The following is a 57,671-nucleotide window of genomic DNA, read 5'->3' as shown; positions in this document are numbered from 1 at the left end:
GCATGGGGCGGCGGGGCTGTTTCATCACTATTGGATGAAGGACAACACCCTGGAACGGATGCTGATTGAACGAAATTGATGAAGGCCAGTTATTGGCCGGTTCTGTTAAAAAGTTCCGACGCGATTTTTGCCTATGCCTATGAAAGAGCGTGAGCGACGTTACCGGCTAAACTGTGTTTGTAACCGAACGATCTTGCTACGAGCTTCGTTAGCTTCGTTAGCTTCGTTAGCTTCGGTGACTTCGCGTTTGTGCTCTTTGCCGTGGGCGGCCTGCATTGCCATCGATGTTGGTGACCAGAGCGCGGCCCTGCGCAATGGCTAGGGCAGTCGCGGCATGGATAGGGGTGCCGCTGAACATTTTGCGACGTGGGGGCTGGGCAATCAGGGCATCTTGCCCGCTAGCCGCGTAAACAATCCCTCACCCTGCGTTCACCCGCACCAGTATTACGGTCACCTTAACAGCACGATCAACGCCCCGCTCGCGGCTATTGCGGGCGGGTTGCTGGTACTGCTCTCGGATCTTCCGGCCTGGTGATTGAGCAGATGAAATTGTGGGATTAGAGGATCTTGTTTGTCGTTGCTGAATCCTTAACGGTGTTAAAAGTTGGTCCTTTATACATATGTTGGCGCATGTGCCGGCTGTGTAAGCCGTAAATGTGGGAATTTGGTTGTTTGATGTTAAGTGTTTTCCATTGTTGTAGCTGTTTTTTCCGAGAGGTAGAGCGTTTCAGTGTTCGGAGTTGCACTGCTGGGACAAAAAATGCCTAATTCGTGCTGCTGTTTTCGTATTGAATTTTATATAGGGTTTTTTCCATATGAGCTTGATTTCCAAGTCACTTGAAACCATGCTGGCTGATATTTATTCAGATGAAGATGTTTCCATGTGTGAGTTCAAAAAGCTGCAGGCTGAGTCTGACCGTCGCTGGGAGGCTGTCATAGCTGAGCTTGGTCCGAATAACACCTTGCTCTCTTTCCAAAATGCCATGGACGTGGCCCTGCATCTGCTGCACTTGAGCGCCCAGCATGTAAAAAATCAGGAACTGACTGATCTGGGTGAGGCGGTCGTTAAAGATGCAGTGCTGGCTCAAGTTGAAGCTGTGCGTGCTGGAGCTTTGTTGTCGCTTAAACAGTTGAAGGTCGGCGTGAACAGTTTGTAAGTTTACGCTGAAGTCGTCACTGTCGATAAGTTGGATGAGTTCTCAATTCGTCTTCTCTCGTCAGTTAACCCTTTACTGTCATTGGTGGCGTATAAGGGGGGCGCAAAAAACAAGTGGTTTAAAACTTGCGGGTTAACGCTAAGAATTAGAGACTGCTTGAATAATTAAAGCCCTGCACTGCGGGGCTTTTTTTCGCCTGGAGAAACGCAATTGGCTTAGCCATTGCCGCTTGGCGTTGAGGCGTTGTTGTTGCCGGTGATGGCGTTGCGCTGGCTGCGGAGTTCGTAGGTGGGACCGCTGGGGGAGTTGACGATCCTTCATCTGCGGCATCAGAAACAAGAGGCACAACAACCATAGAGCCGACGGCAACTGCCCCTAACGCAGCCACCGTTCCCGAGTCCATGCCCGGAACCATCGCCCCCCTAACGCTCCTAGAGTTGCCAACTCTCCTAATCCGCCATCGTAGGTACAGCCATCTACACCTGAAAAGACCGTGACAATGGCTAGGCATCGAATTGTGCCATCTATCGCGGGGGGCGTCGAAGGTGCAGGCGATATGAGGTGATGCCGATCAATTCGCGGTCTGCTGGAGGGGGGGGGCTCAAGCAGCGCCGGTGACGGGCGTCAAGCGTTGCGGCCTCGATGAAAAGGGCTCAAAAGGGAGAGAGGGCGGCATACGGAGCGGCTCAGTCGCTGGGCCTGTAATGGGTTGTTGGTCCTTGGGGGCGGCTCCAATGTTGGAATGCTTTTTTCCTCAGTCGACAACTCTTTGATTTAAAGATCATCGCGCTGAAGGATGGGCTCTATCGCATGGCGCCACAAAAAATCCGAAGCCGCTGACGGCCTCGGATAAGTGATGCGTGCAGTGCCCGGGTCTTGGAAGCGGGCCCTTCGCGGGTCAGTCCCCGGTATAGATGCAGCCGCTGGTGCAGGTCTCATGGATCCGGATGGCGCTGAGTTCGGGCAGCAGGGGTTTGAGTTCCTGCCAGATCCACTTGGCCAGAACTTCACTCGTCGGGTTTTCCAGGCCGGGAATGTCGTTCAGATAGTTGTGATCCAGGCGCTCGTACAGCGGCTTGAAGATCGCCTTGATTTCCGAGAAGTCGCGAATCCAGCCGGTGTGCGGGTCGATATCGCCGCTCAGGTGGATGGCGACCTTGAATGAGTGGCCATGCAGACGCCCGCACTTGTGCCCTTCGGGGACGTGGGGCAGGCGATGGGCGGACTCGAAAGTGAATTCCTTGAATATTTCCACGGTGTCTTGCGCTCTAAAAATGACGGTCGCCAAGGCGAAAAATGCAGGGCCGCAGTTTATCAGTTCCTGCTTCTCGCTGCCGAAACCCCTTCGGCGTTGCACTGCAAAGGTTGTCCGGCTTGCTGGATGGCATCTGGAAAATGTAGTGATAGTGACTCGGGTTGTGGTCAATATGACCTGATTTGTCTGATGTTTAATTGACTTGTGTGTTTATAAAGTGCTGATTTTATTGATAAAAAAATCTGGCACGATTGATGATGTATTGAAAGCGAAGTGGTTAACCATCAGGAGTGCTTACCATGTTCGATTTCTTCTTTTGTGCGCAGAAGGTTCTCAATCTGTCGAGCAAGATTCTCTGGGCTGGTTTGCTGATGCTGCTGGTCGGAGTGGTCGGCGCCTATGGATTCGAATCCCAGTTGGGGCTGGTGACTCTGGTGATTCTGCATTCCATGGTTATCCTGGGCCCGACCTTGCTGAAAATAGGCTATGTAATGCGTTTACTGGCGCAATACCGTCTGAGCAAACCAGAAAAGGAGACACTGCGTGTTGCGATCTGAAGGCGCGGTAGAGGCGCCATTCTGGAGCCTGGGCTTTCGCCCGTTTTTCCTCCTCGGGGCAGCGTTCAGCTGCCTCGCCTTGTGTGGCTGGATTCTCTGGCTCGCGGGTTTGCTGACGCACTGGCAGCCCATGGGCGGGATGTTGGCCTGGCATCGGCACGAAATGCCGTTTGGCTTTGCCGTGGCAATCGTCGCCGGTTTTCTGCTGACCGCCGTGCCTAACTGGACCGGCCTGCCCGGTTTGCATGGCAAGCCTCTGATGCTCCTGGTAGCGTTGTGGCTGGTGGCGCGCCTGGCCTGGTTGTTGCCATTGCCACCACTGGCGATGCTGGTGCTGCAACTGCTGTTTTTACCTGCGTTGGCGCTGATCCTGGGGCGGCAATTGTTTCTGGCTGGCAAGCGCAACAACTATCCGATTATTGCCGTCCTGGGCTTTATGGCGATCTGCCAAGCCGTCACGCTGTCGGGCATTCTGCAGGACGATGTATTGCTGCAGCGCCGCGGCGTGCTGGCGGGGCTCTGGCTGATTGCCGCATTGATGACGGTGATTGGCGGCCGGGTCATTCCGTTTTTTATTCAGCGTGGCCTCAGCCGTACGCAGGGGTTCGCACCTTCGCCCTGGACCGACCGGGTGCTGTTACTGGGGACGGTACTGATTGCCGGGTCGATTGTGGCCGGCTTTGGCGATGCGCCGACGGTATGGCTGGCCCCGGTCTATCTGCTGGTCGCGGTATTGCACGCCGTGCGGTTGGTGCGCTGGCATGTACCGGGCCTATGGCGTGTGCCGTTGCTGTGGTCGCTGTATCTGGCCTATGCCTGGCTGTGGGTGGCGGCGCTCGGGATGGTGGCGTGGCACCTGGGCTTCCTGGCGCAGGAAAGCCTGGCTACCCATGCGTTGGCGGTGGGTGGGGTGGGCGGGATGATTCTGGCGATGATCTCGCGGGTCAGCCTCGGACACACCGGGCGGGCCCTCAAGCCGGCCTGGGCCATGAGCCTGGCGTTTGTCGCGGTGAATATCGCGGCCGTTTGCCGGATCGCCTGGGTGCCGTTCGCCACGTCGGGGTTGTGGGTATCCGGAGTGCTCTGGGCGCTAGCTTTTGCATTGTTCGTCGTGCATTACGCGGCCATCCTTCTCGGGCCGCGATTTTCGGAACCGCCGCGGCCTTAAGGCGGCCTGGCATGGTTGGGGCTGATCGAGACTGGCGAACTCATCCTGATCGACTGCCAGGCTGGACAAGCAGGGTTCTCCCTGACCTGACCCGAATGGGCGCGAGCTTTTTGCGGTGCTTATAGCGCGCCGCTTGCCACCGCGGGGGTCAGGCTTGGAAGTCACCCCAATCGGCGGCTCGCCGTGGTTCGTCGATCTGCACTGCTTTGATCGGCTTGCCCGTCGCCTGTTCGACCCGGCGGGCGACCTCCGGGTCGTCGGCGAAGGGAATCGCGCTGGCTTCGTCGTCATCGGCCTGGGTGTGGTGCTTGAGGCAGTATTCGATGGCGCAGTACAGCGCCACTATCGCCGTCAGATTCAGAGCTATTTCGAACATCGCTGCGCTCCCTTGAAGGCCCGACGAACCGTGGGGTTCGCCGGGCGGGTGATTCAGGCAATCTGCGCTTCACGCGCGGCAATCCGCGCATCGGCGACACGCACGGTGCGCCAGGTGTTGTAGGCCATCAGCAGCATGCCCGCGAGGAAGAACACACCGCCGGCAAAGCGCACCACAAACCCTGGATGACTGGCTTGCAGGGCCTCGACAAACGAGTAGGTCAGCGTGCCGTCATCGTTCACGGCGCGCCACATCAGGCCCTGGGTGATGCCGTTGACCCACATCGAAGCGATGTAGAGCACGGTGCCGATGGTCGCCAGCCAGAAGTGCAGGTTGATCAGCGGGGTGCTATACATCTGCTCGCGGCCGAAGACTTTCGGGATCATGTGGTAGAGCGAGCCGAAGGTGATCATCGCCACCCAGCCGAGGGCGCCGGCATGCACATGGCCAATGGTCCAGTCAGTGTAGTGGGAGAGGGCGTTGACGGTTTTGATCGCCATCATCGGACCTTCGAATGTCGACATCCCATAGAACGCCAGCGACAGCACCAGGAAGCGCAGGATCGGGTCGCTACGCAATTTATGCCAGGCCCCGGAAAGCGTCATCATCCCGTTGATCATGCCGCCCCAACTGGGCGCGAGCAGGATCAGCGACATTGCCATGCCCAGCGACTGGGCCCAGTCCGGCAGGGCGGTGTAGTGCAGGTGGTGCGGGCCGGCCCAGATGTACAGGGTGATCAGGGCCCAGAAATGCACGATCGACAGGCGATAGGAGTACACCGGACGCCCGACCTGCTTGGGCACGAAGTAATACATCATGCCCAGGAAACCGGTGGTCAGGAAAAAGCCCACGGCGTTGTGCCCATACCACCACTGCACCATGGCATCGGTGGCGCCGGAGTAGACCGGATAGGACTTGAACCAGCTCACCGGGATCGACAGGTGATTGACCACGTGCAGCATGGCAATCACCAGGATAAAGGCGCCGAAGAACCAGTTGCCGACGTAGATATGCGTGGTTTTGCGCTTGACCAGTGTGGTGAAGAACACGATGGCGTAGGCGACCCAGACCACGGTCATCCAGACCGCGCCACTGAATTCGATTTCCGCATATTCCTTGGTCGTGGTGTAGCCCAGCGGCAGGCTGACCAGCATGATCACGATCACTGACTGCCAGCCCCAGAAGGTAAAGGCGGCCAGGGTGTCGGAATACAGCCGGACCTGGCAGGTACGCTGCAGGGCATAGTAACTGGCGGCGAATTGCGCGCTGCCGGCGAAGCCGAAGATCACCAGGCTGGTGTGCAGTGGCCGCAAGCGGCCGAAGGTGGTCCAGGGCAGGTCGAGGTTCATGTCCGGCCAGACCAGCTGCGAGGCGATCCACACGCCCATGGCCATGCCGATCACGCCCCATACCACTGTTGCCACGACGAATTGGCGCACGACCTTGTAGTTATAGGCCTGTGCGTTTAGTGCTGTGCTCATGGTCAAGTCTTCCACGGTTGCAAAGTCGCGCCAGGCCACCCGGTCTGGCATGGGACGGACTTTAGGAATCGCAGGCAAAACAAAACAGACTCAGAAAAAAATCATTAATACGTATCAGATAAAAATCCATGGCGTAATTGCTGGATAAAGACTGATATGAGTTTATTGATCTCATCTGAATCTGTTCTGTGTTGGGCGAGCAGGCCATAGTCCCGCGTCAGGTAATGGCCCTTCGATTGGCCGCCCCATCGAGGGCGCGCACGCTGTCCAGCGCTGGTTTTAACTTGGGCGAAGGTAATGGCCTTTTGATAGAGTGCGCGCCTTGAAAAAAAGGAAGTCTGAAAATGCGCAGGATGTTGGTTGTGGGGGTCGCGGCACTGATGCTGGCCGGTTGTGGTGGCCCGAAGCTCGATGGCACCAGTGAAGCGAGCCTGAGTGAGTCGATGGGGAAAATCGGTGCTCAATTGCCCCAGGAGCAACGGGTTAAATTCGTCGAAGACCTGAAACTCATCACCCTGAGCAAGATTGGTGAAGCCTTTAGCGGTGCTATCTCTGCCGAACAAACCGCCGACAACTTGCGCGCCGAGCTCAATGGCAAGACCGTCGAGCAGGTCGCGGCCATGGCGGACGCCCTGCGCGCCGCGCGGGCCCAGCGTCAGAAGGACCAGGCACTGGCCGAGATCAAGCAACTGCTGGAGATCCAGCAGGCTGCCCAGGCCGCTGCGCAGGAAATGGCCAAATTCCAGATCCTGAAGTCGGAGTTCTATTTCACCGAAAAGAACAAGAACGTCGCGGCCCCCCATGGGCAGCCGGTGGTGGTGGCCAAGGTGCTCAATGGCACTCCGTATGCAGTGGCCCGTGTCGGCTTCAAGGGCACTGTGGCCAGCCCGGGCCGTGCCACGCCGTGGTTTGTCGGAACGGTCGAACTGCCGATTCCGGGCGGGATCGAGCCGGGCGAGTCGCCGACCTGGGAGGTCACCCCGAACATGTTCTCCGAATGGGGCAAGCTCGACGCGCCACAAGGCGCCCTGTTCACCCTGGAAGTGATCAAGCTGGCCGGTGCCGACGGCACAGTGCTGTTTGACGCCACAGGCCTGAGTGAAGCCCAGGCCCAGCGCCTGGCCAGCCTGCAGAGCCAGTATCCGGCGGCGAACTAGGCGTTAGCGCACGCCAGCGGCATGCCGCCTCTGTGGCGGCCTTGCCGACAGGTAAGAGATTCCTCTCTGTCGCTATAAAAGCGCATACGGCCCCCGACAAAGCGACCAGATGTAGCTATACCTGTAATTCCCTACGCCAGTGCCCTGGCGCCTGACAGGAGTTATGCGATGAAGCTTCCATTGATGACCGGCCTGCTTTGTGCCGCTGCACTGGGTGTGGGCGGCTGTTCGAGCAATGTCACTCAGCCGGACGAATATTCCGGATTTCTCAAGGACTACAGCCGGCTCAAGGAGAGCCGCTCGCCGTCGGGCGTCGAAGTGATGAACTGGATCGACCCCAAGCTGGAGGTCAATCAGTACAGCCGCGTCTATATCGAGCCAACCCAGTTCTATCCCAAGCCCCAGCCAACGGACAAGATCCCGCAGAAAACTCTGTCGGCGATCACTCAGTATTACGACCAGGCGCTGAAGCGCGAGTTGTCTAAGTCATTGCCATTGGCTGATGGCCCGGGCCCGGGTGTCGTTGTGGTCCGGGCGGCGATTACGGCGGTCAGTAGCAAGACCGAAGGCTTGAAGGCCTATGAAATTATCCCAGTGGCCTTGGTGGCCGCCGCCGTCAGCACCGCCAGCGGTATTCGCGACCAGGAAACCACCCTGGCGACCGAAGCGGTGTTCCTCGATGGCAGCACTAATAGGGTGGTGGCGCAGGTGGTGCGCAAAGGCACCGGTAAACCGCTGGAGAACGACAGTCAGGTGATGACGGCCAACGATGTGAAAAACGTGATCGATAGCTGGGCGTCGGACTTGCATCAGTCGTATCTTAAACTCAAGGCCAAGGGCCGCTAGCCAGCAGTTCCTTCTTTATCTTGTAGGTGCGGGCTTTTTAGCGTGTCAGATATCACTAAAAGGCCCGCGAGCAAGCTCGCGCCAGCAGGCTGGGCGGGTATCCGGGCATCTCGCCCATTGTTGGAGGGTGTCCGGTTCATGGCTGTATTGCAACGCAGCACCTTTTTCCGTGGGCGCACGCCGGCCCAGGTCCTGGAGTTCTGCCTGGAAGGGCGCAACTTCCCCAGGATCTTTCCTGAGCCGATCACGCCGCTGGGTGTGGTCGACGAGCAGGATCTGCGCATTGTCGCGGGGCGCGAATTTCGCTTTCGCCACTGGATGTTCGGCGTGGTGCCGGCGAACTGGACGGTGCGTATCCGTGAAGTGGGCGACACGCATTTTATCGACGAGATGCTCAAGGGGCCGCTGCGTGCCTTTTGTCATGAGCATCGGGTGGAAGCGGCCGTTGGCGGAACGCTATACACCGACCGGGTCACCTACGGGGCCATCGGCGGCGTACTGCTGGAGCGTCTGGTCGTGGACCGCTACATGCGGCGGATCTTCGATGGCCGCCACCGCAATATGCTGAGTCTGCTGTAACCCTTGTGCAATCGTCAGGTGGGCGGCAAAGTCCTACGCGATCGATCAACTATTTGTGCTCCTTCCCATAGGTTGCCGGGCGCTTTCGTGTTTAACTTTCGGCCTCTTCAAAACCACTGTCAGAAGGACTCCGTTCATGGCTCAAGTGACTCTTAAAGGCAACCCTGTTCAAGTCAAAGGCCAGCTGCCGCAAGTCGGCACCCAGGCTCCGGCATTTTCCCTGGTCAACACCGGCCTGGCCGATGTGACCCTGAGCAGCCTGGCGGGCAAGCGCAAGATCCTGAATATCTTCCCAAGCGTCGACACCCCGACCTGCGCGACCTCGGTCCGTACCTTCAACGCCAAGGCCAATGACATCGCCAATACCGTGGTGCTGTGCATCTCCGCCGACCTGCCGTTCGCCCAGGCCCGCTTCTGCGGCGCGGAAGGCCTGGAAAACGTGCAGAGCCTGTCGACCCTGCGCGGTCGTGAATTTATCGAGAACTACGGCGTTGCCATCGCCGACGGCCCATTGGCCGGCCTGACCGCCCGTGCGGTCGTGGTTCTCGACGAAAACGACAAAGTGCTGCACAGCGAGCTGGTTGGCGAAATTGCCGACGAGCCTAACTATGCAGCGGCCCTGGCCGTTCTCAAGTAAGGCTACCGGCAAGAAATCGACGGCCTGGCTTTGCCCAGGCCGTTTTTATTTGTGCTTCAAATGCTTAGCTGACAGTCCGGGAACGTCAGCGCTAGGTAAATTGCCGGTAAAGGCGCTTTTCATCAGGGCCGCCAGTGCTTATCTTTCAGCCTCCCGATAAAGAAGCTCTCGCGCATAATGGTTGATCACTCCATGCAATCCTCCGGTTCCCGCAATTCCCGTCGTTGGTTATTCGCCCTGTTGGTGCTGGTGGTGATCGCCATTCTCTGCTGGTGGCTCTGGCCTGCCAGCAGTGCCCACAAGGACAGCGCCGCGCTGACTTCCGCGCCTCGTACGGGCAAGAGCGGCATGATGCGCCCCGGCTTTGGTGGCTCCAGTGCCGCGGTTCCGGTGCGTGTGGCGCCCGCGACCCAGGGGGACTTCCCCCTGTATTACAAGGCGCTGGGCACGGTGACTGCCCTCAATACCATCAATGTGCGCAGTCGCGTCGGCGGCGAGTTGGTCAAGGTCTATTTCCAGGAAGGGCAGCAGGTCAAGGCCGGCGAACTGCTGGCCGAGATCGATCCACGCAGTTATCAGAATGCCTTGCTCCAGGCCGAAGGCACCCTGCTGCAGAGCCAGGCACAACTGAAGAACGCCCAGGTCGACCTGGCCCGTTATCGCGGCCTCTATGCCGAGGACAGTATTGCCAAGCAGACCCTCGACACCGCAGAAGCGTTGGTCGGTCAGTATCAGGGCACGGTCAAGACCAACCAGGCGGCGGTCAACGACGCCAAGCTCAATCTGGAATTCACCAAGATTCGTGCACCGATCGCCGGGCGTGTCGGCCTGCGTCAACTGGACGTCGGCAACCTGGTGGCGGCCAATGATGCCACCGCCCTGGTGGTTATCACCCAGACCCAGCCGATCAGCGTCAGCTTCACGCTCCCGGAAAACAACCTGCAGACGGTCCTTGAACGCTATCGCAGCGGCGCGCAGTTGCCGGTGCAGGCGTGGGACCGTGGCGACCAGAAGATGCTCGCCGTCGGCGTCCTGAAAAGCCTGGACAACCAGATCGACACCACCACCGGCACCCTGAAATTCAAGGCGCGCTATGACAACCGGGACGAAAGCCTGTTTCCCAACCAGTTCGTCAACGTCAAGTTGCTGGCCGACACCCTGAAGAATGTCGTGCTGGTACCGACGGCGGCGGTGCAGTTCGGCAACGCAGGCACCTTTGTCTATGTGCTCGACGGCGAGACGACCGTGAAAATCCGCAACCTCAAGCTGGGTGCCAGCGACGGCGAGACGACGGTGATCAAGGAAGGCCTGGCGGCCGGCGAGCGCGTGGTGCTCGAAGGGACTGACCGCCTGCGCGATGGCGGGGCGGTGGAGGTGGTCAATGATAGCCAGGCCGTGCCGAGTACGCCGGCTGAGCAATTGCAGGGGGCCTCGGCCGTGCCTGGCGAACCGGTAGCCCGTGGCAAGGCGCAAAAGGGCGGCGCATGAATCTCTCGCGGCTGTTTATTCTCCGTCCGGTCGCCACCACCCTGAGCATGCTGGCCATTGTCCTGGCCGGCCTGATCGCCTATCGCTTGCTGCCGGTCGCGGCCTTGCCCCAGGTCGACTACCCGACCATCCGCGTGATCACCCTGTATCCCGGTGCCAGTCCGGACGTGATGACCAGTGCGGTCACCGCCCCCCTGGAGCGTCAGTTCGGGCAGATGCCGGGGTTGACCCAGATGGCGTCCACCAGCTCCGGTGGCGCCTCGGTGCTGACCCTGCGTTTCAGCCTGGACATCAACATGGATGTCGCCGAGCAACAGGTACAGGCCGCGATCAACGCTGCCAGCAACCTGCTGCCCAAGGACCTGCCGGCGCCGCCGGTGTACAACAAGGTCAACCCGGCGGACACCCCGGTGCTGACCCTGGCGATCAGTTCCAAGACCATGCCGCTGCCCAAGCTCAATGACCTGGTCGATACGCGCATGGCGCAGAAAATCGCCCAGATCAGCGGCGTCGGCATGGTCAGCATTGCCGGCGGCCAGCGCCAGGCCGTGCGAATCAAGGTCAATGCCCAGGCCCTGGCGGCCAACGGCTTGAACCTGGCGGATGTGCGCAGCCTGATCGGCGCGTCCAACGTCAACCAGCCCAAGGGCAACTTCGACGGCCCGACCCGGGTTTCGATGCTCGACGCCAATGACCAACTGAAGTCGCCCGAGGAGTATGCCGAGCTGATTCTGGCCTATAACAATGGCGCCCCGTTGCGGCTCAAGGATGTCGCCGAGATCGTCGCCGGCGCCGAGAACGAACGGCTGGCCGCCTGGGCCAATGACCGTCCAGCCGTGTTGCTCAATATCCAGCGCCAACCCGGCGCCAACGTGATCGAGGTGGTGGACCGGATCAAGGCCATGCTGCCGAGCATTACCGATAACCTGCCGGCGGGTCTCGATGTCACGGTCCTGACCGACCGCACCCAGACCATTCGCGCCTCGGTCAAGGATGTCCAGCACGAGCTGTTTATCGCCATTGCCCTGGTGGTGCTGGTGACCTTCCTGTTTCTGCGTCGGGCCAGTGCCACGATCATTCCGTCGATTGCCGTGCCGCTGTCATTGATCGGCACCTTTGGCGTGATGTACCTGGCCGGGTTCTCGATCAATAACCTGACGCTGATGGCCTTGACCATCGCCACGGGCTTTGTGGTCGATGACGCCATCGTCATGCTGGAAAATATTTCCCGTTACATAGAGGAGGGCGACAGCCCGATGCAGGCTGCGCTCAAGGGCGCCAAGCAGATCGGTTTCACCTTGATCTCGTTGACCCTGTCGCTGATCGCGGTATTGATCCCGCTGCTGTTTATGGCCGACGTGGTCGGCCGGCTGTTTCGCGAGTTCGCCATTACCCTGGCGGTGGCGATCCTGATTTCCCTGGTGGTCTCCCTGACCCTGACGCCGATGATGTGCGCGCGGCTGCTCAAGCGCGAGCCCAAGGAAGAAGAGCAGGGCCGTTTCTATCGGGCCAGCGGCGCCTGCATCGACTGGATGATTGCCGCCTACGGGCGCAAATTGCAGTGGGTGCTCAAGCACCAGCCGCTGACCTTGCTGGTGGCCATCGCGACCCTGGGCCTGACCGTGCTGCTGTATATGGCCGTGCCCAAGGGCTTCTTCCCGGTGCAGGACACCGGGGTGATCCAGGGGATTTCCGAGGCGCCGCAGTCGATCTCGTTCAGTGCCATGAGCCAGCGCCAACAAGCCCTGGCCAAGATCATCCTGCAGGACCCGGCAGTGGAAAGCCTGTCGTCCTATATCGGTGTGGATGGCGATAACGCCACGCTGAACACCGGCCGTTTGCTGATCAACCTCAAGCCCCATGGCGAGCGCGACCTGAGTGCCGCGCAGATCATTGCTCGCCTGCAACCCGAGGTCGACAAGCTGTTGGGCATCCGTCTGTTTATGCAGCCGGTGCAGGACCTGACCATCGAGGATCGGGTCAGTCGCACCCAGTACCAGTTCAGTCTGTCGTCGCCCGACGACCAGTTGCTGGCGCAGTGGAGCTCCAGGCTGGTCGAAGCCCTGCAACAGCGCCCGGAATTGACCGACGTGGCCAGCGACCTGCAGGACAAGGGTCTACAGGTGTACCTAGTGATTGACCGCGATGCGGCGTCGCGCCTTGGCGTTTCGGTGGCCAATATCACCGACGCGCTGTATGACGCCTTTGGCCAGCGGCAGATTTCCACTATCTATACCCAGGCCAGCCAGTACCGGGTAGTGCTGCAGGCCGAATCCGGCGAGAGCATCGGGCCCCAGGCGCTGGAAGATATTCACGTCAAGACCACCGACGGCGGCCAGGTTCGCCTGAGCAGCCTGGCGCGGATCGAAGAGCGTCAGGCGCAACTGGCCATCGCCCATATCGGCCAGTTCCCGGCGGTCATGATGTCCTTCAATCTGGCGCCCGGCGTGGCGCTGGGCCAGGCGGTGGAGATCATCGAGCAGGTGCAGAAGGACATCGGCATGCCGGTGGGTGTGCAGACCCAGTTCCAGGGCGCGGCCGAGGCTTTCCAGGCGTCGTTGTCGAGCACCTTGTTGCTGATCCTGGCAGCGGTGGTGACCATGTATATCGTGCTCGGGGTGCTGTACGAGAGCTATATCCACCCGATCACCATTCTCTCGACCCTGCCATCGGCCGCCGTGGGCGCCTTGCTGGCGTTGATGCTCAGTGGCAATGACCTGGGCATGATCGCGATTATCGGGATCATCCTGTTGATTGGCATCGTCAAGAAGAACGCGATCATGATGATCGACTTCGCCCTCGACGCCGAGCGCAATCAGGGCATGGCCCCGGAGCAGGCGATCTACCAGGCGGCGCTACTGCGTTTCCGGCCGATCCTGATGACCACCCTGGCCGCGCTATTCGGCGCTATCCCGCTGATGCTCGCCACCGGCTCGGGCGCCGAGCTGCGTCAGCCCCTGGGCCTGGTCATGGTCGGCGGGTTGCTGGTCAGTCAGGTACTGACCCTGTTCACCACCCCGGTGATCTATCTGTACTTCGATAGATTGGGCCAACGCGCTGCCGGCGCTGGGGAGGAGAGGGCATGACCAAGGGCTGCGATCAGCGGCAAGCGGCTAGCGGCACGCTCAAACAAGAGTCGCAGCCGGGGCGCTTACGGGCGTGGCTTTTTACCGGCCGCCTGCCACTTGAAGTGCGGAGCCGCGTGCTATGAATTTGTCGGGTCCGTTTATCCGCCGTCCGGTCGCGACCATGCTGTTGAGCCTGGCGATCATGCTGTTGGGCGGGGTCAGTTTCGGTCTGCTGCCGGTGGCGCCGCTGCCGCAGATGGATTTCCCGGTGATCGTGGTCCAGGCCAGTTTGCCGGGGGCCAGCCCCGAGGTGATGGCGTCTTCCGTGGCCACGCCTCTGGAGCGCTCCCTGGGCGCCATTGCCGGGGTCAATACCATGAGCAGCGGGTCGAGCCAGGGGTCGACCCGGGTCATTCTGCAGTTTGATCAGGGCCGCGATATCAATGGTGCGGCGCGGGAAGTGCAGGCGGCGATCAATGCGTCGCGCAATCTATTGCCCAGCGGTATGCGCAGCATGCCGACCTACAAGAAGATCAACCCGTCCCAGGCACCGATCATGGTGCTGGCGCTGACCTCCAATGTCTTGCAGAAGGGCCAGCTCTATGACCTGGCCTCGACCATCCTGTCCCAGAGCCTGTCCCAGGTGCCTGGGGTCGGCGAGGTGCAGATCGGCGGCAGCTCTCTGCCGGCGGTGCGGGTCGAGCTTGAGCCGCAATTGCTCAACCAGTACGGCGTGGCGCTGGACGATGTGCGTGCGACCATCGCCAATGCCAATGTCCGCCGCCCCAAGGGTTCGGTCGAGAATGACCAGCATAACTGGCAGGTCCAGGCCAACGACCAGTTGGAGAAGGCCAAGGATTACGAGCCGCTGATTATCCGCTACCAGAATGGCACGGCCCTGCGCCTGAGCGATGTGGCCAAGGTTCGTGATGGCGTGGAGGACCGCTACAACAGTGGTTTCTTCAATGACCAGGATGCGGTGCTGCTGGTGGTCAACCGCCAGGCCGGGGCCAACATCATCGAGACGGTGGAGCAGATCAAGGCCCAGTTGCCGGCGTTGCAGGCGGTGCTGCCGGCCAGTGTCAAACTGGAGCTGGCCATGGATCGCTCGCCGGTGATCAAGGCCACGCTGCACGAAGCCGAAATGACCCTGCTGATCGCCGTGGCACTGGTGATCCTGGTGGTGTTCCTGTTTCTCGGCAATTTTCGCGCCTCGCTGATCCCCAGCCTCGCGGTGCCGGTCTCGCTGGTCGGGACCTTCGCGATCATGTACCTCTATGGTTTTTCGCTGAATAACCTGTCGCTGATGGCGCTGATCCTGGCCACCGGGCTGGTGGTCGATGATGCCATCGTGGTGTTGGAAAATATCTCCCGGCATATCGATGCCGGCATGAAGCCGATGCAGGCGGCCTACCTGGGCGCCAAGGAAGTCGGTTTTACCCTGCTGTCGATGAACGTCTCGCTGGTGGCGGTATTCCTGTCGATCCTGTTTATGGGCGGGATTATCGAGAGCCTGTTCCGCGAGTTCTCCATCACCCTGGCCGCGTCGATCGTGGTCTCGCTGCTGGTCTCGCTGACGCTGACGCCGATGCTCTGCGCCCGTTGGCTCAAGCCCCACGTGCCAGGACAGGAGAACGGCCTGCAACGCTGGAGTCAGCGGGTCAATGAACGCATGGTCAGCGGCTACGCCCGTAGCCTCGACTGGGTGCTGGCGCACAAGCGCCTGACGCTGTTCAGCCTGCTGCTGACCATTGGCGTCAACATCGCCCTGTATGTGGTGGTACCCAAGACCTTTATGCCGCAGCAGGACACCGGCCAGTTGATGGGCTTTGTGCGCGGCGACGACGGCCTGTCGTTCAGCGTGATGCAGCCCAAGATGGAGATCTTTCGACGTGCGGTGCTCGCCGATCCGGCCGTGGCCAGTGTGGCCGGTTTTATCGGCGGCAACAGTGGCACCAATAACGCGATGATGCTGGTGCGCCTCAAGCCGATTGGCGAGCGCAAGATCTCCGCGCAAAAGGTCATCGAGCGCCTGCGCAAGAACATGCCGCTGGTGCCCGGTGGACGCCTGATGCTGATGGCGGACCAGGACTTGCAGTTTGGTGGCGGGCGTGACCAGACCTCGTCGCAGTATTCCTACATCCTGCAAAGCGGTGATTTATCGGCCCTGCGCCTGTGGTATCCGAAGGTGGTGGCGGCGCTCAAGGCCCTGCCGGAACTGACCGCCATCGACGCCCGTGAAGGCCGTGGCGCGCAGCAGGTGACCCTGGTGGTCGACCGCGACACGGCCAAGCGGCTCGGGGTGGACATGGACATGGTGACCGCGGTCCTGAACAACGCCTACAGCCAGCGCCAGATCTCGACCATCTATGACAGCCTGAACCAGTACCAGGTGGTGATGGAGGTCAATCCCAAGTATGCCCAGGACCCGGAAACCCTTAACCAGGTCCAGATCATCACCGCCGATGGCCAGCGCATTCCCCTATCCGCTATTGCCCATTACGAGAACAGCCTGGCCGACGACCGCGTCAGCCATGAAGGACAGTTTGCGTCCGAGAACATCGCTTTCGACCTGGCCGAAGGAGTGTCCCTGGATACCGCGACGGCGGCCATCGAACGGGCCATCGCCCAGGTCGGCCTGCCGGAAGAAGTGATCGCGAAAATGGCCGGTACCGGTGATGCCTTCGCGGCTACGCAGAAGAGCCAGCCGTTCATGATTCTCGGTGCGCTGCTGGCGGTGTACCTGGTACTTGGCGTGCTTTATGAAAGCTATATCCACCCGCTGACCATTCTCTCCACGTTGCCATCGGCCGGGGTCGGTGCGCTGTTGAGCATCTATGCACTGGGCGGCGAGTTCAGCCTGATTTCCCTGCTTGGGCTGTTTTTGCTGATCGGCGTGGTGAAGAAAAACGCGATCCTGATGATCGACCTGGCCCTGCAACTGGAACGCCATGACGGCATGAGCCCGCTGGAGTCGATTCGCAGTGCCTGCTTGCTGCGGCTGCGACCGATCCTGATGACCACCCTGGCCGCGATCCTCGGTGCCTTGCCTCTGATGCTCAGCACTGCCGAGGGTGCCGAGATGCGCCAGCCTCTGGGCCTGACCATTATCGGCGGGCTGGTCTTCAGCCAGATCCTGACCCTTTACACCACCCCCGTGGTTTATCTCTATCTCGACCGCCTGCGTCACCGCTTCAATGCCTGGCGCGGCGTGCGTACCGATGGCGCACTGGAAACTCCGCTATGACTGATCGCCTGTCACCCCTCTTGCCTGCCCAGCGCCTGTCTAGCGCTCGCGGCTCGCGGCTCTTGAGCCTGTCGCTGGCGGCGCTGATGCTCAGTGCCTGCGCCATCGGCCCGGATTACCAACGGCCCGAGCTGGCGGCCCCCGCGCACTACAAAGAAGCCGATGGCTGGCGCCAGGCCCAGCCCAGCGACGCCCTGGCCCGTGGTGCCTGGTGGGAGCTGTATGGCGACCGCCAGCTGAACGACCTGGTGTTGCGCCTGAACAGCAATAACCAGAGTGTGGCCCAGGCCGAGGCGCAGTTCCGCCAGGCCCAGGCGCTGGTGCGCAGTTCCCGGGGGGCGTTTTTCCCCAGTGTCGACCTCAATGGCGGCAAGACGCGTTCCAGCCAGGGCACTGGCAGCAGCAGTTCGAGCTTGAGCAGCTCCAGCAGCGGGATTCGCAACACCTATAACGCCCAACTGGGCGTGAGCTGGGAGGCGGACATCTGGGGCAAGCTGCGTCGTGGCCTGGAGGCCGACCAGGCGAGTGCCGAAGCCAGCCTGGCCGATCTGGCGGCCATGCGCCTGAGCCAGCAGTCGGAACTGGTGCAGAACTACCTGCAACTGCGGGTGATCGACGAGCAAAAACGCTTGCTCGAAGCCACGGTCGAGGCCTATCAGCGTTCGTTGAAAATGACCGAAAACCAGTACCGCGCCGGGGTATCCGGCAAGGATGCGGTGGCCCAGGCCCAGACCCAACTCAAAAGTACCCAGGCCGACCTGATCGATCTGATCTGGCAGCGTGCGCAGTTTGAAAACGCGATTGCCGTGTTGATCGGCGTGCCGCCGGCGGACTTCAACCTGGCGGCCACCACAGGCATTCCGGCCTTGCCCCAGGTGCCGGCGAGCCTGCCGTCGCAACTGCTGGAACGGCGCCCGGATATCGCCTCGGCGGAACGTTCGATCATCGCCGCCAATGCCAAGATCGGCGTGGCCAAGACTGCCTATTACCCGGATTTGAGCCTGAGCCTGAGCGGTGGCTATAGCAGCAGTACCTTCAGTGATTTGATCAGCCTGCCCAACCGCTTCTGGTCGGTGGGGCCGAAGCTGGCCATGACCCTGTTCGATGGCGGCCAGCGCTCGGCCGAAGTCGATCGCACCGAGGCCGTTTACGACCAGACCGTGGCCAAGTACCGCCAGACCGTGCTCGACGGTTTCCGCGAGGTGGAGAATTACCTGGTGCAGTTGAAGGTCCTGGAAGACGAAGCGGCGGTGCGCGCCGAGGCACTGGCCTCGGCACGTGAGTCGTTGCGCCTGACCAGCAACCAGTACAAGGCCGGGCTGATCGCTTATCTGGACGTGGTCAATGTGCAGACCACGGCGCTGAGCAACGAGCGCAGCGTGCTCAATGTCCTGCAGAGCCGCTTGGTGGCCAGTGTGCAATTGATTGCGGCACTGGGTGGCGGCTGGGATGGCAACACCGACCTGAGTGTCAATGAACAGGCCGGCAACAAAGCCGTCGATTAGCCGCGGGTGGCCCCTCGCGACCAGATACGGTCGCGGGGGCGACGAATTTTACAAATCTTGTAATATTTTCTCTGTGGGAAATATTCTCATCGAATGTACGATCCGCTCCCGTATTTGAAAAACAGGTTGTCAATGAACACCGTTTTGGAGCCTCCCAGTTACACCTTTCCTCACCCAGCTCTGACTGTCGATCTTGCTACCCGGCCATGTGCCGCGCCCCCTGGCCTTACCCCACACCATGCCCCCACGGCCCCTCGGCTGCGTGTTGTCGTGTCCGCTATTCTGAAACATCACAAGATCGAGGCCTGATAATGGAATGGTTAGCTGATCCCACGGCCTGGCTAGGCCTTTTGACCCTGATCGTGCTGGAGTTGGTGCTCGGCATCGACAACCTGGTGTTTATTGCCATCCTGGCCGACAAGTTGCCGCCCGAGCAGCGTGATCGCGCGCGGGTGATTGGCCTGTCGTTGGCGCTGCTGATGCGCCTGGGCCTGCTGGCGAGTATTTCCTGGCTGGTGACCCTCACCGCGCCGCTGTTCGAGGTGTTCGACAAGAGCTTCTCCGGCCGAGACCTGATTATGCTGTTCGGTGGTGTGTTCCTGCTGTTCAAGGCGACCATGGAGCTGCATGAGCGCCTTGAAGGGCATATCAGCCAGCGGAGCGGCAATGCCGGCTATGCCATGTTCTGGCCCATCGTGGCGCAGATCGTGGTGCTCGATGCGGTGTTCTCGCTGGATGCGGTCATCACTGCCGTGGGGATGGTCGAGGAACTGGCGGTGATGATGATCGCGGTGATCGTTTCCATCGGCCTGATGATGGTAGCCAGCAAGCCGCTGACCCGCTTCGTCAATGAACACCCGACGGTGATCATGCTCTGCCTGGGCTTTTTGATGATGATCGGCTTCAGCCTGACCGCTGAAGGCCTGGGCTTCCATATCCCCAAGGGATACCTCTATGCGGCCATTGGCTTCTCGATCCTGATCGAGGTGTTCAACCAGATCGCCCGGGCCCGACGCAAGCGCTCCCTGCAGGGCCTGCGGCCACTGCGCGAGCGCACGGCCCATGCGGTGATGCGCCTGCTGGGTGGGCGGCAACTGGCCAGTGAGGAAGTGGGCGAGGAGATCGCCGACCTGTTGGCCGGTGACGAAACGCCCACTCAGGAACTGTTCGACCGCCGTGAGCGGGTGATGATCAGCGGCGTACTGCAACTGGCCGAGCGACCGATTCGCAGCGTGATGACGGTGCGCGCCGAAGTTGACCATATCGACCTGAGCGACAGCCCTCAGGCGATCCGTACCCAGTTGCTGCATTCGGCGTACTCGCGCCTGCCGCTGATCCGCGACGGCGCCATCGACGAACCGCTGGGCTATGTGCACAAGAAGGAGTTGCTCAAGCAGTACCTGGCCGGGGATGAGCCGGATCTTCAGGTGCTGGTCCGTCCGGCGGTCAATCTGCTGGACAGCTACTCGGTGCTCAATGCCCTCGAGCAGATGCGCCAGTCGTCCACCCATATCGCCTTTGTGGTCAATGAGTTCGGCGATTTCGTCGGCCTGCTGACCCTGACCGATATTCTCGAGTCGATTGCCGGCCAGTTGCCGGATGCCAGTGAAATCACCGGCCCGGACATTGTCGAAGAGGCGGGCGGTTACCGGGTCAATGGCGCGCTGAACTTGAGCCAGTTGCGCCAGCGTATCGGCTTTGCCGCCCAGGCCACCGAGGACTACCAGACCGTGGCGGGGCTGGCGATGAGTCTGCTGGACCGCCTGCCTCGGGTCGGTGATGAGCTGACTTGGGATGGCTGGCGCATCAGCGTGCTGACGGTGGAGGAGCGGCGGATCAAAAGCCTGCGCCTGAGTCCCATCGCGGAGTAACGCGGTAGGCCCTGTGGCAGCGAATTTGCTGGCTGCCACAGGTTTTGTTGTCCTTGAAATAACCGTTCGTCGGTACTGGCGTATTGATAACTTTTCTCGGTGCGTTTCTTGACGCAATGGGTACAATCGCTGCTTTTTTCAGCGAGCCTGGAATGCATTCCACTCGCCGGCCAAGAGACTCGACAATGCTTGCGGGCAGCTATTCTTCCACTCTGGTTATTATCTCGCTGTGCGTGGCGATTCTCGCGTCCTATACCGCCCTGGACCTGGCCGGGCGCATTGCCACCGCCACGGGGCGGGCCGTCTATCTATGGATGGGCGGCGGCGCGCTGGCGATGGGGGTGGGGATCTGGTCGATGCACTTTATCGGCATGCTCGCCTTCAAACTGCCCATCGACCTGGGCTATGACCTCTGGATCACCCTGCTGTCGCTGCTGATTGCCATGCTGTCCAGCGGCTTCGCCCTGTGGCTGGTCAGCCAGCCCCGCCTGCCGGGCTGGCAATTGGTCTTTGGGGCCCTGGTCATGGGGGCCGGGATCAGTTCCATGCATTACCTGGGCATGGCGGCGCTGCGCATGCAGCCAGGCATCGACTATGACCCGACGTTGTTTGCCAGCTCGCTGCTGATCGCCGTGGCCGCCTCGGCGGCGGCGTTGTGGATCGCCTTCCGGCTGCGGCGCAATACCCCCTATGTGCGCCTGGCGCGTGGTGGGGCGGCGATTGTCATGGGGGTGGCGATTGTCGGCATGCATTACACCGGTATGGCCGCCGCAGGCTTTCCCGAGGGCAGTTTCTGTGGTGCCGCCGCCAACGGGCTGAGGGGCAAGGGCCTGGATAACCTGGTCTTGGTCACCACCCTGGCCGTGCTGGGCATCGCCTTGCTGACGTCGGTCCTCGATGCCCGTCTCGAAGCGCGTACCGCCAGCCTGGCGGCGTCACTGACCCAGGCCAATCAGGAGTTGATGCAACTGGCCCTGCACGACACTCTGACCGGTTTGCCCAATCGCGTCCTGCTCGCCGACCGTATCGATCAGGCGATGAAAAAGGTCGAATCCCAGGGCGGCTGCTTTGCCCTGATGTTTATCGACCTGGACGGTTTCAAGCCGGTCAATGATGCCTATGGCCATCATCTGGGCGATCTGTTGCTACGCGAAGTGGCCCAGCGCCTGCGCCAGGATCTGCGTGGCATGGACACCCTGGCGCGGATCGGTGGCGATGAATTCGTCCTGCTGGTGCGCCTCAGTGAACCGGACGATGCGATGCAGGTCGCGTCTCGCCAGGTCGGCTTGATGGCACGTTCGTTCCGCGTGGCCGAACACGATCTGCAACTGTCCGCGAGCCTGGGCATTGTCCTGTATCCGGGCAATGGTGAGAGCCAGCAGGAATTGCTGCGCAATGCCGATGCGGCGATGTATCACGCCAAGGGCCTGGGCAAGAATGGCTACAGCTTTTTCGATGCCTCCATGAACAGCAACGCCCTCAAGCAACTGCAACTGCTGCAGGACCTGCGTTGCGCCCTGGAGCAACAGCAGTTCCAACTGCATTACCAACCCAAGTTCGATGCCAGCAATGGCCTGCCGATTGGTGCCGAGGCGCTGTTGCGCTGGCAGCATCCGCAGGAAGGGTTGCTGATGCCGGATCGCTTTATCGAGCTGGCGGAAAAGAGTGGATTGATCATCCCCATCGGCGACTGGGTGCTCGACGAAGCGTGCCGACAGATGAGCCTGTGGTTCGCCCAGGGCTACCAGCATTGGCGCATTGCAGTCAATCTGTCGGCCCTGCAGTTCTGCAATGCCGGGCTGGTGGCCAGTGTTGCCAGTGCGTTGGCGCGCCATGGCCTGCCGGCCAACAGCCTGACCCTGGAAATCACCGAGACGACGGCCATGAGCGATGCCGACGCGAGCATGACGGTGCTTCAGCAGCTGTCGGACATGGGGGTGGACCTGTCCATCGATGATTTCGGGACCGGCTACTCCAGCCTGATGTACCTCAAGCGCCTGCCTGCCAACGAATTGAAGATCGACCGCGGCTTTGTCCGTGATCTGGAGCAGGACAGTGACGATGCGGCCATTGTCTCGGCCATCGTCGCGCTGGGCCAGGCCCTGGGCTTGCGTATCGTCGCCGAGGGTGTCGAGACTGATATGCAGCAGAATTTCCTGACCCGCCTGGGTTGTGATTCGCTGCAGGGTTACCTGCTCGGGCAGCCGCAACCGGCACAGGCTTTTATGGCGACGATTCGCCAAGGGGAATGCGCGGTCCCAAGCTGACTAAAGTGCCATTGACCGATTCGTCGGCAGACGGTATCAACGGCGCTTCAACGGGGGAGAGACCTATGGATAAAGTTGTCCTCATTACGGGCGGCAGCCGCGGCATTGGCGCCGCGACGGCTGTGCTGTTGGCCCGCGCGGGTTACCGAATTGCCATCAATTATCTGTGCGACGAGCAGGCCGCCCATCGGGTGCTGGCCGAGGTGCGTGCCTTGGGTGCCCAGGCCATCGCCATTCGTGCCGATGTCAGCAACGAAGACGAGGTGATCGGCCTGTTCCATCGGGTCGATGCCGAGCTGGGGCCGATCACCGCGCTGGTCAACAATGCCGGTACGGTCGGGCAGCAGTCCCGACTCGATGAAATGTCCGAATTCCGCCTGCTCAAGACCTTCAGGACCAACCTGCTCGGGCCGCTGCTCTGCGCCAAGCAGGCGGTGCTGCGCATGTCCATGCGTCATGCCGGCCAGGGCGGCAGTATCGTCAATGTGTCTTCGGTGGCCGCGCGGCTGGGCTCGCCGGGCGAGTACATTGACTACGCCGCGTCCAAGGGCGCGCTGGATACCTTTACCGTCGGGCTGGCCAAGGAAGTGGCGGGCGAGGGCATCCGCGTCAATGCGGTGCGCCCGGGCTATATCTTCACCGAATTCCATGCCTTGAGTGGCGACGCCGAGCGCGTTGGCAAGCTGGAGTCGGGCCTGCCCATGGGCCGCGGTGGCCAACCCGAGGAGGTGGCCGAGGCGATTGTCTGGTTGCTCTCGGACAAGGCTTCCTATGCCACCGGCACCTTTATCGATCTGGGCGGTGGTCGTTGAACCGCTCCACGCCAGTGGACTGCATCGAGGTGAGCTAACGCCCGGCCTGGACATGTGGTTCTTGCCTGGCCGGGGCGTCAGGGTGGCATTGGGGGTGAGCGGGTTGCCCGGGCGCCTACGCCTCATCCAGGGTTTTAATCAGCTCAGGGGCGGCTTAGCGGTCGATCTGTCAGAACGAGCGTACGATTCGCCCCAGGGTTTCCATGGCTTTCTCGCAGGTTTCGTCCCACGGGCTGCCATAGTTCAGGCGAATGCAGTGACGAAAGCGCTGGGCGGGCGAAAAGATCGGCCCTGGCGCAATGCTGATGCCTTGGGCCAGGGCCATCTGGAACAGCTTCAGCGAGTCCATCTGCTCTGGCAGTTCCAACCACAGAAAGTAGCCGCCGGCCGGTTGGCTGACGCGCGTCTGCGCCGGGAAGTAGCGGGCAATGGCCGCAAGCATGGCGCTCTGCTGTTCTTCCAGGGCGTAGCGCAGCTTGCGCAGATGGCGGTCGTAGCCACCGTGTTGCAGGTAGTCGGCAATGGCGGCCTGGGCCGGCATCGAGGCGCACAGCGAGGTCATCAGTTTCAAGCGCTCGATCTTCTGCGCATAGCGTCCGGCGGCGACCCAGCCCACCCGATAGCCCGGTGCCAGGCTCTTGGCGAACGAGCCGCAGTGCATCACCAGCCCTTCGGTGTCGAAGGCCTTGGCCGGCTTCGGGGCCTGCTGGCCGTAGTACAGCTCGGCGTAGACATCGTCTTCGATCAGTGGCACCTGATGCTTGCGCAGCAGTTCGACCAATTGTTCCTTCTTGGCCTCGGGCATGGTTGCGCCCATGGGGTTTTGGAAGCTGGTCATGCACCAGCAGGCCTTGATCGGGTGGCGTTCGAGCGTTTGCTCCAGCACGCCCAGATCGATGCCGTCGCGCGGGTGCACGGGGATTTCCACTGCCTTGAGCTTCAGGCGTTCGAGCACCTGCAGGCAGGCGTAGAAGGCCGGGGCCTCGATGGCAACCAGATCGCCCGGCTCGGTGACCGCCTGCAGGCACAGGTTGAGGGCTTCGAGGGCGCCATTGGTAATCAGCAGTTCTTCCATCGGCAGCATCAGGCCACCAACCATATAGCGCAGGGCGATCTGGCGGCGCAGTTGCGGATTGCCCGGCGACATGTCGGTGACCACCATGCGCGGGTCCATTTCGCGGCTGGCGCTGGCCAGGGAGCGGGCCAGGCGCTGCAGCGGGAACAGCGTCGGGCTGGGGAAGGCCGAGCCGAAGGGCACGGTCTGCGGGTCCTTGATCGAGTCCAGGACCGAGAACACCAGCTCGCTGACATCGACTTCGGTCGACTCGTTGACCTGGCTGCTGATCACCGGTTCGGAAAACGGGCTGGGCGCATGGGTGTTGACGAAGTAGCCCGAGCGCGGCCGGGCGCGGATCAGCCCGCGGCGCTCGAGTAGGTAATAGGCCTGGAAGACCGTGGACGGGCTGACCCCGTAGGTCTGGCTGGCATAGCGCACCGAAGGCACCCGTTGGCCGGGGCCCAGGACCCCGCTGCGGATCAGCTCTGCGATGTCGTCGGCGAATTTTTCGTAGCGTTTCATGGCCAGGGCTCGGGGTTGTGCGGTGTCTTTGGCGGTGCCTTCACAAGCCCGCCCACGCTGGCAGGACAGTCAAGCCTGCAGGCGCGAGCGGGCTCGCAACGGTCGTCAGTCTAAGGGATCAACGGTTCAACGGGGCAACAAAGCGGCTCTTGGCCACGGCGTAGATCGCTGGCTCATCGCTGTCGACCACCTTGAAGGCCAGTTCCTGGGAACTGCTCTTGGGTTGGTCGTCGAGCATCGCTACCGAGACCGGCAGGTCGACGATTTCGCCTGGGGCCAGGCTCAGTTCGGTTTTGCCTTGTAGCTGGAAGCCTTCACCGTCCACCAGTTCCAGGCGGTAATCCTGGCGCAGCTGAGTCTTGTTGATGACCTTCAGGCTATAGATGTTCTCGATCTGGCCCAGGCTGTTTTCACGAAACAGGCCACGGTCCTTGCTGACATCCAGGGACACCATCGGCCGTTCGATCAGAGCCAGCGCGAGGGCGCCGATCATCAGCAGCAGCACCAGGCTGTAGCCGATCAGGCGGGGGCGCAGCAGATGGGTCTTGCCGCCCTGTAGCTGGTGCTCGGAGGTGTAGCTGATCAGGCCGCGGGCATAGCCCATTTTGTCCATGATCGAGTCGCAGGCGTCGATACAGGCGGCGCAGCCGATGCACTCCATCTGCAGGCCGTCGCGGATATCGATGCCGGTCGGGCAGACCTGCACACACAGGTGGCAATCGATGCAGTCGCCCAGGCCGACGCTGGCCGGTGCCACGTCGCGCTTGCGTGGGCCGCGGCTTTCGCCCCGTGCCGCATCGTAGGAAATGGCCAGGGTGTCCTTGTCGAACATCACGCTCTGGAAGCGCGCATAAGGGCACATATGCATGCACACCGCTTCGCGCAGCCAGCCGGCGTTGATATAGGTGGCACCGGTAAAGAACAACACCCAGAACAGGCTGACGCCGGCCATTTGCAGGGTGAACAGTTCCTCGGCCAGCGGGCGGATCGGCGTGAAGTAGCCGACAAAGGTCAGCCCGGTCAGCAGGCTGATCGCCAGCCACAGGGTGTGCTTGGCCGAGCGACGTAGGAGCTTGTTGAGGCTCCAGGGCGCGGCCTGCAGCTTGATCCGCTGGTTACGTTCGCCCTCGGTGACCTTTTCGCACCACATAAACAGCCAGGTCCAGGAGCTTTGTGGGCAGGTGTACCCGCACCAGACCCGGCCCGCGAACACGGTGATCGCGAACAGGCCGAAGGCGCAGATAATCAGCAACGCCGAGAGCAGGATGAAATCCTGCGGCCAGAACGTGGCACCGAAGATATGGAACTTGCTCTCGGCCAGGTCCCAGAGCACGGCCTGGCGGCCGCCCCAGTTCAACCAGACGGTGCCGAAAAACAGCAGGAATAGAAAACCGGCCCCACCGATGCGCAAGGTGCGGAAGAAGCCGGTGAAGCTGCGGGTGTGAATCTGGTTGTCGCTGGATTTGGCCTTAGTTCTTGGGCGCGAAGGCTCAAAGTTTTCAACTATCTGGACGGGGATTCTATCGCTCATGGTCTGTCGCTCATCAGCCTCCATCAGGCCGATGCACTATGCCCAGCGATCTGTTTGCATAACAGGCTCAGGTAAATTATTAAAAAGCGGATCAGATGGCTTGGATCAGTGACCTGCGACAACTTGCCATACCTGCCCGGGGGCTTGTCAGGCGTGCTTGTAGCCGCATAAACGCAAGCGTCGGGCAGGGACCTTGATCAGGGTCAATCAAATCACCGAATCACCATCAGTGGCCCGCAGATGGTGTCGAGCGTCCTCGGCACCTGCTACGGTCAATGCGTCGGCTTCTGCTTCGGTAATGGGCACGCGACGGCCGTTGAGCTCGGCCATGGACATGCGTTTGGCCGAGTCGGTGACCACCCGCACGGCGCTGGCCGGGCCCCGCTCATGGATACCCTCGGCATCGAGGGTGCAGCTCTGGTTCGACGGATCGATATGCACGGGCATGGGGTTCTCCAGGTTGGCGGGGGTACATGCACATTAGGTAGCGCCAGGCGCCGGGGGTTCGACGCGGCCGATTAGCGGTCGGCTGCACCTCTTCGTTGCGCTGTGGTCCATGCTCTATGGCGTCCCTGGCAGGAGTTGAACATGAGCAGTGGGTGGCAGACCGTCTGGACAACGCTTCAAAGTGAATTCGCCGATATCGACGACGTGGCGCAACTGACCCGTATTACCGTGCGTTTGCTGATCGCTGCGCTGCTGGGTGCGGTGCTGGGCTTTGAGCGCGAGCATAAGGGCAAGGCGGCCGGGGTGCGGACCCATATGTTGGTGGCCATGGGCGCCGCGCTGTTTGTGATGGTCCCCCAGTTGTCCGGGGCCCAGGCCGACGCGATGAGCCGGGTGGTCCAGGGCGTGATTGCAGGCATCGGCTTTCTTGGTGCAGGCACCATTCTCAAGGGCCACGCCGAGGAGGCCGACCAGCACGTCAAGGGGCTGACCACGGCGGCGGGCCTGTGGATCACCGCCGCCATCGGTGTGTCGGCAGGGCTGGGGCGCGAGTCCACGGCGATCCTGAGCACCCTGTTGGCGCTGGCGGTGTTCAGCGTGATGCCGCTGATCGTCGCACGCCTGGACAAGGACTGAGGCTTAGCCGAGCACCGGTGGCGCTTCGCTTGGCGGATCGCCGACTGGCGGCTGAAGCGGTACGGGTGGTTCTTCTTCGGGAATCGGTTGCGGCTCGGTAGGGGGCAGCACGGGGTCGTCGATGTTCGGATCGGGCGTTTCTGCTGGAATCGGAATATTCATGGTGTCGTCCTCGCAACGCAGGGTCTTGGCAATCGGTATGGCGATGGACCTGCGTGACCGGTATTTGATTCCCGGCCTGAGCGTTGCCCTGATCGGTGGTACTGAGCGTGTAGTCGCATAGGCGGTTCGCCGATCTAAAGGTGGCACCGGTCGCCGGGCCGTAGGGGGCATCGAATGAGTCTGGGGTTTTCTCTGCGCAGATTGGTGGGCGACGTCTAGGCTTGGTGCGATGGCCAATCGCGTCGGTTGGTGCGTGATGTTTGGCGTTGGACCGGCCCGCTTCTACAGCGTGGCAGGGCGTCAACCTGCAATACCGAATGCGGGGGAGCGGAAAAGAGGCTGCGATTGCATGGCCTGTGGGGAATGGGGAAGCAGTAGGCCTAGCCGTTGGAGAATAGTGATGAGTGCAAGCAAGGGTTCAGGAACAATTGACGCGCTACCGGCGGGCAAGGACTGCGCGGCTCTGGTACGTGGCGAACACCGCGATCCGTTCGCGATCCTCGGCCCCCATGGCGACGGCGCCGGCGGCTGTTTTATCCGGGCCTTTGTGCCGGGAGCGCTGGGGGTTGGGGTGCTGGCGCGCGATAGCGAGCAAGTCTTGGCGACTCTGGACGACAGTACAGTCCCCGGGCTGTTTGTCGGTCACTTGGTGCAGGCTGATGCCTATCAGCTGAAGATCCAGTGGCCCGCGGGCGAGCAGGTCTGCGAAGACCCTTACAGCTTCGGGCCACTGCTGGGGGAGATGGACCTTTATCTGTTTGCCGAGGGTAATCACCGCGACCTCGGCGGCTGTTTGGGCGCGCAACTGATGACCGTCGATGGCGTCGCCGGGGTGCGCTTTGCCGTCTGGGCCCCCAATGCCCGGCGGGTGTCGGTGGTCGGTGACTTCAATGGCTGGGACGGCCGCCGTCATCCCATGCGCCTGCGCCATCCCAGTGGCGTCTGGGAGCTGTTTGTGCCGCGCCTGTGCGCTGGGGAGGCCTACAAGTACGAGATTCTTGGCGCCGAAGGCATCCTGCCGCTCAAGGCTGACCCGGTGGCGCTGGCCACCCAGTTACCGCCGGACACCGCCTCGAAAGTCGCCAGTCGGTTGCAGATAGCCTGGCAGGATCAGGACTGGATGCAGCGCCGTAGCGAACGCCAGAGCGTCACCGCGCCGTTGTCGATCTACGAGCTGCATGTCGGCTCCTGGCAGTGCGAGACGGATGAGCTGGGTGAGGTGGCCCGCCAATACCGTTGGGGCGAACTGGCCGAGCGGTTGATTCCCTATGTCCAGCAACTGGGTTTTACCCATATCGAACTGCTGCCGATCATGGAGCATCCCTTTGGCGGCTCCTGGGGCTATCAGCCCTTGTCCCTGTTTGCCCCGACGGCTCGCTACGGTTCGCCCGATGAGTTTGCCGCCTTTGTCGATGCCTGCCATCGCGGCGGGATCGGCGTGATTCTCGACTGGGTGCCGGCGCACTTTCCCAACGATGCCCATGGCCTGGCGCAGTTCGACGGCACGGCGTTGTACGAATACGCCAATCCCCTGGAAGGCTTTCACCAGGACTGGGATACGCTGATCTACAACCTGGGGCGCACCGAGGTCCACGGTTTTATGCTGGCGTCGGCCTTGCACTGGCTGCGTCATTTCCATATTGACGGGCTGCGCGTCGATGCGGTGGCCTCGATGCTCTATCGCGATTATTCGCGCAAGGCTGGTGAGTGGATACCGAACCGCCATGGCGGGCGCGAAAACCTCGAAGCCATCGACTTTATCCGCCATCTCAACGAGGTGGTGGCGCAGGAAGTGCCCGGTGTCCTGGTGATTGCCGAGGAGTCCACGGCCTGGCCGGGCGTCAGCCAGCCGACGGGTGAGGGGGGGCTGGGCTTCAGCTACAAATGGAACATGGGCTGGATGCACGACTCCCTGCACTACATGCAGCAGGATCCGGTGTACCGCGGCCATCATCACAACGAACTGAGCTTTGGCCTGGTCTATGCCTGGTCCGAGCGCTTTGTCCTGCCGATTTCCCACGATGAGGTCGTGCACGGCAAGCATTCGCTGATCGACAAGATGCCCGGTGATCGCTGGCAGAAGTTCGCCAATCTGCGGGCCTACCTGACATTTATGTGGGCGCATCCGGGCAAGAAATTACTGTTTATGGGCTGCGAGTTCGGCCAGTGGCGCGAGTGGAACCACGACCAGCAACTGGACTGGTACCTGTTGCAATACTCCGAGCACTTGGGTGTGCAGCGGCTGGTGAGCGACCTCAATCGCCTGCATCGCGAAGTGCCGGCCCTGCATGACCAGGACCATCTGCCCCAGGGCTTCCAGTGGCTGATCGGCGACGATGCGCTCCATAGCGTCTATGCCTGGCTGCGCTGGAGTCGGGCCGGTGAGCCATTGCTGGTGGTGGCTAATTTCACCCCAGTGCCGCGCGCGGGCTACCGGATCGGCGTACCGCTGGCCGGACGCTGGCAGGAGCTGATCAACAGCGATGCGGCCACCTATGCAGGGTCCAACTACGGCAATGGCGGCGGGGTTGGCAGCGAACAAACGCCGAGCCATGGGCAGGCCCAGTCGGTGGTGTTGAACCTGCCGCCCTTAGCGGTCTTGATCCTGGCGCTGACGCCCTGAGCCGCTTGCTTAGAGGTGTACCTCGACCGCCAGCGGCAAATGGTCGGACAGGTGGGTCCAGGGCTTGTGCCCCAGGATCTGCGGCGCATGGCTGCGGGCGTTGCGCAGGTAGATTCGGTCCAGGCGCAGCAACGGCCAGCGCGCCGGGTAGGTCTTGGCCAGGCGGCCATGGTGCTGCTCGAAGGCTTCATGCAGGTCGGTGGCACGGGCCAGGGTGGTATTGCCCCGCAACTGCCAGTCATTGAAGTCACCGGCAATGATCACCGGCGCGTCCGCAGGCAACGAGTGGAGAAGCTGGCAGAGCAGGGCCAGTTGCAGTTGGCGATGACTCTCCAGCAGGCTCAGGTGGACGCAGATCGCATGGACCTGGGCCTGACCCGGCACATCCAGTTCGCAATGCAGCAGCCCTCGACGCTCGGGGCCGGTGATCGAGACATCGAGGTTGCGGAATTGGCGGATCGGATACTTGGACAGCAGTGCGTTGCCATGATGGCCGTCGGGGTAGACGGCGTTGCGCCCATAGGCGAAATCGTCCCACATGCTATCGGCGAGAAATTCGTACTGGGACGTCTGCGGCCAGTTGCTGTGGCGCATGGCGTGGCGATCATGCTCGCCGAGCACTTCCTGGAGAAACACCAGGTCCGCCGACGTGCTGCGTACCGCTTCACGCAGCTCGGGCAGGATAAAGCGCCGGTTGAAGGTGGTGAAACCCTTGTGGGCATTGATCGTCAGGACTTTGAGGCGTTCGACCGCCGGTGCCTGGGCGGTGGTGGTCTGCCGGGGTGTGGCTGTGCTCACGGTCGCTCCTGTGGATTGGCCAACGGGTCCTCTATGCGACCACTGCGCTCGACGGCTAGTTCAGCCCAGGCCCCGTGCATCTAGTGCGGCTTGGCGGTGCGCAGTTCGAACAATAGTAGCGATCTGCCAGTTACGCTGAAACGGTCGCCAAAATCGAAGGAACGTTCGCCTTGGAACCCTGGCTCGCAGGTGTCGAGTTGCAGGCTCCAGCCGCTGCCTTGGGCCAGGTCGGGCAGGCAGAAGTCGATCGGGTTGGCGTGGGCATTGACCACCAGCAACAGGCTGGCATCGTTGCCGGTGTGGCGGATGCCCGAGACCCGCGCCCGCCCGTCCAGCAGCATGCCCAGGCAGCGGCCCTCGCTGTCGTGCCAATGCTCGGTGGTCATCTCGTTGCCGTCTGGGGCGAGCCATGTGACGTCCTTGAGCGCCAGTTGCTCGTTGTATTCGCCGGTGGCAAAGCGTCCGCGCCGCAGGACCGGATAACGCCTGCGCAACTGGATCAGGTAGCGCACAAAGGTTTGCAATGAGCGGGCGTCGTCGTCCAATTGCCAGTCGATCCAGCCGATCTCGCTGTCCTGGCAATAAGCATTGTTGTTGCCGTGCTGGGTGCGAGCGAACTCGTCGCCGGCCACCAGCATCGGCGTGCCTTGGGCCAGCAGCAGGGTGGCGAGGAAGTTGCGCATCTGGCGCTGGCGCAGCGCTCGGATCTGCGGGTCGTCCGTGGGGCCCTCCACGCCGTGATTCCAGGACAGATTGTGATTGCTGCCGTCGCGGTTGCCCTCGTCATTGGCTTCGTTGTGCTTGTCGTTGTAGGACACCAGATCGTGCAGCGTGAAACCGTCGTGGGCGGTGACGAAGTTGAGTGAGGTATAGGGCCGCCGCCCGCGTCGGTTGAACAGGTCGCCCGAGGCACTCAGGCGGCTGGCAAAATCGGCGAGCTGGCCTTCGTCGCCTTTCCAGAAGGCGCGGGTGGTATCGCGAAAGCGGTCGTTCCACTCGACCCAGCCAGGCGGGAAGCCGCCAACCTGATAGCCACCGGGGCCGCAGTCCCAGGGTTCGGCGATCAGCTTGACCTGGCTGAGCAAGGGGTCCTGGCGGCAGGCCACCAGGAAACTGTGGCGCTGGTCGAAGCCGTCGTGATACCGACCGAGAATGGTCGCCAGATCGAAGCGAAAACCGTCCACGTGCATGTGCGCGGCCCAGTAGCGCAGCGAGTCGGTGACCATCTGCAGGACGCAGGGGTGGCTCAGGTCCAGGGTGTTGCCGGTCCCTGAATCGTTGATATAGAAGCGCTTGTCGTCCGGCATCAGCCGGTAGTAGGAGACGTTGTCGATGCCGCGCATGGACAGGGTCGGGCCCTGTTCGTTGCCTTCGCCGGTGTGGTTGTAGACCACGTCGAGCAGCACTTCGAGGCCGCCTTCGTGCAAGTGCGCGACCATTTCCTTGAACTCGGCGATCTTGCCGCTGGCCAGGTAGCGTGGGTCGGGGGCGAAGAAGGCGATGCTGTTGTAGCCCCAGAAATTGGTCATGCCCTTGTGCAGCAGATGCTGGTCATTGACGAAGGCATGGATCGGCAGGAGCTCGACCGAGGACACGCCCAGGTCACGGATATAGGCAATCACCTCGTCGACCATCAGCCCGGCGAAGGTCCCACGCAGGTGCTCGGGAACGTCCGGGTGGCGCATGGTATAGCCGCGGGCATGGGTTTCGTAGATCACCGTGCGCTCCCAGGGCACGCTGACACGCTGGTCGCGGCCCCAGGTGTGGGCCGGGTCGATCACCTTGCACTTGGGCACGAAGGGCGCGCTGTCGCGCTCATCGAAACTCAGATCGGCGTCCGGATGGCCGATGGTGTAGCCGAACAGGGCTTCGGACCACTTCAGTTCGCCCACCAGTTGTTTGGCGTATGGGTCGATCAGCAGCTTGTTGGGGTTGAAGCGATGGCCGTTCGCCGGATCGTAGGGGCCGTGGACCCGGTAGCCGTAGACCAGGCCCGGATGGGCGTCGGGTAGGTAGCCATGAAAGATCTCATCGGTGTATTCGAGGAGTTCGATGCGCTCGATCTCGACTTCGCCGCTGTCATCGAACAGGCACAGCTCAACGCGGGTGGCGTTGGCAGAGAACAGCGCGAAGTTGACCCCCAGGCCATCCCAGGAGGCGCCCAGTGGAAAGGGCAGGCCCTCGCGCAGGCGCGACGCATTGTCAGGGGGGCGGGGGCTCTCGTGCATGGTTGTCTCCTCGGGCTGGGGGGGTTATTCGGCAGAAGGTTTGCGCGGTGCACGGGGCTTTTTCGGCGCCGTGGTCTTTGCTGCAGTGGTGGCCGGCCGGGTCCGTGCCTGGCGCGCAGGTGGCGGTGAGGGCGCCAGGGCCTGGGCCTCCGCCAGCTTGCAGGCCATTGCCCAGTGGCGTGCCTCCTGCCCGTCGGGACGGCCCTCGGACTCCCAGATCTGATAGGCGAATTCGCGGATGCGTTTGTCATCGGTATTCATGGCGGGCTCCTGGGTCGGGTCTGACGTTGGCTGGGTAGGTAAGTCCTTGAAAGTGGGTGTCCGGCCCGGCGCTCATGGGCCGCGGTCGCGCTCCCAGGCCTGGGCCCTGGCACAGGCCAGCAACTCCAGGCGACGGGCCGCATCCGGGTCGTCAAGCAGGTTCACGCAGTCGCCGGGCAGGCGCTGGCGCCAGTTCGGGTGGCTGGTGACGGTGCCGGGCAGGTTGGGCTGCTCGGCCAGGCCCAGGGCATCTTCAAGGGGCAAGAGCACCAGTGGCGCGCGGGTATGGCCGAGAAAGCGCACGCTGGCGTCGATCAGTTGATCGGTTTCACGGGAGGCACTGCGAAAGTTCTGCGGGTCCTGTCGCAACGCCTGGAACAGGCCGTCGCGTTCGCGCTGACGGCGTTCGCGCCAGTGCCATTCGGCCTCGGCATCGATCATCCCGAGTTGGCGGTTCCAGTCGATATCCCGGGCGTGCCACCAGCCGTTCAAAGGCGGCAGATCATGGGTGCTGGTGGTGGCCAGGGCATTGTCCGGCCAGTCAAGGATCGGCTTGAAGCAGGCGCCGTGATCCTGTTCGAACAACAGGACGCGGATCCCGAGAATCGCCCGGGCGCTGAGTTTTTCCCGCAGCCCATCGGGCACCGTGCCCAGGTCCTCACCCAGGACAATGGCCTGGTGACGATGGGATTCGAGGCACAGCAGGCGCAGCAGATCGTCCACCGGATAATACAGGTAGGCCCCCTCGCTGGGCGCGCCACCCAGGGGAATCACCCACAGGCGTTGCAGGCCCATCACGTGGTCGATGCGCAGGCCGCCGGCCTGGGCGAAGTTGGCTCGCAGCATTTCGATAAAGGCCCGGTAACCATGGCGCTTGAGGCCGTCGGGGGAAAACGCCGATATGCCCCAACCCTGGCCGATGCGGTTGAGCTGGTCCGGCGGTGCGCCGACGGTCAGGGCGGCGAGCAATTCCCCTTGGCGACTCCAGGCCTGGCTACCGCCACCGTCGGCGCCAACCGCGAGATCGGCGACCAGGCCGACGGCCATGCCGCTGGCCCGGGCGGCGCTCTGGGCTCGGGCCAGGCCGCGGGCGGTCAGCCATTGGCCAAAGGCGTAGTAACCGACCTGGGCACTGTGCTCGGTGGCGAACTGGGTCAGTTGCGGGCTGTGCGGGTCTTGCCATTCGGCGGGCCAGTAGCGCCAATCGGTGGTCTGCCCGCGAGCCAGGCAATCGGCTTGCAGCGCTTCGAAACGGCAATGGTTCTCTAGGGCTTCACCGCCGGCCTGGCGAAACAAGGCGAAGTCGTCGCACAACGGGTGCTCGCCCTGGCGGAACTGCGCATAGAGGGCCGCCAACAGCAATTGCTTGGCCCGCGCCACGCGAGGCCAGTCGATCAGGGTCAACTGGTCGAGGGCCTGTAATTCATCTTCCAGCTCGCAGGCTTCGATGGCCTGGCGCACGGCCTCCTCGCCAAGGATCGCCGCAGGAGCGGCATAGATACTGTTGAGAAACAGGCGGCTGGACGGTGAGTAGGGGCTGAAGAGCGTCGGGTCGCAACTGAACATCGCGTGCAGCGGGCTGATGGCCAGGGCATCGGCGCCGCGCTCGCCGGCGGCGCGGGCCAGGGTTTCCAGTGCCATGCAGTCGCCACAGCCGCCTGCGCCGGGGCGTTGCAGGCTGTACACCTGGACACCCAGGCCCCAGGCCCGGGCCGGGCGCTCATCAAGGGCGGCGGCGAGGGTGTAGCAATGGGGCGGAGCCACGGCGAGGGTGAAGCTCTGGCCGAGAATCCGCGCCTGGTGATAGCCGAGGGTCATGATGGCGGGCAGGATAGCCTGCTCATCCAGGTACAGCTCCAGCTCGCTGCCGTCCTCCAGGTGCAGGTGGCAATGGCTGTAGGGCGCGAAATAGCCAGCCAGGTCCAGCGGCTGGCCAAGGTCGGCGGTCAGTAGGGGTGGCAGGCGGTGTTCCTGTTGCTGCAATTGCAGGGTGAGCAGGCTGGCTTCGATCTGCTGCGCGTCTTCGGCGTTATGGCCGAGCCCGGCCAGTACCCGGCGCAAGACCTCGGGGGCGACTCGTTGTGCCCGACCCTCGGCGTCGACCCAGTCCACGGCCAGGCCGGCCCGGCTGGCGAGTATTTCCAGTTGCATGTCGCTCATCGGCACTCCCCCTTGCGTTTCTCGGCCTGGGCCCGCTCCCCATCGGCGTGCCGCTGGCATGGTCCGTTACGATCAGCGATAGGCTTCGGCCACCAGGTGTTCGTACAGTTGGGCGTAGGGTTCGACCGCCTGGCACCAGTTGAAGGGCGCCGCCATGGCCCGGCAGCGCATGGCATTGAGCAGCGACGGGTAGGCGAACACCTTGAACGCCCGTTTCAGCGCGCCCTCGTAGCTGGCCACGGTGGACTCATCGAATAGAAACCCGGTGACGCCATCGTCGATGGTGTCGGCCAGGCCGCCGGTATTGCGCGCCACCGGTAGCGAACCAAAGCGCTGCGCATACATCTGGCTCAGGCCGCACGGCTCGTAGCGCGAGGGCATCAGCAAGAAATCGCTGCCGGCAAACATCCGCCGCGCGTCGGTCTCGTTGAAGCCGATGCGCACTCCAATGCGTCCGGGGAAGCGTCGGGCCAGTTCGCGCATAGCCTGTTCTTCCTCGGGCTCGCCGCGGCCGATAATCGCGATCTGGCCGCCGCAAGCGACGATAGAGGCGGCAACGCCTTCGGTCAGGTCGAGGCCTTTCTGGTAGACCAGCCGCGACACCACGGCAAACAGCGGCCCGCTAGAGGGCTGCAGGCCGAACAGCTCACGGACATGAGCGGTATTGATGGCTCTGGCGCGCCAGTCGCCAATGGCAAAGGGGCTGACCAGATGGGGATCGGTGGTGGCGTCCCAGCTTTCATCGATCCCGTTGGGAATGCCGCTCAGCAGCCCTTGCTGGGTCTTGCTGGCGAGAAAGCCATCGAGTCCGCAGCCAAAGGCCGGGGTGGTGATTTCCCGGGCATACGTGGCGCTGACCGTGGTGATATGGCTGGCATACGCCATGCCGGCCTTGAGAAACGACAACTTGCCGTAGAACTCCATGCCTTCCTGTTGCAGGGCGTGGGGCGGGATACCGAGTTCCGGGCAGCAGGCCAGGCTGACCACGCCCTGGTAGGCCAGGTTGTGGATGGTGAACAGGGTGGGCGTGCGTTGGCCGCGCCAGTGCATATAGGCCGGGGCGAGCCCGGCGGGCCAGTCGTGGGCGTGGACCAGGTCCGGGGTCCAGTGGATCTGCGCCAGGTTAGCGGCGATATCGGCGGCAGCCAGGCCCAGGCGTGCGAAGCGGATATGGTTGTCCGGCCAGTCGCGCCCATTGTTGGCGCCGTAGGGCGTGCCTTCGCGCTCGTACAGTTCGGGGCAGATCAGCACATAGATCACCAGCCCGTCCTTGAGGTCCATGCGCCCGATCTTGCACGCCGGCAACGCGGCATGGCCGCTGAGCTCGCCGATGATGTGGATCGGGTTGTCGCTGTTGATCACCTGCCGGTAGCCGGGGATCAGCACCCGCACATCGTGCAAGTGGCGCAGGGCCCGAGGCAGGGCGGCGGACACATCGCCCAGGCCGCCGGTCTTGACCAGGTCGGCAAGTTCGGAGGTGACGAACAGCACTTTCTTCTGGTTTGGATTGTTACGCGGCGTCGCCACTGCCCGTCCACCGGGCGTGAGGGTCAGCGGCTCGCTGTTTGGCTGGGCGGAACGTTCTCCCTGGGGGTCTATCGCGGCACTGATCATCAAGCTCTCCCGTCCCGACAAAGGGACCTGGCCATTGGCCAATTTTGTGTGGGCCCCGTCCTGGGGCCGTACGCGCGAATTCCCGGCAGAGCGACCATGGTGGCGTCTGCATTGGGGGATCGACGAGGGATGGCAGCTGCTCGCGGTACACCGTGTGCAGTGGCCTTACCTTTAACCTGACCTGGCGTAACGCGACAAAGTTTCGGGCGTTTTTCAGCGACGCGACCGTCGGACACTGCCAGGCAGAAGCATCAGTGTAGGAGAGATAAAGCCAGAGCGTAGGGCCCTGCGCTGGGGTTTTTTCAGGCGACGGCGTCGGGCTGATACGCGGTCACGGGGGCCGGATTCCCGCGCCTGGAAATCACCGGCGAAAAAAAACCGAGGCCCGTTAGCCTCGGTTTCTTGTGCGGCGCTGCTTGAGCTTAAACCGGGAACAGTTCGCTCAGTTTCATCGACAGCATCATGTCGCCTTCAACGCGCAGTTTGCCGCCCATAAAGGCCTGCATGCCGTCGGTCTCGCCGGTGGTCAGGCCTTCGAGGGTTGCGCTGTCCATGATCAGGGTGACGTTGGCGTCAGGGTTGGCGCCTTCTTCCAGGGCACAGGTGCCGTCTTTGACGATCAGTGCGTAGGATTTGTCTTCATCGGTAATGTTGAAACCGAAGATCAGGTCCAGGCCGGCAGCGGCAGCCGGGTTGAACTTGGATTGCATCTTTGCAACGGCATCAGCTACAGAACTCATGGTTCGATCCTTTTATGGGTGATTCCAGTGACCTTGGGGTCACGGTTGGCCGGTACTCAACGAAACGTGATGAGTTCCGGCGCCTTCAGCAGTTGCAGGTGCGCTTGACTGTTGAAGGAAGCCAGGGCCACCTCGCGACCGCGGAATTTCAGCTGGTTGAGCGAGGTGTTGATAATTTGCCAATTAAGCTCGAACGCCTGGCGCGCCGGGATTTGCGTGACCAGGTGGAGCAGGGCGGTAATGGTGCCGCCGGAAGTAAAGATTGCGATTTTCTGGGTGTTGTCGGCGTGTTCGAGCAGGCGTTGCAGGCCGGCTTCGACACGCTCGACAAAACCACTCCAGCTTTCCAGGCCGGGGCTGTCGTAGTCGCCCTCCAGCCAGCGTTCGATGATCAGGGCGAACACCCGCTGAAACTCGGCACGATGCTGCGCGCCGTTGCGCAGCGCTTCCCGGGCCTTGGGCTCACGGTCCAGCAGGCTGGGGAGCAGGGCGCGGATAATGGCGTCGGCGTCGAATTCGTTGAAGGCCGGATCGACTTCCAGCACCGGTACCGGCAGGCCGACCTTGGCGAACTGCGCCAGGGCGCTGCTGGCCGTATGTTGCTGGCGACGCAGATCGCCGGCCAGGCACCGGTCCAGGCTCAGGCCCAGTTGCGCCAGATGCTCGCCCAAGACCTCGGATTGGCGGATGCCCAGTGGCGACAGTACGTCGTAGTCGTCTGCGCCGAAAGAGGCCTGGCCATGTCGAATCAGGTAGATGCTGCCCACGTCCGCGTCGTCCCGGTACGTTGAAAGTCAGGCGAGGTTATGGGGATGGCGCGGGCCTGTCAATCAAAAAACATACGCTTGTTTGAAAATCTTGTTGGAGGCCTGTGGCAGGCTGTTCTGCGCCGGTGCGGCGGCCTGGCTGCGGGCTTCTTCGCGATGGGTTAGGCGGCGCTGTCATGCGTTGCTGCTGGGGTCAGCGACAGCGCCCCGGCCATTGCGGCCGGGGCTGTGGCGTTCAGTCTGGCGCGTTCAACCGATCCTTGAGGCGCTGGCTACGCAAGCGGTCTGCCTCGCTGACATACGCGTCATAGCCCTGAAAGCGGATATCCAGATAGAAATGGTCTTGGCCGAGCGTCGGATCCTGGCGCTTGGTCCGCCAGTCCGGGCGGATGCTGACGATATGGTCACTGATCCGCGTCTGTGCGTAGTGCAGCAGCTGCTCGCGTGTCGGGGATCCCGTGACGTAAATCTGCCGATATTCGGCTTTGCTGATAAAACGATTGTCGAGACCGGCCGTGACGCCGTTGCCGTAGTTCTGCCTGATCTCGTCCCCAACCAACGCGACCAGCCGCCCCAGGCTGGGTGCGTCGGTACTGCTCAGGTCCTGCAAAATCCGCAGTACCCGGCCCTCGCTGTCGAGGCAGACGGCGGTATCGATTCTGACCGCGTCGATCTGGCGTGAGTGGGCATAGGGCACGGATGGGCAGTGGGCGGCCAGTCCGAGGAGCGCCGGGCGATAGCCTTGCGGATTGAAACTCGCGTAGTCGACCCCAAGCAGGCTGTGGTCATTGTGCGGGTAGCGCCCATCGCGCTCGCGGGCACTCTGCTTGATCTGCGCTACTTGCTCGCGCGTCCAGCCATCATAGCCGGGGGCGTAGTGCGAACAACCATTGAGGGCGAGGACGGGGGTGAGCAAAAGGGCGCTTAACAGTTTGACGGTCACGCAGGAAAATCCTTGTAGGTGGTTCTATTTCGAGCCTCTGGCCCATGGTGAGGGGCTCTGGCTGCGCGGATTATAGCCTTGGAGGCTGCGGCCTTTTAAGTGTGCAGCCTCGGTCTATAGGGCGACACCGAGGGCGGTGCGTAAGCGAACAACGGAGTTAGACGCGCCTCGGACAATGCTCCTACAATGGCCGTTTTAAAGCCATTGAGGTTGTCCCGTGGAGTTTCTTGCCGAGTACGCAAGTTTTCTGGCTAAAACCGTTACCTTGGTCGTCGCCATCCTGGTGGTATTGATCACCGCCGCTGCGCTGCGTAGCAAAGGCCGGCGCAAGCCTGGCCAGTTGCAGGTCAGCAAGCTCAACGATTTCTACAAAGGCCTGCGCGAGCGCCTGGAGCAGAGCCTGCTCGACAAGGATCAGCTCAAGGCGTTGCGCAAGCAACAGGGCAAGAGCGAGAAGAAACAGAAGAAACCGGTCGAGAGCAAGCCCCGGGTGTTTGTGTTGGATTTCGATGGTGATATCAAAGCCTCGGCCACCGATAGCCTGCGCCATGAGATCACCGCGCTGCTGACCCTGGCCACGCCCAAGGATGAAGTGGTCCTGCGCCTGGAAAGTGGTGGCGGCATGGTGCACAGCTATGGCCTGGCCTCTTCGCAACTGGCGCGGATCCGCCAGGCCGGCGTGCCGCTGACCGTGTGCATCGACAAGGTTGCGGCCAGCGGTGGCTACATGATGGCGTGTATCGGCGAGAAGATTATCAGCGCGCCGTTTGCCATTCTTGGCTCCATTGGCGTGGTCGCCCAGTTGCCCAACGTCAACCGCTTGCTGAAAAAACACGATATCGATTTTGAAGTGCTCACCGCCGGTGAGTACAAGCGTACCCTGACCGTGTTTGGTGAAAATACCGAGAAGGGCCGGGAGAAGTTCCAGGAAGACCTGGATGTCACCCATCAGTTGTTCAAGGACTTTGTGTCGCGCTATCGCCCGCAACTGGCCATTGATGAAGTAGCCACCGGCGAGATCTGGCTGGGTGTGGCGGCGTTGGACAAACAATTAGTGGATGAGCTCAAGACCAGCGACGAATACCTGGCGCAACGGGCCAAGGACGCGGAGCTGTTCCATCTGCACTACAGCGAGCGCAAAAGCCTGCAAGAGCGGGTGGGGTTGGCGGCCAGCGGTTCGGTTGATCGCGTGTTGCTGACGTGGTGGAGCCGGTTGACCCAGCAGCGCTACTGGTAAACACGCACCCCTGGCGTGTAAGAACGCTACGCCATGAAAAAGCCCCGCCATCCGGATGACCGGATGGCGGGGCTTTTTGGTTCCTGCAGGCTTTAGCGTCGACGGAACAGCGGCAGCGGCTCGTCAGTGGCGGCCTGGTAGGTCACCGAGAAGTCCTTGAGGCTTTCCAGCGCTTCGTAGGGGTCCTTGTCGGCCCGCAGGGCATAGGCATCGAAGCCGCAGCGGTGCAGATAGAACAACTGGTCGCGCAACACGTCGCCAATTGCCCGTAGCTCGCCCTTGTAGCCGTAGCGATCACGCAGCAGGCGCGCATTGGAGTAGTTGCGTCCGTCGGTAAAGGCCGGGAAATTCAGGGCGATGACCTGGAAATGCGCCACGTCGGCGCCGATTTCCTCGGCTTCTTCATCGGCGTCCAGCCACACACCCAAGCCGCCATCGCGGGCCTTGAGGGCGTGACCGTGGTCACGCCACAGGGCCAGCGGGACGATCAGGTCGTCGCAATTGGAGATGCCGTCGAAGCTCGCGTCCTTGGGCAGCAGGTGCCAGGTTTCGTCGATGACTTCGTTGTTCTTAATGATTCGCTGCATAGACGCGCTCCTTGAAGGGGTCGATGCCGATACGCTGGAAGGTGTCGATAAACCGCTCGTCTTCCGTACGTTTTTCCACATAGACGTCGATCAGTTTTTCGATCACATCGGGCATGGCTTCCTGCGCGAACGAGGGGCCGAGGATCTTGCCCAGGCTGGCGTCGCGGCTGGCGCTGCCACCCAGGGAGACCTGGTAGAACTCTTCGCCTTTCTTGTCCACGCCCAGGATGCCGATATGGCCGACATGGTGATGGCCGCAGGCATTCATGCAACCGGAGATATTCAGGTCCAGCTCGCCGATATCGAACAGGTAGTCCAGGTCGTCGAAACGGCGCTGGATCGACTCGGCAATCGGGATCGACTTGGCGTTGGCCAGGGAGCAGAAATCACCGCCCGGGCAGCAGATGATATCGGTCAGCAGGCCGACGTTCGGCGTGGCGAAGCCTTGCTCGCGCAGTTCGCCCCACAGGGTGAACAGCTGGCTTTGCTCGACGTCCGCCAGAATCACGTTTTGCTCGTGGGAGGTGCGCAATTGGCCGAAGCTGTAGCGATCCGCCAGGTTGGCTACGCCGTCGAGCTGTTTGTCGGTGATGTCGCCCGGTGCGACCCCGGTAGGTTTCAGTGACAAGGTCACGGCGACATAGCCAGGCTTCTTGTGGGCCAGGGTGTTGCGGCTGCGCCAGCGGGCAAAACCGGGGTGCGCCTGATCCAGGGCGGCGAGCTCGGCGCTCTGATCGGTCAGGGCCTTGTAGTCCGGATCGACGAAGTGCTTGGCGACACGATGGACTTCGGCATCGGTCAGAGTGGTCTGGCCACCGCGCAGGTGGGCCATTTCCGCCTCGACCTTCTCGGCGAAGACTTCCGGCGTCAGGGCCTTGACCAGGATCTTGATCCGGGCCTTGTATTTGTTGTCGCGACGTCCGTAGCGGTTGTACACACGCAGGATCGCATCGAGGTAGCTCAACAGGTCCTGCCACGGCAGGAACTCGTTGATAAAGGCGCCAATGACCGGGGTCCGGCCCAGGCCACCACCCACCAGTACACGGAAGCCCAGCTCGCCTGCGGCGTTGTACACCGGTTCCAGGCCGATGTCGTGGACTTCGATGGCTGCACGATCGGAGGCCGAGCCATTGATCGCGATCTTGAATTTACGTGGCAGGTAGGCGAATTCCGGGTGGAAGGTCGTCCACTGACGAACGATTTCACACCATGGGCGTGGGTCGATCATCTCGTCGGCCGCGACACCGGCAAACTGGTCGGTGGTGACGTTGCGCAGGCAGTTGCCGCTCGTCTGGATCGCGTGCATCTGCACGGTCGCCAGTTCCTCGAGGATATCGGGAACGTCTTCCAGGGCCGGCCAGTTGAACTGCACGTTCTGGCGGGTACTGATATGGGCGTAGCCCTTGTCGTAGTCGCGAGCGATCTTGGCCATCATCCGCGTCTGGCGCGAGGTCAATTGGCCATAGGGCACGGCCACGCGCAGCATCGGGGCGAAGCGCTGGACATAAAGGCCATTTTGCAAACGCAAGGGGCGGAATTCTTCTTCGCTCAGCTCGCCTGCCAAATAGCGTCGGGTCTGATCCCGGAACTGCTTGACGCGGTCCTCGATGATCCGCTGATCGTACTCGTCGTATACGTACATATAGGTCCTGTTCTCAGGCTGCTTTTACAGCATATCTGCGCGCACGGCCGCGCACTCCTTGGCGGAGCCGGCGCACGATAACAGTTTGTAGTTATGCGCAAAAGTGATGTTTGAGTATATGTAAAGAACCAAAACGACTAATGAAAATCACTCTCGCCATACCCTTACTTGTGATAAGGGCAAGGCTCGACTTTACTCTGGACGTGTCTTCGAGCAATCACCGATAAAACCGACAAGAGGCGATAGCGATGAGCAATCCTTCCAAAGCTGGGAAAAGCGATAGCAGCGTCGATGCTTGGGCCATTCTGTTTATCATCATCCTAGTGGTGGCAACCGGCGTGTTCTGGGTGAGCCACCAGTAGAAAACCGCTCTACCCCAAGCCCGGGCCGACAGACTGGTCGGTCATGCCGGTGAATTCGTCGAGTAATGCCAGTACTTTGCTAGCTATAATGCACGACGAATTTCTGCGGGCTTGGGGTCACCATGTCGAAGGTGTTGGGCACGTGGTTACTGGCCTTGAGTGTGCCGTTTTGCTCGGTTGCCCAGGCAACCTCAGTGCTGTTCCTCAATCCGGGCGAGTCCACGGAAACGTTCTGGGTCAGCTACACGCAATTTATGCAGGCGGGTGCGACCGATCTGGGGCTGGACCTGCGCGTGCAATACGCCGAGCGTCAGCCCGCCACCACGCTCCTCCAGGCCCGCGAAGCGCTCCAGGGGCCGGACAGGCCGGACTACCTAGTGGTGGTCAACGAGCAGTACGTGGCCCCCGAGATCCTGCGTCTGTCCCAGGGCAGCGGGGTCAAGCTGCTGCTGGTCAATAACACGCTGACGGCCGATCAGTTGAAGCTGCTCGGTGATCGTGGGCGTAGCCATCCCGAATTGCTCGGCAGCGTGGTCGCCAATGACGAAGAGGCCGGCTACCGGATGCTCAAGGAGCTGGTGCGTTTGCGCGAGCGCGAGGCGCCTGGCGAGCCAATCGAGCTGCTGGCGTTTTCCGGGATGAAGATCACACCGGCCGCGCAACTGCGTGAAAAAGGCCTACACCGGGCGCTGGCGGAACACCCCAATGTGCGCTTGCGCCAGCTGGTGTATGGCGAATGGAGTCGCGAGCGTGCCTATGAGCAGGCCCGGCAGTTATTTGGTCGCTATCCGCTGATCCAACTGGTCTGGTCAGCCAATGACGAAATGGCCCTGGGGGCCATGCAGGCGTTGGAAGACACCGGGCGAGTGCCGGGCAAGGATGTGTTGTTCAGTGCCGTGAACAGCTCGCCCGCGATTCTCCAGGCGCGCATTGATGGCCGCTTGAGTGTGCTGATGGCAGGGCATTTCTCTATCGGTGGCTGGGCCATGGTGTTGTTGAGCGACCATGCCCAAGGCATCGATTTCACCCGTTACGGCGGGCAGGACCAGCAATTGCCGTTGTTGCAGCTGATCGATGGGCGCCAGGCCCGGCGCTTGCTCGATCCTGGCGCTTCCCGGCACTACGACGTCGACTTCAAGGCGCTCAGCGCAAAGGGGCATGCACTGGGCTGGCGTTATCCCTTCTCGGTCCAATTGCTGTTGCGCTGATGACGCTCAGACGCCGGCCAGGTGCAGGACCAGCTTGACGATGCCCAGCAGCGTCAAGGCAAATACGGCCGTGAACAGCAGACCCAGAATGACAAAGTGGCTGGGTTTGCCGTGGGTGAAGTCCCGGGCGCGGTTCTTCGCGCTTTGGACGCCAAAGGCGGCGGCCACTACGCTGTGCAGCATCTGCCAGAAGGTTGGCGGCTTGTTGTCCAGTGGCTCGTCCATAGATCCCTCGACACTATGAGTGTCCAGAGAGCATAGCCGCTCTTTGGCGCGAGGATGAAAGGCTGCCGCTGGCTCGCCAGGCGGCGATCGAGCCGCAGGTCGCAAAGGGCCTTGCGGCCCTAGTGCGGCCTCGCGACAGCGGCTACGGGCTACACCGCTTTAGTTGTCGTAGCCCAGGTTCGGTGCCAGCCAGCGTTCGCTGACGCTCAGGTCCTGGCCCTTGCGTGCGGTGTAGCTGAGTACCTGGTCCTTGTCGATCTTGCCCACGGCAAAGTACTGCGCCTGCGGGTGGGCAAAATACCAGCCGCTGACCGCGGCGGCGGGAAACATTGCATAGTGTTCGGTCAGGAACACGCCGCTTTTCCCGGCCTTGCCTTCACTGGCTTCGGGATCGAGCAGGGCGAACAGCGTGCCTTTCTCCGTATGGTCGGGGCACGCCGGGTAGCCAGGGGCCGGGCGAATCCCGCTGTACTGCTCCTTGATCAGCGCCTCGTTGTCGAGCTGCTCGTCGGTGGCATAACCCCAGTACTCCTTGCGCACCTGCTGGTGCAGCCACTCGGCGCAGGCCTCGGCCAGACGGTCGGCCAGGGCCTTGACCATGATCGAGTTGTAGTCGTCGCCATTGTCCTGGTAAGCCTTGGCCACTTCCTCGGCACCAATCCCGGCGGTGGTGATAAAGCCGCCGATATAGTCGGTCACGCCGCTGTCCTTGGGCGCGACAAAGTCGGCCAGGGAGAAGTTCGGCTTGCCGTCCGTCTTGATGATCTGTTGGCGCAGGTGATGCAGGCGCGCCAGTGGCTGGCCCTCGGCACCGTAGACTTCCAGGTCGTCGTCCTGCACCTGGTTGGCTGGCCAGAAACCGAAGACGGCGCGCGCGCTGATCAGTTTTTCGTCGATCAGCTTGCGCAACATTTCCTGGGCATCGGCATACAGCGCGGTGGCCGCTTCACCGACCACTTCATCGCTCAGGATGCGCGGGAACTTGCCGGCCAGGTCCCAGGAGATAAAGAACGGTGTCCAGTCGATGTACTCGGCCAGGACATTCAGATCGATATTGTCCAGGACCCGGCTGCCGGTAAAGGTCGGGGTGACCGGTTGGTAGGTGCTCCAGTCGAACTGCGGCTTTTTGGCAATCGCGGCCGGGTAGCTCAGCCGCTCGGTGCGGGCGCTGCGGTTGGCGGTGCGCTCGCGCACCTCGACGTATTCGGCGCGGGTACGTTCGACGAAGCCGGCCTTGAGTTCCTTGGACAGCAACTGTGTGGCCACGCCCACGGCGCGGGAGGCGTCAGTGACATAGATCACCGCGTCATTGCTGTACTTGGGCTCGATCTTCACCGCCGTGTGGGCCTTGGAGGTGGTCGCACCACCGATCATCAGGGGCAGGTGGAAGTCCTGGCGCTGCATTTCCCGGGCAACGTGGACCATCTCGTCCAGTGACGGGGTGATCAGGCCGGACAGGCCAATGATGTCGCACTTCTGCTCGCGGGCGACCTGGAGAATTTTCTCCGCTGGCACCATGACGCCCAGGTCGACGATGTCGTAGCCGTTGCACCCCAGGACCACGCCGACGATGTTCTTGCCGATATCGTGGACATCGCCTTTGACCGTGGCCATCAGGATCTTGCCCTTGGCCTCCGGCTTGTCGCCTTTTTCCAGTTCGATAAAGGGAATCAGGTGGGCCACGGCCTGCTTCATCACCCGGGCGGACTTCACCACCTGGGGCAGGAACATTTTGCCGGCGCCAAACAGGTCACCGACGATGTTCATGCCGGACATCAGCGGCCCTTCGATCACCTCGATAGGCCGGGCGAAGGATTGCCGCGATTCCTCGGTATCTTCGACGATATGGGTGGTGATGCCCTTGACCAGGGCGTGCTCCAGGCGCTTGTTGACTTCCCAATTGCGCCACTCCTCGGTCTCGGCTTCCTTGACGCTGCCGTCACCGCGGTACTTGTCGGCAATGGCCAGCAGGGCATCGGTGCCGTTGGGCGTGCGGTTGAGTACCACGTCTTCCACGGCGTCACGCAGTTCGGCGGGGATCTGGTCGTAGATCTCCAACTGACCGGCGTTGACGATCCCCATGGTCAGGCCGTTGCGGATCGCGTGCAGCAGGAACACCGAGTGGATCGCTTCGCGCACCGGGTTGTTGCCCCGGAACGAGAACGACACGTTGGACACGCCACCGGAGGTCAGCGCATAGGGCAGCTCGTCACGGATATAGGCGCAGGCGTTGATAAAGTCGACGGCGTAGTTGTTGTGCTCCTCGATACCGGTGGCGACCGCGAAGATGTTCGGGTCGAAGATGATGTCTTCCGGCGGGAAGCCGACTTCATTGACCAAGATGTCGTAGGAGCGCTTACAGATTTCTTTTTTGCGCGCCTCGGTGTCGGCCTGGCCGGTTTCGTCGAAGGCCATCACCACCACGGCGGCGCCGTAGCGTTTGCACAGGCGGGCGTGGTGAATGAACTGCTCGACCCCTTCCTTCATGCTGATGGAGTTGACGATGCCCTTGCCCTGGATGCACTTGAGGCCGGCTTCGATCACGTCCCACTTGGAGGAGTCGATCATGATCGGTACGCGGGAGATGTCCGGCTCGCCGGCAATGAGATTGAGGAAGGTGACCATCGCCTTCTTCGAATCGAGCATGCCCTCGTCCATGTTGATGTCGATGATCTGGGCGCCGGCTTCGACCTGCTGCAGGGCCACTTCCAGGGCTTCGGTGTAGTTGTCTTCACGGATCAGGCGGGCAAACCGGGCCGAGCCGGTAATGTTCGTACGCTCGCCGACGTTGACGAACAACGACTGGCGATCGATGGTGAACGGCTCCAGGCCCGACAGGCGGCAGGCCTTGGGAATGTCCGGGATTGCCCGTGGGGCGTAGTTGGCCACCGCCTTGGCAATGGCTTCGATATGGCCTGGGGTCGTCCCGCAGCAGCCGCCGACGATGTTGAGGAAGCCGCTCTGGGCGAATTCTTCGATGACCTTGGCGGTTTCGGCCGGCAGCTCGTCGTACTCACCGAACTCGTTGGGTAGGCCGGCGTTGGGGTGCGCGGAAACGTGGGTGTTGGCCTTGTTCGACAGCTCTTCCAGGTAGGGGCGCAGCTCACTGGCGCCCAAGGCGCAGTTCAGGCCCACGGAGATCGGCTTGGCGTGGCTGACGGAGTTCCAGAATGCTTCGGTGGTCTGGCCGGAGAGGGTACGGCCGGACGCATCGGTGATGGTCCCGGAGATCATGATCGGCAGCTCGATGCCCAGTTCTTCGAAGACGCCCTGGACGGCGAAGATTGCCGCCTTGGCGTTGAGTGTGTCGAAGATGGTTTCGATCAGGATCAGGTCGGCGCCACCTTCGATCAGGCCTTTGGTGGCTTCGGTGTAGTTCTCCACCAGTTCGTCGAAGGTGACGTTGCGGTAGCCCGGGTTGTTGACGTCCGGCGACAGCGAGCAGGTGCGGCTGGTCGGGCCGAGTACGCCGGCGACAAAGCGCGGCTTGTCAGGCGTTTCCAGGGTTTTCGCATCGGCCACCTGGCGGGCCAGGCGGGCGCCTTCTACGTTGAGTTCATAGGCCAGCGCCTCCATGCCGTAGTCGGCCTGGGACACCTGGGTGGCGTTGAAGGTATTGGTCTCGAGAATGTCGGCACCGGCATCGAGGTAGGCTTTCTCTATGGCGCCGATGACGTCCGGGCGGCTGAGGACCAGCAGGTCATTGTTGCCCTTGACGTCGCTCGGCCAGTCGGCGAAACGCTTGCCGCGGTAGTCCTGTTCCTCGAGCTTGTAGCTCTGGATCATGGTGCCCATGCCGCCGTCGAGAATCAGGATGCGCTCCTTGAGAGCTTGCTGAAGGGCGTTGAGGCGAGCGCTGCGATCGGACATAGGACTACCTGGAAAGGCCAATACAAAAAGAGGCGAGATGATAGCAAACCTGCGGGCTATTTGATCGCGGCTGGCTTTTCATGAAGATCGCTCATGTTGAGGGCGGGCGTGTGACGGTAGAATCGCGACGTTTTTTTATTGTCAGGACAGGGATATGCCGTTTCGCGCAGTTTTACAGACAACCTTCGGTGCTTTCATGCTGTTGGTCGGTGGCACGCTCCTCGCGCAGGAAGCAGCCCCGACGATTTCCTACAGCCGGGATATCCAGCCGATCTTTACCGAGAAATGTGTCGCTTGCCATGCCTGCTACGACTCGGCCTGCCAGCTTAATCTGGGGAGTGGCGAAGGCGTGGCGCGTGGGGCCTCCAAGTTGCCTGTCTACGATGGCGAGCGCAGCAAGGCGCAAATGACCACGCGCCTGTTCTACGATGCCCTGGGCCCGTCGGCCTGGCGGCAGAAGGGGTTCTATTCGGTGCTGGATAACCAGGGCAACCAGGCCGCACTGATGGCGCGGATGCTGGAACTGGGCCATCGCACCTCGCTGGAACCCAATGCCAAACTGCCCGCGGAGATTGTGCTGGGACTGAGCCGGGACAATGCCTGCCCGTTGCCGGCTGAATTCGCGAGCTACGCCACGGATCATCCCCGCGAAGGCATGCCACTGGCCGTGACCGGCCTGACCGACCAGCAGTACCAGACACTGCAGCGCTGGCTTGCCTCCGGTGCGCCCATCGACGAACAGGCGCTGGCGCCCAGCGCCCGCGAAAGCCTGCAGATCAGCCAGTGGGAAAACCTGCTCAATGCCCCGGGCGCGCGGGAAAGCCTGGTCGGGCGCTGGTTGTTCGAACATCTGTTCCTGGCCCATATCTACTTTGAAGGGGGCGAGCCGGGGCACTATTTCCAGTGGGTCCGTTCGCGCACGCCGAGCGGCCAGCCGATCGACCTGATCGCCACGCGGCGGCCCAATGACGACCCGGGGACCCAGGTCTACTACCGCCTGTGGCCGATTCAGGGGGTGATTGTTCACAAGACTCATATCGCCTTTGCCATGAGCGCGGCGAAGCTGGCGCGGGTCAAGACCCTGTTCTTTACCGGCAACTGGCAGGTTAATGCCTTGCCAGGCTACGGGCCGCAGCGCCGCGCGAACCCGTTCGAAACCTTCGAGGCGATACCGGCCGGGGCGCGCTACCAGTTCATGCTCGATAACGCCGAATACTTTGTGCGCACCTTTATCCGGGGGCCGGTCTGTCGTGGGCAGATCGCCACGGACGTGATTCGCGATAACTTCTGGACCTTGTTCCAGGCGCCCGAGCGCGACCTCTATATCACCGATGCACGCTATCGCGCCGCGGCCACGCCGCTGCTGGCGATGCCCGGGCAGATCGATGATGTGGGCAGTATCCTCAGCCTGTGGCTGGCCTATCGGGACAAGCGCAATCAGTATGAGGCACTGCGCCTCGATGCCTATGCCGATGCGCCGCCGCCGAGCTGGTCGAGCCTGTGGGCGGGTAACGACAATGCCTTGCTGAGTATTTTCCGGCATTTCGACAGTGCTTCGGTCAGCAAGGGCTTGATTGGTGATGTGCCGCAAACGATGTGGTTGTTCGACTTCCCGTTGCTGGAACGCACTTATTATCAGTTGGCGGTGAATTTCGATGTGTTCGGCAACGTTTCCCATCAGGCCCAGACGCGGTTGTACTTCGACCTGATCCGCAATGGCGCCGAGGTCAACTTCCTGCGCCTGATGCCGGCCAATGCCCGGGACGCCCTGCTCGACGACTGGTACCAGAACAGCGGCAAGATCAAATTGTGGCTGGACTATCAGAGCATCGATAACGACACGCCGACCGCGCTGAAACTGGATAAGAAGGACCCTAAGCGTGACTTTGCCCAGCAATTGCTGGCGCGCTACGGTGATCTGAATGCCCGACCGGACCCGATCAACCGGTGCGCCGGGGCCTACTGCTCGCGGCCCGATATCGCGCCGGTGTTTCAAGATGCGGAGCAGGCGCTCAGCCGATTGACGTCGCGGCCAGCGGCGGGGCTCAAGGTGATCGAGCAGTTGCCCGAGGCAACCATGCTGCGGGTTGAAGCCGCCGATGGCCGACGTGAGGTCTACAGCCTGCTGCGCAACCGGGCCCACAGTAACGTGGCCTTTATGCTGGGCGAGGCCTACCGCTATCAGCCGGGCCTGGATACCCTGACGATCTACCCCGGGGTGCTGAGCAGCTACCCGAACTTCATGTTCAATGTGCTTGCCGCGGATGTGCCGGCCTTTGTCGCGGCCATGGAGCAAGCCCGCGATGGGGCGGCGTTCGAGCGGATTGTCCAGCGCTGGGGCATTCGGCGCAGCCACCCGCAGTTCTGGGGTTACTTCCATGATCTGAATGACTACATCAAGGAAACCGAGCCGGTGGAAGCGGGCGTTCTGGATATGAACCGCTACGAGAACCTGTAAGGCGGGCCGGGCGTTGCAGAGCGCCCGGCGCTTTTCCTGACAAAAATACTAGGGCTTTGTCCAGCGCGTGCGATTGGCGTAAACTGCGCCCAAGCCTGCGAGGAGTTTCCATGACCGCTATTACCATTACCGACGCCGCCCATGATTACCTGGCTGACCTGCTGTCCAAGCAGAACACCCCGGGCATCGGCATCCGCGTCTTTATCACCCAGCCGGGTACCCAGTACGCCGAGACCTGCATTGCCTATTGCAAGCCAGGCGAAGAGAAGCCGGAAGACACCGCGCTGGGGCTCAAGAGCTTCACCGCCTGGATCGATTCCTTCAGCGAAGCCTTTCTCGACGATGCAGTGGTCGACTACGCCACTGACCGTATGGGTGGCCAACTGACCATCAAGGCGCCGAACGCCAAAGTCCCGATGGTCAACGCTGACAGCCCGATCAATGAGCGCATCAACTACTACCTGCAAACCGAAATCAACCCGGGGCTGGCCAGCCACGGCGGCCAGGTCAGCCTGATCGACGTGGTCGACGATGGTATCGCCGTGCTGCAGTTCGGGGGCGGTTGCCAGGGTTGCGGCCAGGCGGACGTCACGCTCAAGGAAGGCATCGAGCGCACCCTGCTCGAACGCATCCCGGAGCTCAAGGGCGTGCGTGACGTGACTGACCACACGCAGAAAGAAAACGCCTACTACTAAGAGCGTTCGCTGCACCTGGAAACGGCACCCGTGAGTGCCGTTTTTTTATGCCTGGCGTTTGCCTAAGGGCGATACAGATGGGCGTGCCCGGCCCGGTACAGCGATGACTCGGCAAAGCTGTCGCTGGCCAGCACCCGGCCTACCAGAATCAGCGCGGTGCGGCGAAAGCCCTTGGCCCGGACCTTGTCCAGAATGTCGGCGAGGGTGCCGCTGACCCAATCCTGGTCCGGCCAGCTGGCGCGATGGATCACGGCAATCGGGCAGTCGGCGCCGTAGTGAGGCAGTAATTCAGCGAGGATTTTCTCCAGGTGCTGAACACCCAGGTGGATGGCCATGGTCGCCTGGTGTCGGGCCAGGTCGCCCAGGGCTTCGCCCGCGGGCATGGCGGTTTTGTCGGCGAAGCGCGTAAGAATCACGCTCTGGGAGATATCCGGCAGCGTCAATTCGGCGCCCAGCAGCGCAGCGCAGGCGGCGGTGGCGGTGACGCCGGGGATGATTTCGTAGGGAATCTGCGCTTCGCGCAAGTAACGGATCTGTTCGCCGATGGCGCCATACAGGCTGGGGTCGCCGCTGTGTACGCGGGCGACATCCTGGCCGCGGGCATGGGCGCTGCGCATCAGTGCCACGATCTGCTCCAAGTGCAGCTCGGCGCTGTTGATCACCTGTTCGGCCTGATGCCCTTCGAGAACAGCGGTGGGCACCAGGGAGCCGGCATAGATGATGACCGGGCATTGGCGGATCAGGCGCTGGCCCTTGACGGTGATGAGTTCGGGGTCGCCGGGGCCGGCGCCGATAAAGTAGACGGTCATGACAGTCTCAAGTGGATGCGGGGCGAGTCGCTGGGCAAAGATGAATGGCGCTCATCTTGGTCGCAGCTGCCGGGGGATTATCGGGGATGGGGGGCGGTGCTGGCCAATGCCAGTGTCGCCTGGCCGAATTTTTGCCGGGCAACCAGTAGCTGCGCATTATTCTGGCCCAGATGCTCGGCGAGGGCCAACGCGGCACTTTCGGCTACGCCATAGCAGCCGGTGCGTTCATAGGCAATTTGCGAACGCTGGCTAAGACGAGGTTCGTAGCCGGCCAGCTGCGTGTTGCTGAAGAAGGTCAAGGGTAACCCGAGCTGTTCGGCCAGTGCCAACAGCCCGGGCTCGTCACGTTTCTGCTCGATACTGGCCAAGGCCTTGAGCGTGCGCCGCTCGATACCATGGGCCTGGAGAACCTGGTCGAGCAGGGCATCCAGTGTGGTGAGCGGGCAACCGCGTTGGCAGCCGATGCCGATCACCACATAAGGCGTGTCACTCATGCCGAGTATTGGCCATCCGCTTTGCGGCGGAACAACCAGGCGCTGATCAGGCCAAGGGCCAGCCAGAATGCAGCGTTGGTCAGTTGGGCAGCAATGATGAACTGAGTTTCCAGTGCTTGCGGCGCAAGGCTGGAGTGAACTTCCGGTTGCGGTGCGCCGATCACGTGGGGCACCAGCACAATGGCCACGCCCAGGACTTTCAAGGCCCAGTGCTTACCAAAGACCAGCAGTGCGATACCGGCCGCCGTCGAGGCAGCGGTGCCGACCCACCAGGTCTGGCGCTGTAACAGATCTGCGGCAGCCGTGCCCGGCAGCTCGGGTGGCAGGCCCAGGGTCGGCGCCAGGCAGAACGTGGCATAACCGGCCAGCCCCCAGAGCAGTCCTTCGGCGGTGCGGCTTGGCGCACGCAGGGTATAGAGGCCCGCAAGCATCAGGGCGAAGCCGACGGCCACCACCAGGTTGCCGCCGGTGGTCGAGAGAATGCGCTGCCAGCCATCTTCCGGTGCCCAGGCTTCGGCATCGTGGCTGTGGGCGGCCATGGCGCCATCGGCGTGTTCGTGGACTTCGGTAGCCGGGGCATTTTCATAGGTTTCGGCCTGCAGGATCAGAGGCGCGACAGAAAAACTTTGCAGCAGGGTCAGCAGCAGGGCACCGAGCAGGCCGGCGAAACCTGCGGTGCGAGCAATTCGCTTGATCATCGGTGCAGGTCTCAGTGGCAGGGGAAGGCAGCGCTGTGGCGGGTGTCGTGGGCGGCGTTGTGCACGGCCTCGATATGGGAGAACCCGGCGAAATACACCAGCAGCACGCCGAGCAGGCTGGCGCCGATGGCCGCGACAACGCGCTGGCTCAGGGTGGTGGTGCTGGCCGCAGTGTGGCTGGCGGTACTGATGGACATGGCGCTTCCCTCTGGGTGTCAGCGGGGGCTCAAGCGCGAAGAAACCCTGCGAAGGGCTTCGCAGAGAATGCAACAGCGCCCGCCCACCGCGGGTTTGTTATCGTGTCGATTGGGCCGGTCTCCGGGCTTGCGAGGGGCTGGGCATGGGCCGAACCTGCCGGAATCACCTTCCCATGCCGGACTGCTGGCACAGTGGATCTGATTCCGCTCTCGCTTACCGTTGCGGGGGCAGCGCCGGACTTGCCAGGTGACTACGACCTGACGCACCGGTTTCCCGTTTCACCCCGTGAGGGGCACCCAATACAAGATGTGTAGGAAATCATGGGCGCGCCCGGCCGTCAATTGCCGGTCGTGTATTCGAGAGCGGATGGACAGCGTTTCCTGGACCTAAAGCAGGCTCTTGACCTTGTCGCGCAGTTGGTCGATGGAAAACGGCTTGCCGATCACCGCCATGCCGACCGGGACTTGCAGGTTCTCGGCGTAGCCGCTGGCAAACAGGATCGGCAATTGCGGGCGCAACGCACGCGCCGCCGCTGCCAGCTCGCGGCCATCCATGCCGGGGAGGCCGACATCGGTCATCAGCAGGTCGATGCTGATTCCCGCATCCTGGACGATATCCAGCGCTTGCTCGCTGCCGGCGGCCTCAAGCACGTTGAAAGCGAGTTCTTCGAGCACGTCGACAATCAGCATACGCACGATGGCATCGTCTTCGACGACTAGAATGGTGGAGGTGGCTGAGCACATAAGGGTCATCTCGAAAAAGGCGTGGGTTGCGCCGGCAAAAAAATCGCCGACCACTTGTCTGTGGCCCTGAGAGACTTGGACAAGTTCCCCGATTTGTATCGATAGTTGGCTGTTCGCGGGTGGCCCGCAGAATAGCCTGCTCCAGACCGTCCAGGCAGGAAAATCTGGAGTTCTGCGGTCACATTTGTGAGAAAAATAGATAGTTACTATGTTTTTGCGGCAAACTCCTTCGACTTAAAACCTTCGTCCGAGCCCAGAAATGACTTCTTCGTCTACGGTTGATGAGCAAAGTTTCCGCAAACTCCTGAGTCGCAACATCAGCTTGCCGCTGGGTGTGGGTGTACTCAGTGCCGTTTTTTTTGTGTCCCTGATCACGTATTTGTTGTCGGTCATCCAGTGGGTCGAGCACACGGATCGGGTGATCGGCAACACCACCGAGGCGATGAAGCTGTCCATCGACCTGGAAACCGGTATGCGCGGTTATTTGCTCACAGGGGAAGAGCGCTTTCTCGACCCCTATGAACTTGCCAAACCACGGATTATTGCCGAGTTGCGCAACCTGCAGGAACTGGCGAAAGATAATCCGCAGCAGGTCGACCGGCTCAAGCGCCTTGAAGCCCTGCAGGTGGAATGGAGCACCTACGCCCAGTCGATGATCGATCTGCAACGTAGCAGCGGCGATTACCGTGCGGCGGTCAAGGCCGGGCGGGGCAAGCGCCTGACCGATGAGATCCGCAAGGAATACGAAGGCATCATTAACAGCGAGCAGCAGTTGCGTGCCAGCCGTAGCGAAGATGTCAGCCGCACCACGATCTGGAGCATCACGCTCTATGTGCTGTTTATCATTGGTATCAGCGGCCTGCTTGCGTTTGTCGGCCGACGCGATCTGTTGGCCCTGTCCGCCAGCTACGGCGCAAGCCTGGCCGCCGCTCAGGAGAGCGCTGCACGCCTGGAAGAACAGGCCTGGCTGCGCAATGGCCAGACCCAGTTGGCCGAGCAAGTGTTGGGGCAACTGACGCTCAATATGCTGGGGCGCAATATCCTGCAATTCTGTGCCCAGTACCTGGGTAGCGCGGTGGCGGCGCTCTATGTGCGTGAGGAGCACGGTGGCCTCAAGCGTGTGGCGTCCTACGGTTTCTCCCGCGAACAGGAAGAGCGCGACCAACTGATTTATGCCGACGAGGGCATTATCGGCCAGGCGGTCCAGCAGGACCGGCTGATTCGCCTGGATGCCGTACCGGATGACTACTTCAAGGTCAGTTCGGGCCTCGGCGAGGGTAAGCCGCGCAGTGTGCTGGTAGTGCCGACCAGCGATGACGAGCGTATCAATGGTGTGATCGAACTGGGCTTCCTGCGTCGCCTGACTGATCGCGATGTTGAATTTCTCGAGCGCATCGCCGGCAATATCGGCACCTGCATCGAGGCCGCGCGTTATCGCCAGCGTCTGCAGGAAGTGCTGGCCCAGACCCAGCAGCTCAACGAAGAGCTGCAGGTGCAGCAGGAAGAACTCAAGACCGCCAACGAGGAGCTCGAAGAGCAGTCGCGGATTCTCAAGGAGTCCCAGGCGCATCTGGAAAGCCAGCAGGTGGAACTGGAGCAGACCAACGAGCAGTTGGCCGAACAAGCCCAGGCCCTCGCCGAACAGCGCGACGCCATGGACCAGAAAAATACCGAACTCAACCAGGCCCAAACCCAGCTCGAAGAGCGCGCCGAGGAACTCCAGCGTTCAAGCAAGTACAAGTCCGAGTTCCTCGCCAATATGTCCCACGAGCTGCGCACGCCGCTCAACAGTTCGCTGATTCTGGCCAAGTTGTTGGCCGAGAACCCCCAGGACAACTTGAGCGTGGAGCAGGTGAAGTTTGCCGAGTCGATCTATTCGGCCGGTAACGATTTGCTGAACCTGATCAACGATATTCTCGATATTTCCAAGGTCGAAGCCGGCAAGCTCGAAGTCCGTCCGCAAAACGCCAGCGTGGCGCGCCTGGTCGACGGCCTGCGCGGCATGTTCGAGCCGCTGGCGGCGGACAAACACCTGGCGTTTCAGGTCGAAGTGCACCAAGACACGCCGCAGTCGCTGTACACCGATTGCCAGCGCCTGGAGCAGATCCTCAAGAACCTGCTGTCCAACGCCCTTAAATTCACCGAAAGCGGCACGGTCACTCTGGGCGTCAATCGCCAACCCGGCGAGGGCATTGCTTTTAGCGTGCGCGATAGCGGCATCGGCATTGCCGCCGACCAGCAGGAAAGCATTTTCGAAGCCTTCCGCCAGGCCGACGGCACCACCAACCGCCGCTACGGCGGCACGGGCCTGGGGCTGTCGATCTCGCGGGACCTGGCCGCCTTGCTCGGCGGCTACATCACTGTCAGCAGCGAGCCGGGGCAGGGCAGTGTGTTTACCCTGATCGTGCCTGAGCGATATGAAGAGCAGACGCCTGATACACCGCCCCGGGCACCCAGTGTGATCGCCGCGCCGCCGCGGCCGGTC

General features: G+C 61.9%; 46 protein-coding genes and 1 riboswitch (2 of these 47 only partly in view). Of the genes, 22 read left to right on the top strand and 24 right to left on the bottom strand.

The window, feature by feature from the left end; genetic code table 11:
• Both NPS46_RS06345 and NPS46_RS06340 read left to right on the top strand, forming a co-directional pair.
• Positions 1-79, top strand: partial view of a cytochrome b gene (locus tag NPS46_RS06345; RefSeq protein WP_274105583.1) — the final stretch only. It extends 467 nt beyond the left edge of the window; only the last 79 of its 546 coding nucleotides appear in the window; its start codon lies beyond the left edge, outside the window; the stop codon is at positions 77-79.
• A gap of 736 nt (positions 80-815) precedes the next feature.
• A complete protein-coding gene (locus NPS46_RS06340; RefSeq protein WP_274105582.1) occupies positions 816-1,157 on the top strand; it encodes a hypothetical protein in 342 nt (113 codons plus the stop codon).
• Positions 1,158-2,055: 898 nt separating this feature from the next.
• On the opposite strand, the gene queD is transcribed toward NPS46_RS06340, so the two are convergent.
• Positions 2,056-2,412 carry a 6-carboxytetrahydropterin synthase QueD gene (gene queD / locus NPS46_RS06335; protein ID WP_274105581.1) on the bottom strand — a complete coding sequence of 119 codons (357 nt, stop codon included), beginning with the start codon at positions 2,410-2,412 and terminating at the stop codon, positions 2,056-2,058.
• 299 nt (positions 2,413-2,711) lie between these two features.
• Here queD and NPS46_RS06330 point away from each other — a divergent pair, with 299 nt between their 5' ends.
• Both NPS46_RS06330 and NPS46_RS06325 read left to right on the top strand, forming a co-directional pair.
• Positions 2,712-2,969, top strand: coding sequence for a transmembrane sensor/regulator PpyR (locus NPS46_RS06330; RefSeq protein ID WP_274105580.1), 258 nt, complete (start codon positions 2,712-2,714; stop codon positions 2,967-2,969).
• On the top strand, positions 2,959-4,137 hold the full coding sequence (locus tag NPS46_RS06325; protein ID WP_425312708.1) for an NnrS family protein: 1,179 nt from the start codon (positions 2,959-2,961) through the stop codon (positions 4,135-4,137). The genes NPS46_RS06330 and NPS46_RS06325 overlap by 11 nt, the downstream gene beginning before the upstream one ends.
• Positions 4,138-4,285: 148 nt before the next feature.
• Here the strand turns inward: NPS46_RS06325 and NPS46_RS06320 are convergent, their stop codons facing one another.
• Both NPS46_RS06320 and ccoN read right to left on the bottom strand, forming a co-directional pair.
• A complete protein-coding gene (locus NPS46_RS06320; protein ID WP_274105578.1) occupies positions 4,286-4,513 on the bottom strand; it encodes a hypothetical protein in 228 nt (75 codons plus the stop codon).
• 53 nt (positions 4,514-4,566) lie between these two features.
• A complete protein-coding gene (ccoN, locus tag NPS46_RS06315) occupies positions 4,567-5,994 on the bottom strand; it encodes a cytochrome-c oxidase, cbb3-type subunit I (RefSeq protein ID WP_274105577.1) in 1,428 nt (475 codons plus the stop codon).
• A gap of 344 nt (positions 5,995-6,338) precedes the next feature.
• On the opposite strand from ccoN, the gene NPS46_RS06310 reads away from it, so the two are divergent.
• The 11 genes from NPS46_RS06310 (at position 6,339) to NPS46_RS06260 (ending at position 23,471) form a co-directional block, all read left to right on the top strand.
• Positions 6,339-7,151 carry a DUF6694 family lipoprotein gene (locus NPS46_RS06310; RefSeq protein ID WP_274105576.1) on the top strand — a complete coding sequence of 271 codons (813 nt, stop codon included), beginning with the start codon at positions 6,339-6,341 and terminating at the stop codon, positions 7,149-7,151.
• Positions 7,152-7,319: 168 nt separating this feature from the next.
• On the top strand, positions 7,320-7,997 hold the full coding sequence (locus NPS46_RS06305; RefSeq protein ID WP_274105575.1) for a DUF3313 domain-containing protein: 678 nt from the start codon (positions 7,320-7,322) through the stop codon (positions 7,995-7,997).
• Positions 7,998-8,135: 138 nt separating this feature from the next.
• Positions 8,136-8,576: a polyketide cyclase gene (locus NPS46_RS06300; protein ID WP_274105574.1), complete on the top strand. Its 441-nt coding sequence runs from the start codon at positions 8,136-8,138 to the stop codon at positions 8,574-8,576.
• A 136-nt stretch (positions 8,577-8,712) separates the two neighbouring features.
• Complete coding sequence (tpx, locus tag NPS46_RS06295; protein ID WP_274105573.1) at positions 8,713-9,213, top strand: thiol peroxidase; 501 nt, start codon at positions 8,713-8,715, stop codon at positions 9,211-9,213.
• Between the two features lie 177 nt (positions 9,214-9,390).
• Entirely contained in the window at positions 9,391-10,701 is a 1,311-nt protein-coding gene (locus NPS46_RS06290; protein WP_274105572.1) for an MdtA/MuxA family multidrug efflux RND transporter periplasmic adaptor subunit, read from the top strand.
• On the top strand, positions 10,698-13,787 hold the full coding sequence (locus NPS46_RS06285; protein WP_274105571.1) for an MdtB/MuxB family multidrug efflux RND transporter permease subunit: 3,090 nt from the start codon (positions 10,698-10,700) through the stop codon (positions 13,785-13,787). Before NPS46_RS06290 ends, NPS46_RS06285 begins: the two co-directional genes overlap by 4 nt.
• Positions 13,788-13,908: 121 nt before the next feature.
• The gene (locus NPS46_RS06280; protein ID WP_274105570.1) at positions 13,909-17,016 is read left to right on the top strand and encodes an efflux RND transporter permease subunit; all 3,108 of its coding nucleotides are present in this window, start codon (positions 13,909-13,911) and stop codon (positions 17,014-17,016) included.
• The gene (locus NPS46_RS06275) at positions 17,013-18,521 is read left to right on the top strand and encodes an efflux transporter outer membrane subunit (protein WP_274105569.1); all 1,509 of its coding nucleotides are present in this window, start codon (positions 17,013-17,015) and stop codon (positions 18,519-18,521) included. The genes NPS46_RS06280 and NPS46_RS06275 overlap by 4 nt, the downstream gene beginning before the upstream one ends.
• 311 nt (positions 18,522-18,832) lie before the next feature.
• Positions 18,833-20,392, top strand: a complete 1,560-nt coding sequence (locus tag NPS46_RS06270; RefSeq protein ID WP_274105568.1) for a TerC family protein — start codon at positions 18,833-18,835, stop codon at positions 20,390-20,392.
• A gap of 185 nt (positions 20,393-20,577) precedes the next feature.
• Positions 20,578-22,659 carry a putative bifunctional diguanylate cyclase/phosphodiesterase gene (locus NPS46_RS06265; RefSeq protein ID WP_274105567.1) on the top strand — a complete coding sequence of 694 codons (2,082 nt, stop codon included), beginning with the start codon at positions 20,578-20,580 and terminating at the stop codon, positions 22,657-22,659.
• A 65-nt stretch (positions 22,660-22,724) separates the two neighbouring features.
• Complete coding sequence (locus NPS46_RS06260; protein ID WP_274105566.1) at positions 22,725-23,471, top strand: SDR family oxidoreductase; 747 nt, start codon at positions 22,725-22,727, stop codon at positions 23,469-23,471.
• 169 nt (positions 23,472-23,640) lie between these two features.
• Here the strand turns inward: NPS46_RS06260 and mapR are convergent, their stop codons facing one another.
• From mapR to NPS46_RS06245, 3 genes are all read right to left on the bottom strand, one after another.
• Positions 23,641-25,050, bottom strand: a complete 1,410-nt coding sequence (gene mapR / locus NPS46_RS06255; RefSeq protein WP_274105565.1) for a GntR family transcriptional regulator MpaR — start codon at positions 25,048-25,050, stop codon at positions 23,641-23,643.
• 118 nt (positions 25,051-25,168) lie between these two features.
• Positions 25,169-26,581: a cytochrome c oxidase accessory protein CcoG gene (gene ccoG / locus NPS46_RS06250; protein ID WP_274105564.1), complete on the bottom strand. Its 1,413-nt coding sequence runs from the start codon at positions 26,579-26,581 to the stop codon at positions 25,169-25,171.
• 207 nt (positions 26,582-26,788) lie between these two features.
• Entirely contained in the window at positions 26,789-27,028 is a 240-nt protein-coding gene (locus NPS46_RS06245) for a DUF3203 family protein (protein WP_274105563.1), read from the bottom strand.
• A gap of 141 nt (positions 27,029-27,169) precedes the next feature.
• Between NPS46_RS06245 and NPS46_RS06240 the strand changes: the two genes are divergently transcribed.
• Positions 27,170-27,664, top strand: coding sequence for an MgtC/SapB family protein (locus tag NPS46_RS06240; RefSeq protein ID WP_274105562.1), 495 nt, complete (start codon positions 27,170-27,172; stop codon positions 27,662-27,664).
• A 3-nt stretch (positions 27,665-27,667) separates the two neighbouring features.
• Here NPS46_RS06240 and NPS46_RS06235 read toward each other — a convergent pair whose 3' ends face one another.
• Positions 27,668-27,826, bottom strand: coding sequence for a hypothetical protein (locus NPS46_RS06235; protein WP_274105561.1), 159 nt, complete (start codon positions 27,824-27,826; stop codon positions 27,668-27,670).
• Positions 27,827-28,226: 400 nt separating this feature from the next.
• Here NPS46_RS06235 and glgB point away from each other — a divergent pair, with 400 nt between their 5' ends.
• The gene (gene glgB, locus NPS46_RS06230) at positions 28,227-30,449 is read left to right on the top strand and encodes a 1,4-alpha-glucan branching protein GlgB (RefSeq protein WP_274105560.1); all 2,223 of its coding nucleotides are present in this window, start codon (positions 28,227-28,229) and stop codon (positions 30,447-30,449) included.
• A gap of 9 nt (positions 30,450-30,458) precedes the next feature.
• On the opposite strand, the gene NPS46_RS06225 is transcribed toward glgB, so the two are convergent.
• The 8 genes from NPS46_RS06225 to NPS46_RS06190 all read right to left on the bottom strand — a co-directional run bounded on the left by NPS46_RS06225 (position 30,459) and on the right by NPS46_RS06190 (position 39,960).
• Positions 30,459-31,247 carry an endonuclease/exonuclease/phosphatase family protein gene (locus NPS46_RS06225; RefSeq protein WP_274105559.1) on the bottom strand — a complete coding sequence of 263 codons (789 nt, stop codon included), beginning with the start codon at positions 31,245-31,247 and terminating at the stop codon, positions 30,459-30,461.
• 80 nt (positions 31,248-31,327) lie between these two features.
• Entirely contained in the window at positions 31,328-33,475 is a 2,148-nt protein-coding gene (glgX, locus tag NPS46_RS06220) for a glycogen debranching protein GlgX (protein WP_274105558.1), read from the bottom strand.
• Between the two features lie 24 nt (positions 33,476-33,499).
• Positions 33,500-33,736 (bottom strand): DUF2934 domain-containing protein, encoded by a 237-nt coding sequence (locus NPS46_RS06215; protein WP_274105557.1) that lies wholly within the window; start codon positions 33,734-33,736, stop codon positions 33,500-33,502.
• 72 nt (positions 33,737-33,808) lie between these two features.
• Positions 33,809-35,896, bottom strand: a complete 2,088-nt coding sequence (gene malQ, locus NPS46_RS06210) for a 4-alpha-glucanotransferase (RefSeq protein ID WP_274105556.1) — start codon at positions 35,894-35,896, stop codon at positions 33,809-33,811.
• A gap of 72 nt (positions 35,897-35,968) precedes the next feature.
• Positions 35,969-37,510 carry a glycogen synthase GlgA gene (gene glgA, locus NPS46_RS06205; RefSeq protein ID WP_274105555.1) on the bottom strand — a complete coding sequence of 514 codons (1,542 nt, stop codon included), beginning with the start codon at positions 37,508-37,510 and terminating at the stop codon, positions 35,969-35,971.
• Between the two features lie 422 nt (positions 37,511-37,932).
• Positions 37,933-38,250 (bottom strand): SCP2 sterol-binding domain-containing protein, encoded by a 318-nt coding sequence (locus tag NPS46_RS06200; protein ID WP_274105554.1) that lies wholly within the window; start codon positions 38,248-38,250, stop codon positions 37,933-37,935.
• 56 nt (positions 38,251-38,306) lie between these two features.
• A complete protein-coding gene (locus NPS46_RS06195) occupies positions 38,307-39,017 on the bottom strand; it encodes a histidine phosphatase family protein (protein WP_274105553.1) in 711 nt (236 codons plus the stop codon).
• Between the two features lie 235 nt (positions 39,018-39,252).
• The gene (locus NPS46_RS06190) at positions 39,253-39,960 is read right to left on the bottom strand and encodes a hypothetical protein (RefSeq protein WP_274105552.1); all 708 of its coding nucleotides are present in this window, start codon (positions 39,958-39,960) and stop codon (positions 39,253-39,255) included.
• A 217-nt stretch (positions 39,961-40,177) separates the two neighbouring features.
• Here NPS46_RS06190 and sohB point away from each other — a divergent pair, with 217 nt between their 5' ends.
• The gene (sohB, locus tag NPS46_RS06185; protein WP_274105551.1) at positions 40,178-41,197 is read left to right on the top strand and encodes a protease SohB; all 1,020 of its coding nucleotides are present in this window, start codon (positions 40,178-40,180) and stop codon (positions 41,195-41,197) included.
• 92 nt (positions 41,198-41,289) lie between these two features.
• Here sohB and NPS46_RS06180 read toward each other — a convergent pair whose 3' ends face one another.
• Positions 41,290-41,784, bottom strand: a complete 495-nt coding sequence (locus tag NPS46_RS06180) for a DUF934 domain-containing protein (protein ID WP_274105550.1) — start codon at positions 41,782-41,784, stop codon at positions 41,290-41,292.
• Positions 41,768-43,426 carry a nitrite/sulfite reductase gene (locus NPS46_RS06175; RefSeq protein ID WP_274105549.1) on the bottom strand — a complete coding sequence of 553 codons (1,659 nt, stop codon included), beginning with the start codon at positions 43,424-43,426 and terminating at the stop codon, positions 41,768-41,770. The genes NPS46_RS06180 and NPS46_RS06175 overlap by 17 nt, the downstream gene beginning before the upstream one ends.
• Positions 43,427-43,910: 484 nt before the next feature.
• Between NPS46_RS06175 and NPS46_RS06170 the strand changes: the two genes are divergently transcribed.
• Positions 43,911-44,996, top strand: coding sequence for an ABC transporter substrate-binding protein (locus NPS46_RS06170; RefSeq protein ID WP_274105548.1), 1,086 nt, complete (start codon positions 43,911-43,913; stop codon positions 44,994-44,996).
• A 6-nt stretch (positions 44,997-45,002) separates the two neighbouring features.
• On the opposite strand, the gene NPS46_RS06165 is transcribed toward NPS46_RS06170, so the two are convergent.
• Together NPS46_RS06165 and metH are read right to left on the bottom strand one after the other, a co-directional pair.
• Positions 45,003-45,221 carry a DUF2970 domain-containing protein gene (locus NPS46_RS06165; RefSeq protein ID WP_274105547.1) on the bottom strand — a complete coding sequence of 73 codons (219 nt, stop codon included), beginning with the start codon at positions 45,219-45,221 and terminating at the stop codon, positions 45,003-45,005.
• A gap of 159 nt (positions 45,222-45,380) precedes the next feature.
• Entirely contained in the window at positions 45,381-49,091 is a 3,711-nt protein-coding gene (gene metH, locus NPS46_RS06160; protein ID WP_274105546.1) for a methionine synthase, read from the bottom strand.
• Between the two features lie 196 nt (positions 49,092-49,287).
• Between metH and NPS46_RS06155 the strand changes: the two genes are divergently transcribed.
• Entirely contained in the window at positions 49,288-51,549 is a 2,262-nt protein-coding gene (locus NPS46_RS06155; protein ID WP_274106025.1) for a fatty acid cis/trans isomerase, read from the top strand.
• Positions 51,550-51,659: 110 nt separating this feature from the next.
• Entirely contained in the window at positions 51,660-52,244 is a 585-nt protein-coding gene (gene nfuA / locus NPS46_RS06150; protein WP_274105545.1) for a Fe-S biogenesis protein NfuA, read from the top strand.
• Positions 52,245-52,306: 62 nt separating this feature from the next.
• Here the strand turns inward: nfuA and cobM are convergent, their stop codons facing one another.
• The 5 genes from cobM to NPS46_RS06125 all read right to left on the bottom strand — a co-directional run bounded on the left by cobM (position 52,307) and on the right by NPS46_RS06125 (position 55,186).
• Entirely contained in the window at positions 52,307-53,053 is a 747-nt protein-coding gene (gene cobM, locus NPS46_RS06145) for a precorrin-4 C(11)-methyltransferase (protein ID WP_274105544.1), read from the bottom strand.
• 77 nt (positions 53,054-53,130) lie between these two features.
• The gene (locus NPS46_RS06140) at positions 53,131-53,547 is read right to left on the bottom strand and encodes a cobalamin biosynthesis protein (RefSeq protein ID WP_425312703.1); all 417 of its coding nucleotides are present in this window, start codon (positions 53,545-53,547) and stop codon (positions 53,131-53,133) included.
• Positions 53,544-54,245, bottom strand: a complete 702-nt coding sequence (locus NPS46_RS06135; RefSeq protein ID WP_274105543.1) for a CbtA family protein — start codon at positions 54,243-54,245, stop codon at positions 53,544-53,546. Before NPS46_RS06135 ends, NPS46_RS06140 begins: the two co-directional genes overlap by 4 nt.
• An 11-nt stretch (positions 54,246-54,256) precedes the next feature.
• On the bottom strand, positions 54,257-54,442 hold the full coding sequence (locus tag NPS46_RS06130; protein ID WP_274105542.1) for a CbtB domain-containing protein: 186 nt from the start codon (positions 54,440-54,442) through the stop codon (positions 54,257-54,259).
• A 95-nt stretch (positions 54,443-54,537) separates the two neighbouring features.
• A riboswitch (cobalamin riboswitch) is annotated at positions 54,538-54,758 on the bottom strand.
• A gap of 71 nt (positions 54,759-54,829) precedes the next feature.
• On the bottom strand, positions 54,830-55,186 hold the full coding sequence (locus NPS46_RS06125; protein WP_274105541.1) for a response regulator: 357 nt from the start codon (positions 55,184-55,186) through the stop codon (positions 54,830-54,832).
• Between the two features lie 259 nt (positions 55,187-55,445).
• On the opposite strand from NPS46_RS06125, the gene NPS46_RS06120 reads away from it, so the two are divergent.
• Positions 55,446-57,671, top strand: partial view of a response regulator gene (locus NPS46_RS06120; protein ID WP_274105540.1) — the 5' portion only. 1,254 nt of this gene lie beyond the right edge of the window; only the first 2,226 of its 3,480 coding nucleotides appear in the window; it begins with the start codon at positions 55,446-55,448; the stop codon falls past the right edge of the window.

Source organism: Pseudomonas putida, from assembly GCF_028682395.1.
GTDB lineage: Bacteria > Pseudomonadota > Gammaproteobacteria > Pseudomonadales > Pseudomonadaceae > Aquipseudomonas > Aquipseudomonas putida_AB.
Note: the sequence above shows the minus strand (reverse complement) of the source record. Positions and strands in the feature narration are given on the sequence as shown.

What these genes read in the sequence shown, in the direction of transcription:
- NPS46_RS06340 (WP_274105582.1), top strand. Translation starts at nt 816, where the DNA reads ATGAGCTTGATTTCCAAGTCACTTGAAACCATGCTGGCTGATATTTAT.
- NPS46_RS06330 (WP_274105580.1), top strand. Translation starts at nt 2,712, where the DNA reads ATGTTCGATTTCTTCTTTTGTGCGCAGAAGGTTCTCAATCTGTCGAGC.
- NPS46_RS06320 (WP_274105578.1), bottom strand. Translation starts at nt 4,513, where the DNA reads ATGTTCGAAATAGCTCTGAATCTGACGGCGATAGTGGCGCTGTACTGC.
- ccoN (WP_274105577.1), bottom strand. Translation starts at nt 5,994, where the DNA reads ATGAGCACAGCACTAAACGCACAGGCCTATAACTACAAGGTCGTGCGC.
- NPS46_RS06310 (WP_274105576.1), top strand. Translation starts at nt 6,339, where the DNA reads ATGCGCAGGATGTTGGTTGTGGGGGTCGCGGCACTGATGCTGGCCGGT.
- NPS46_RS06305 (WP_274105575.1), top strand. Translation starts at nt 7,320, where the DNA reads ATGAAGCTTCCATTGATGACCGGCCTGCTTTGTGCCGCTGCACTGGGT.
- NPS46_RS06300 (WP_274105574.1), top strand. Translation starts at nt 8,136, where the DNA reads ATGGCTGTATTGCAACGCAGCACCTTTTTCCGTGGGCGCACGCCGGCC.
- tpx (WP_274105573.1), top strand. Translation starts at nt 8,713, where the DNA reads ATGGCTCAAGTGACTCTTAAAGGCAACCCTGTTCAAGTCAAAGGCCAG.
- NPS46_RS06290 (WP_274105572.1), top strand. Translation starts at nt 9,391, where the DNA reads ATGGTTGATCACTCCATGCAATCCTCCGGTTCCCGCAATTCCCGTCGT.
- NPS46_RS06285 (WP_274105571.1), top strand. Translation starts at nt 10,698, where the DNA reads ATGAATCTCTCGCGGCTGTTTATTCTCCGTCCGGTCGCCACCACCCTG.
- NPS46_RS06280 (WP_274105570.1), top strand. Translation starts at nt 13,909, where the DNA reads ATGAATTTGTCGGGTCCGTTTATCCGCCGTCCGGTCGCGACCATGCTG.
- NPS46_RS06275 (WP_274105569.1), top strand. Translation starts at nt 17,013, where the DNA reads ATGACTGATCGCCTGTCACCCCTCTTGCCTGCCCAGCGCCTGTCTAGC.
- NPS46_RS06270 (WP_274105568.1), top strand. Translation starts at nt 18,833, where the DNA reads ATGGAATGGTTAGCTGATCCCACGGCCTGGCTAGGCCTTTTGACCCTG.
- NPS46_RS06265 (WP_274105567.1), top strand. Translation starts at nt 20,578, where the DNA reads ATGCTTGCGGGCAGCTATTCTTCCACTCTGGTTATTATCTCGCTGTGC.
- NPS46_RS06260 (WP_274105566.1), top strand. Translation starts at nt 22,725, where the DNA reads ATGGATAAAGTTGTCCTCATTACGGGCGGCAGCCGCGGCATTGGCGCC.
- mapR (WP_274105565.1), bottom strand. Translation starts at nt 25,050, where the DNA reads ATGAAACGCTACGAAAAATTCGCCGACGACATCGCAGAGCTGATCCGC.
- ccoG (WP_274105564.1), bottom strand. Translation starts at nt 26,581, where the DNA reads ATGAGCGATAGAATCCCCGTCCAGATAGTTGAAAACTTTGAGCCTTCG.
- NPS46_RS06245 (WP_274105563.1), bottom strand. Translation starts at nt 27,028, where the DNA reads ATGCCCGTGCATATCGATCCGTCGAACCAGAGCTGCACCCTCGATGCC.
- NPS46_RS06240 (WP_274105562.1), top strand. Translation starts at nt 27,170, where the DNA reads ATGAGCAGTGGGTGGCAGACCGTCTGGACAACGCTTCAAAGTGAATTC.
- NPS46_RS06235 (WP_274105561.1), bottom strand. Translation starts at nt 27,826, where the DNA reads ATGAATATTCCGATTCCAGCAGAAACGCCCGATCCGAACATCGACGAC.
- glgB (WP_274105560.1), top strand. Translation starts at nt 28,227, where the DNA reads ATGAGTGCAAGCAAGGGTTCAGGAACAATTGACGCGCTACCGGCGGGC.
- glgX (WP_274105558.1), bottom strand. Translation starts at nt 33,475, where the DNA reads ATGCACGAGAGCCCCCGCCCCCCTGACAATGCGTCGCGCCTGCGCGAG.
- NPS46_RS06215 (WP_274105557.1), bottom strand. Translation starts at nt 33,736, where the DNA reads ATGAATACCGATGACAAACGCATCCGCGAATTCGCCTATCAGATCTGG.
- malQ (WP_274105556.1), bottom strand. Translation starts at nt 35,896, where the DNA reads ATGAGCGACATGCAACTGGAAATACTCGCCAGCCGGGCCGGCCTGGCC.
- glgA (WP_274105555.1), bottom strand. Translation starts at nt 37,510, where the DNA reads ATGATCAGTGCCGCGATAGACCCCCAGGGAGAACGTTCCGCCCAGCCA.
- NPS46_RS06200 (WP_274105554.1), bottom strand. Translation starts at nt 38,250, where the DNA reads ATGAGTTCTGTAGCTGATGCCGTTGCAAAGATGCAATCCAAGTTCAAC.
- NPS46_RS06180 (WP_274105550.1), bottom strand. Translation starts at nt 41,784, where the DNA reads ATGCAGCGAATCATTAAGAACAACGAAGTCATCGACGAAACCTGGCAC.
- NPS46_RS06175 (WP_274105549.1), bottom strand. Translation starts at nt 43,426, where the DNA reads ATGTACGTATACGACGAGTACGATCAGCGGATCATCGAGGACCGCGTC.
- NPS46_RS06170 (WP_274105548.1), top strand. Translation starts at nt 43,911, where the DNA reads ATGTCGAAGGTGTTGGGCACGTGGTTACTGGCCTTGAGTGTGCCGTTT.
- NPS46_RS06165 (WP_274105547.1), bottom strand. Translation starts at nt 45,221, where the DNA reads ATGGACGAGCCACTGGACAACAAGCCGCCAACCTTCTGGCAGATGCTG.
- metH (WP_274105546.1), bottom strand. Translation starts at nt 49,091, where the DNA reads ATGTCCGATCGCAGCGCTCGCCTCAACGCCCTTCAGCAAGCTCTCAAG.
- NPS46_RS06155 (WP_274106025.1), top strand. Translation starts at nt 49,288, where the DNA reads ATGCTGTTGGTCGGTGGCACGCTCCTCGCGCAGGAAGCAGCCCCGACG.
- nfuA (WP_274105545.1), top strand. Translation starts at nt 51,660, where the DNA reads ATGACCGCTATTACCATTACCGACGCCGCCCATGATTACCTGGCTGAC.
- cobM (WP_274105544.1), bottom strand. Translation starts at nt 53,053, where the DNA reads ATGACCGTCTACTTTATCGGCGCCGGCCCCGGCGACCCCGAACTCATC.
- NPS46_RS06140 (WP_425312703.1), bottom strand. Translation starts at nt 53,547, where the DNA reads ATGAGTGACACGCCTTATGTGGTGATCGGCATCGGCTGCCAACGCGGT.
- NPS46_RS06135 (WP_274105543.1), bottom strand. Translation starts at nt 54,245, where the DNA reads ATGATCAAGCGAATTGCTCGCACCGCAGGTTTCGCCGGCCTGCTCGGT.
- NPS46_RS06130 (WP_274105542.1), bottom strand. Translation starts at nt 54,442, where the DNA reads ATGTCCATCAGTACCGCCAGCCACACTGCGGCCAGCACCACCACCCTG.
- NPS46_RS06125 (WP_274105541.1), bottom strand. Translation starts at nt 55,186, where the DNA reads ATGTGCTCAGCCACCTCCACCATTCTAGTCGTCGAAGACGATGCCATC.